A 57,671-nucleotide genomic window follows, 5' to 3' on the forward strand; every position below is an offset into this window, starting at 1 on the left:
AACAAACTCTATGGACTGTTCTATCATGATTCCTGCAACGTTACCCGGTCTTATACCTTTTTCCCTCAGAAGCCTTGCCAGCTGGTTTGACTTTACATTGAGTTCCTTGTAGGTCAAACACCTGTCATCAGATTCAATGGCAATATTGTCAAAGGTTCTGTCCACTTGTTCTTCAAACAGCTGATATATCTTTTTGTTCATTGGATACGGGGATTCAGTGTTATTAAATCCATAAACAATATTTCTTTTTTCATTTTCAGATAATATACTTATTTCAGAGAGTTTTGCGTAAGGTCTTTTCAACACATATTCTAATCCATTTTTAAAATGAGACAGCAAATTTTGTATTGTTTTCTTTGTAAATAAATCACTGCAGTATTCAAGATTTAAGATTATTTCATCTTTCTGGTCATTAACCGTAAAGTTCAAATCGGAATGCGTTACCTTATTTATAAAATTATAAGGTTTAAACACCAGGTCTTTATGGTATAATACAGGAATATCTACATTCTGTGTTGTAAGAGAAACATCATATATAGGGTTTCTATCCAGGCCCTTTCTTCCTCCGACCTTTTCCACCATCATTTCGAATTGGTAATCTTGATTTTCATATGCCTTTATGGAATTACCTCTAACTTCCGAAAGAAAATCCATGAATGTTTTACTGCTTACTGGGTAATTCCTCATACAGAGCATATTAATAAATACTCCGACAATATTCTCAAGTTCAGGGTGACGCCTTCCAGCAACTGCTGTAGCAACTACAATATCCTCCTGGTCCGAGTACTTTGACAGTACAATATCCAGGACAGCCAGTAAAACAATATGATTTGTACAATCAGCCTCAAATGCAAGTTTTCTTAATTCCAGTGATATGTTCTTATCCAATGTAATACTTGCCGAATCTCCATTAAAACTTTGGATTGATGGCCTTGAATAATCTGTTGGAAAGTTAAGTACCGGAATATTATCTTTAAAAATATTCAACCAGTACTCCTCCTGTTTTTTGATATTTATGCTCTTTAAAAGATTATTTTGCCATACTGCGAAATCCTTGTACTGTATTGTTAAAGGATTAAGTATACGGTCTTCATATAAGCTTGAAAACTCTTTTACCAATACTCCCAATGAAATGCCATCTGTAACAATATGGTGCATGTCAAATAAAACAGCATTCCTTTTTTCCCCCATTTGAGCCAGACATACCCTGAAAAGTGGAGCTCTATCCAAATTAAAAGGCTTTATAAATTCGTTTATTACACTGTCAAGGAAGCATTCTTCTATTTCAATATAGCTCACTTCAAAATCAACTGCGTCATGGATTTTTTGTACCGCAACATCCTCAACAAATTCAAAGGATGTTCTCAATATTTCATGCCTCTGTAAAAACGCTCTAACAGCTTTCTCAAAGCGCTTTACGTCAAGGTCACCTTCTATTAATACTATTGCAGGTGTGTTGTAGCTCGTACCAATATCTCTAAACTGGCTGACTAAGAACATTCTTTTCTGGGCGGAGGATAGCGGATAAAATTCTCTCTTTTCCACAGGTGTAATGGAAACATATTCTTCCTTACAGACCGACTCTATATACTCTGCCAACTCACTTATAGTTGATTTTTCAAATACAACACCCAATGGCACCTTTACATTAAACTCTTTGTATAACCTGTTTACAAGGATGGTTGCTTTTAGCGAATGTCCGCCATACTCAAAAAAGTCATCATTAATTTGTATATTTTCTACCGAAAGCAGCTCTTTCCAAATATTTAGAATTACTGATTCCGTTTCACTTATCTCTCTTTCATATTTTTTCCCTCTCTCAATTTTGTTCTCCTTTTTAATCAATACATCCACATCTACTTTACCGTTCAGTGTCAATGGAATGGTATCTACCTGAACTATTTGTGACGGCACCATATAATCAGGAATTTCTTTTATCAGATGCTCTCTTACCTTTGATATGGAGAGCTGACTTTCAGACACTATATATGCTGCCAGATATTTTTCACTGTTATCTTCTCTTACAATCACAGCGGCATTTTTTACCGGTTCATAGTTCAATAGAGCATTTTCAACTTCACCCGGCTCAATTCTGTACCCCCGTATCTTAACCTGGCTGTCAAGTCTGCCTATATATTCAATGTTACCATCGGAAAGTCTTCTTGCAAGGTCACCTGTCTTATACATTTTTTGGACAGATATGAAAGGATTATTTAAGAATCTCTCTTTAGTCAGTTCGGGCCTGTTGAGGTATCCTCGGGCCACTCCGTCCCCTGATATATACATTTCTCCTTCAACCATGTCAGTTACAGGATTCATGTCCTTGTCCAGAAGGTATATCTGTACATTGTCTGCGGGTTTTCCTATGGGCACGGAACCTCTTCTGTCCTTTTCATAGTCGTATTTATATATCATGCACCCTACCACAGCCTCGGTAGGCCCGTATTCATTGTATATTTCTATCTCACCCATAGAACTTTCGTGTATCTTTCTTGCAAGCTCAGTTTTTAAGTCCTCTCCACCTACTATGAGCTTTTTAACGGCTGTTTGGCCAAGATCCACCTCTTCCAGCAGACGGAGATGTGTGGGCGTAAGTTTTATAATGCCCACTTTACCCTCTTCTACAATCCTCCTTACTAGCTGTACTCTATCCTCTCCCTTGTATATAACTATCCTGTTCCCCGATACCAATGGGGTATAGATTGAGGTTACCGTCAAGTCAAAGGATATAGAGGAGTAAAGCGGGAAGTCAAGTTTTTCACCTTTTACATATACCTTATCAGCCCAATATATATAGTTTATCAGACCAAGGTGAGTTACCATGACACCCTTGGGCTTGCCCGTAGATCCCGAGGTGTAAATTATATATGCAAGATCATCAGGCTTATTGATATTCTCTAAGGTTGTATCATCCTCATACATTTTTTCGCTGAGCAGCCTGTCAACATATATAATCTCTCCGCTGAAAGACTTCTCTTTTTCAATGCAGCAGTTTCTTGCAGCCTCATTCGTTGTCAGAATTACTATCGGCTGACTATCATTCAATACATATGACACTCTGCTGTCAGGGTATGAGATATCTATAGGTAAATATGCTCCTCCAGCCTTCAATACTCCTAGCATACTCATAATAGTTTCAGGGGAATTATCCAGCAAAATGCCTACAATACAGTTCGGCCCTACCCCCTTCTTTCTTAATATCCTTGCAAGCTGATTCGATCTTTGTTCAAGCTCCCTATACGTTATAGTAAAATTATCGCACTGTACTGCTACGTTTTTAGGAGTTCTGAGGGCTTGTTCGGTAAATAAGCCGTGCAACATTTTATAATAGGGATATACAGTTTCGGTGTCGTTAAAATCAAAAAGTATTTTAAGCTTTTCTTCCTGTGATATCATATTTATGTCTATCAGCTTCTTTTGAGGATTATCCAATACATCAACAACTATGTTCTTAAAGTTGCAGGCAATTTTCTCAATTGTTTCTCTTTTAAACAATCCTGTGCAGTATTCAAAGTGTAAAACTGTTTCACCATTGACCTCTTTTACCATCAAATTAATATCAGCATGTGTAATTTTGTTATCATAGCTATATGGCTTAAACTTTAGTTCATCAATTTCTATTTCCGGAATTTCAACATTTTGCACTGTACACATCACATCATAGAGAGGATTCCTGCTGGTATTCCTTTTTAAGTTAAGCTTGTCTACAAGCATTTCAAATTGATAGTCCTGATTCTCATATGCCTTGATTGAGTTTGCTTTTACTTCTGTCAGGAATTCATAAAATGTCTTTTCCTGTTCAGGATAATTTCTCATGGACAGCATATTTACAAACATGCCTATTATATTCTGAAGGTCGGCGTGTGGTCTTCCAGCTACGGCTGTCCCTACCACAATATCATACTGTGAAGTGTATTTAGCTAGCAGGACATTGAATACAGAAAGCAGTAATATATGTAATGTAACACCGGTATCAGCAATAAATCTGTTTATATCTGCAGTAATGTTCTTATCCAGGATAAGAGACAGTGTATCGCCTTCGAAGCTGGACATAGTGGACCTGGCATAGTCCGTCGGCAGCATTAGTACCGGAACTTCACCTGAAAACAAGTCTATCCAGTACTTCTCAATATTTTTAAAAGCTTCAGAATCCTCCTGCTTTCTCTGCCAATTGGAATAATCCTTATATTGAAGCTTTAACTCTGGCAATTCTCTGCATTGATACAATTCTACGAATTCTTTTACCAATGTAAACATCGAGGTTCCATCTGTAATAATATGAGGCATGTCATAAATTAGCGCATGCCTGTTTTCTGACAACGTTACCAGACATACCCTGAGAAGAGGAGCCTTTGACAGTTCAAATGGCTGTATGAATTCTTTAATAATGCCGTTTAATTCGCTCTCGTCGGCCTTTTTATATATAATTTCAAAATAAACTTCCTTGTGAATTCTTTGTACAATTTCTTCATCATAAACTTCAAAGGATGTTCTTAATGCCTCATGCCTCTCTACAAGCGTGTTCACAGCTTGTTCAAGGCGTTCCCTTTCAAGGCATCCCTCAATTATAATTGCGGCATGAACATTATAGCTCGTACCTACTTCTTTAAACTGACTTAATATGTACATCCTCTTCTGAGCCGATGATACAGGATAATAATCTCTTTCATCCACAGGCTCGATAGCTGCATAGATATTCTTTTTTGCTCCCATCACAATCCGGGCAAGTTCCTTTATTGTAGGTACAGTAAACATTTCTTTCACTGTTATTCGAGTATCAAACTTTTTGTGTATCTTCGCCAGCAAAACAACTGCTTTTAATGATTGTCCTCCAAGTTCAAAGAAGTTGTCATTAACTCCTATCTGATCCAGGTCCAGAACCTCCATCCATATTTTCAGCAGTTCTTCTTCTATTTCATTGGCCGCCCCTTCAAACTCGTTTTCAAGGGATAGTTCCTTCAGAGGCTCGGGCAGGGCTTTCCTGTCCACTTTCCCGCTGTGGGTCAAAGGAATACTTAACAACTGTGTTATAAAAGTAGGCACCATGTAATCAGGGAGTTCCTCCTTCATTGACTTTCTTATTTCATTTAACTCCAACGCTATATCGCTTACAACGTATGAACATAGCAGCTTATCCCCTTTTTCGTCCTCTCTAACTACTACTATTGCCTCTTTTATACTTTCTTGCTTTAATAATTGGGCCTCTATTTCTCCCAGCTCTATTCTGTACCCTCTTATTTTTACCTGATTGTCCATCCTGCCCAAATATTCTATATTCCCGTCGGGCATCCATTTTGCCAGATCTCCGGTCCTGTACATCTTCTCTCCCGGTTTGAAGGGATCTTCCACAAACTTCTCTTTTGTGAGTTCTTCCCTGTTGAGATATCCTCTTCCAACACCCACGCCCGATATACACAGCTCCCCGGGTACTCCCACCGGTTGCAGCCTGTTGTCCTTATTTAGTATGTACAGTCTGATATTGTCTATAGGCCTGCCTATAGGTACTGTTTCCAGTTCTCCTGAAGTTGGGCAATCGAAGGAGGATACATCCACTGCGGCCTCAGTCGGGCCGTACAGGTTATGCAGCTTTGTACCATTCCCTTCATATATCATTCTGTTGAAGGTATTCACCTGTCTCACGCTCAATGCTTCACCACCGACGAATACCTGCTTCAGACTCTTCAGTCTGTCAACACTTTCAAGTTCCTCTACATAATTAAGGAATATATTTAACATGGATGGTACAAAGTGGATGGTAGTGATTCTGTTCTTTTCCACAGCTTCTATTATGGCAGCAGGGTCTTTTTCCTCTCCCGGTTCAAGAAGACATACCCTGGCACCTGCAAAAGACCAACCTAACAGCTCCCACACCGATACATCAAATGAATACGGGGTTTTCTGCAATATTGCATCCCCTTCTCCAAGAGGATACTTTCTCTGCATCCAATGCAGTCTGTTTATTATAGAACGGTGCTCTATCATCACACCCTTAGGTCTTCCCGTTGAACCCGAGGTATATAGTACATATGCCAAATCGTCAGGCTTATTGATTATTTCCGGATTTGAACCGTCTCCTTCATACAACCCTTCGTTATCCAGATTAAGGACATCCCCATCAAATACGAGCTCATCCACAAACTTTTCCTGGGCAAGCAGTATTTTTGCACTGCTGTCCTCCAGCATATACCTGATTCTTTCTTCGGGATACTCAGGGGACAGCGGCATGTATGCAGCTCCTGATTTCAGAATCCCCATTATTCCTACCAGCATCTCAAAGGATCTTTCGGCTAATATACCTATAATGCTGCCTGCTCCGGTTCCTTTTCCTCTCAGTGCACTTGCAAGTCGGTTTGCTTTTTCATTCAGCTCCCGGTAAGTCATATGCCCGTCTCTAAATATGACCGCAACATTATTCGGGGTTTTCCCGGCCTGTTCCTCAAACATGAGGTTTATAGTACTGTGTACAGGATAGTGTGTTTCTGTGTTGTTAAAATCCAAAATAATTTTTTCTTTTTCCTCTTCAGACAGCATATTTATTTCCATTAGCCTTTTCGATGGATTGTCCGTTATATCCTGAAGTATGTTTACAAAGTGCTTACTCATCCTATCAATGGTCTCTTGTTTAAAAAGCTTTGTACAATATTCAAAACTGAATTTTATGTCTTCATCTTCTTCAAAAGCCGTTAATGAAATATCAAATTTTGATATTCCATTATGAAAATCGAAAGGAATAAATCTCAATTTATCTATACATATCTCTGAAACACCTATATTCTGTAAAACAAATAAAGTATCAAACAATGGATTTCTTCCTGAAGATCTTGACAGGTTTATATTCTCTATCAGTTCTTCGAACGGATAGTCAGCGTTTTCAAAGGATGCTATAACATTTTCCTTCGTATCCATTAAAAACTCGACAAAGGTTTTCCCACGTTCTGGCCGACTTCTGATTGCCAGTGTATTTACAAACATCCCCATTATATTCTCTAAATCTGTATGATTTCTTCCCGCTACAGGCGCTCCTACTACTATGTCCTCTACGTCTGAATATTTTGCCAATAGTATATTATACGCAGCTAATAGCACCATATACAACGTTGCACCAGTCTCCAGGGCAATTCTTTTTAAACTTTCAGTTATAGTTTTACCCACACTGAAGGATAAACTATTCCCTTCGAAGCTTTGCACTGTGGCTCTTTGATAATCCAAAGGCAGATTAAGCACAGGGATTTCGCCTCTGAATATGTCCTCCCAGTACCTTTTCTGTCCACAAACAGCCTCAGAAGTAACCATTAATTTTTGCCAACAGGCAAAATCCTTATACTGTATCCTTAATGGAGGTAACTCTCCTCCCTCATAGAGTGTCGTAAATTCTTTTATTAAAATTTCCATAGATGACCCGTCTGCTATTATGTGATGCATGTCAAACATCAATATATGCTTTGTGTCGGATATCCTTGCAAGAGATATCCGAAGCAGAGGTGCTTTACTCAGATCAAAGGGCTGTATAAAACCTTTTACAAGACTGTCTACCTTATCTTCCGGTATTTCAATATATTTTATGTTCAAATCCACTTCCGCGTATACTTTTTGTACAGGTTCCTCATTTAAAAGCATAAATGCTGTCCGAAGGGCATCATGCCTTTGCACCAATTTCTCCACCGCATCCTCAAACCTGTTTTTGTCAAGTTCTCCTTCTACAATCATTACTACGGGAATATTATAGCTTATGTTGTTCGATTCATAGTGATTAAATATAAACATCCTTTTTTGGACCGAGGATAAAGGATAGAATTCTTTTTCCTGAGCAGGCTCTATGGATGCAAATATTTTTTCTCCGGAATCCTCAATGATTTGGGCAAGTCCCTTGATTGTGGGCAGACGGAACATTTCTTTCAAAGGTATTACCATGTTAAGCTGCTTATGCAGCTTAGCCAGCATTGCTGAAACTTTTAGTGAGTTTCCCCCCATCTCAAAGAAGTTTTCGTTTATCCCTATCTGCTCAACTCCTAAAATTTCCTGCCATATTACTGATATCTTTTCCTCTATTTCATTATTCGGCCCTTCATATTTGGACTCCTGATTATATATTTTCAAAGGATCGGGCAACGCCTTTCTGTCAAGCTTTCCGTTTGACGTCAACGGCATGCTGTCAATCGTTACAAAATATTCCGGCACCATATATTCAGGAAATATATCAAGCAAGTATCTCCTTATATCTTTATATTGCGTTTTTTTATCCGATACCAAATATGCGCACAAATATCTGGGTCCTCTCTCATCCGGAGCTTCCCTGGCTTCTACTATTACTTCTCTTATGTCTTCATACTTTAACAGTGCGCTTTCAATTTCACCAAGCTCGATTCTATAACCCCGAATCTTAACCTGTCCATCTTTACGTCCAACAAATTCTATGTTTCCATCAGGAAGCCTTCTTGCCAAATCCCCTGTTTTATACATTATCTTTCCGTGTATGAAAGGACTGTTCAAAAATCTTTCTCTGGTAAGTTCAGGCTTATTGATATACCCTCTTGCCACACCGTCACCGGATATGTATATCTCTCCCTCCGCTAGTGTAGGAACAGGCTTCATGTCCTTATCCAGCAAATATATCTGTGTATTGTCGGCAGGTACACCTATAGGCACTGATTGTCTTATATCCTTTTCATAATTGTATTTGTATATCATGCAGCCTACAACTGCCTCGGTAGGACCGTATTCATTAAATATCTCAATTCTTCCCTGTGAGGCCTCATGTATGCTCTTTGCCAATTCTGTCTTTAAGTCTTCTCCCCCTACAATGATTTTTTTTATACCTGACTTGCTTAGGTTTACCCCTTCCAGAAGTCTCAAATGGGTGGGCGTCAGTTTCACGATTCCTACTCTGCACTCTTCAAATATTCTGGCTACAACTAGCACCTTATCTTCACTGTTATATACAATTATTCTGTTTCCAGATATCAAAGGGGTATAGATAGAAGTGACTGTCAAGTCAAAAGATATGGATGAGTACAGTGGAAAGTCCATGCTCTCTCCACCCACATATACCTTATTTGCCCAGTATACATAGTTCATCAATCCAAGGTGTGTTACCATAACTCCTTTAGGTTGTCCAGTAGAACCCGATGTATATATGATATATGCCAGGCTGTAAGGATCAGTATGCGAACGAAGATTGGAACCGTCTCCACTATACAAGCTTTCATCTCTAAGATCGATAACAGTAGTAACTTTTTCACAGCCGCTTTCTACCAATCGGCCTCCATCAACCAGCAATATCCTGGCATTGCTATCTTCCAACATATATTTAATTCTATCCGCAGGATAAGCCACATCGATTGGCAAATATGCTCCACCAGCCTTAAGTACGCCAAGTACACCTATAACAAATTCTATTGACTGGTGTGCCATAATTCCCACTACGGTATCTTTCTTAACTCCATTTTTTCTTAATAACCTTGCCAGCGAATTTGCCTTTTCATTTAACTCCGAGTATGTCAATTCTCTATTTCCGTCCACAACTGCCGTACTTGTAGGTATTTCAGACACCTTCTCCTCAAAGATTTCATATATAAGCTTCTCTTTAGGATATTCGGCATCAGTTTGATTCAATCTATCTAAAACCTCATGCTTTTCTTCTTCTGACAAGATATATATGTCCGATAACCTGATATTTGAATTTTCAGCTATTATAGCTAAAAATTTTACCAGCTGCCGGTAAATACGATAGATTGTTTGCTCTTCATACACATTACCGTTATATTCAATTGTTATCTTTAATGAACCTTCCTCAATCTTAAAATAAAATACGACACCTGCTTCTACCTTATTTAAATATCCTGCATTATGAATATTTTCCATGCAAACCAAAGTATTATACTTGGGTATCCTATCCTCCCCTATATTTAGCCCCACGATTTCAGCGATTTTTCCGAATGGAATATTGCTGTGTTTTTTTGCTTCGATTACTGTTTCCCTGACTTTATAAAGATACTCCCTGACTGTTTCGGAGCTGTTTATAACTGTTCTGAGGCAAAGAATATTATTTTTGCTTATTTCCTGCTCATTCTCTTTGAATTGAGGCATTCCAATGCTAATATCATTATTGTTTGAGTATTTATATAGCAGAAATTTTACACCACTGGTCAGCATTATAAAAAGCCCAAGCTCGGATTTATCAGCAATATTAAAAAGTTTTTGATATATCTCTCGTGGAAGTTCATAAAGAATTTGCCGCTTTTTATCACTTACACTGTTGCCGGACATAGAGATAAAGCTTTCAAAAGTAATATCTCCCTCAAGCCTCTTTGTCCAATATTCTTTAGAGTCTTTAAACTTGCCGCTTGAAACTATAATATTCTCAAAATAACGATCAGTTTTCATTTTATAATCACCTCTTAAAAATTGAATTCAACCAGACCCTCACTGATTGAAGATGTGTCAGCCAAATTGCTCTTATAAAATCCAATGTCTTCTATTTTCACATTAATATCTTCTATTATGGATTTTAGTATAGCAACGTAATGCATTACTATACTTTCGGCCGTCTCTCGTGAAAAAAGCTTCGTGCAATATTCCAGATAAATAAGCAGCTTATTATCCAGTTCTTCCACATTTAACGTAATATCAAATTTTGAAATTCTGAAATCCACATTGATTCTGGAGAATTTCAGCCCATCGATATTAATATTTTTATTACCTGTATCCTGCATTGTAAAAACTGTTCTGTAGACAGGGTTGCTTCTTATATCCGTCCTCTTTACATCCAGCTTGTTCCACAGCAATTCAATCGGAAACTCCTGGTTCTCAACGGATTTTAGAACCAATTCCTTTATTTCAATCAAATATTCCTTGAATTTTTTGTCTCCTTTGGGATATGACCTGAGTGCAAGTACATTAACAAACATGCCGATAATATTATACAGTTCGGCATGTTTTCTTCCCACAACAGGACAGCCTACAACTATATCCTCCTTCCCGGTATATCTTTGGAGCAAGGTACCGTATGATGAAAACAGCATCATAAACAATGTGGTTTCGTTTTCCAGGGAAATTCTCTTCAAATCATTAGTTATAGCTTCATCAAGCTCATATGTTATCCTGTCTCCTTCAAAACTTTGAACTCTCTCTCTTGGATAATCGGTAGGTAAATTTAAAACTGGTATTGAGCCTGATAACATCTTTAGCCAGTACTCTTCCTGTTTCTTTATTCTATCGGACTCCAACAGGTCAAGTTGCCAGCTTACGTAATCTCTATACTGGACTTTAATTTCGGGCAGTTGGATTCCCTGGTAGATATTAATAAAATCATTTATTAATATGGTGATCGACACACCGTCAAACACAATATGATGTACATCACATATTAGTATGTGCCTGTCTTCGGAGACTTTTGCAAGTCCTAATCTGGCCAGCGGAGCTGAATTTAAGTCAAATGGCCGGATAAAACCGTTTATTATTTCGTTTTCCTGTCCCTCTTCAGCTTGAAAATATAATATTGGACATTCTACCGATGCATTAACCTTTTGATATACTTCCCCTTCTTTTTCCTCAAATGATGCCCTTAACATCTCATGCCTTTTGATTAGCGTGTTCCAGGTTCTCTCCAATCTCTCGGTATCGATAACTCCTTCCACAGCCATTGCAAGTGGTACATTATAAGAGATGTTGTCATTTTCGGTTTGGCAAATCATATAAATACTCTTTTGAGCCGGGGATAATGCACAATATTCTTTTCTTTCCGCAGGCTCTATGGCAAAAAAGCTGCTGTGTACCAGTGAAGATAAATGCTCTGCCAATCCTTTAATTGTTTGATTATTAAAAATATCTGCAAGCTTTATCTCAACATCAAACTCTTTATGAATTTCCAATGCCAAAATAATTGCATTCAGTGAATGTCCTCCGGATTCGAAAAAATTATTGTGTACACTGATGCTTTTGCATCCCAGAACTTTTTCCCATATCACAGAAAGTCTTTTCTCAATTTCACTTTTTGGAGCTTCATGACCGTCAGATGCGGTTGAAGTTCTGTCTGGAGCCGGTAATGATTTTCTGTCTATTTTTCCATTCTGCGTCAAGGGCATATTTTCAAGTTGAATTATGAAAGCAGGTACCATATATTCGGGGAGTTCCCTTAACAAGGTCTGTTTTAATTCTTCGGCAATTATCTTTTCATCACCGATAACATATGCACACAGCAGCTTATTCTGTGTTGCATCTTCCTTAACTGTAACTGCAGCTTCTTTTATCCTGTCGTCTTTTAGCAATAGAGTTTCAATTTCGCCTGGTTCTATCCTATACCCTCTGATTTTCACCTGATTATCCATTCTGCCTATGATCTCTATATCCCCATTTTCTTTCCATCTGGCAAAGTCCCCCGTCCTATACAACTGTTCATTTAGAAATGGGAATTGGATAAACTTTTCCCTGGTTAATCCTTCATTATTTAAATAACCTCTTGCAAGTGAATCCCCTGCAATGCACAGCTCTCCAGGGATTCCAACAGGCTGTATGTTATTGTCCCTGTTTAAAATGTAAATCCTAGTATTTACTATCGGCTTTCCAACAGTTACATCATTCTCAGCAGTTAAATCCTTGATTGTTGACCAAACGGTCGTTTCTGTCGGACCGTAGAGATTGAATATTTTTGATTTATAAATTTTTTTTAGCTTTTCCAACAGCACTTTCGGGAATGTTTCCCCACCCACTAATAGATTTCTGATGTTTTTCAAGAAAGATGTATCTTCGCTGCTGATCAAAGCATTCAGTCTTGATGGCGTCATTTGTACTATATCTATCCTGTCATTCCCTATCAATTTACCCAGTAACCGTGTATCCTTCTGTTGCTCTTTATTTGCCAGAATTATTTTCATGCCTTTTGCAAGGGGAATCAACGTCTCAAGAATGAATATATCAAAAGATATAGTTGTGACTGCAAGTATCGTATTGCCATTTGAAAAATCTATTTGGTCCGATAATCCTTTTATTAAATTACTCACTGCTCTGTTTCTAATCATCACACCCTTAGGGTTTCCGGTTGAGCCCGAGGTATATATTACATAGGCAAGTTCTTCCGGATTATCCGGCACACAGATGTTTGAATCTTCCCTCTCATATATGCTGCTATCATTAATCTCAAGAATGTGCACTCCATTTTCTTTGTCTTTACGCCTTTGAACAAATTTATTATCCGCCAATAGCAGTTTGATTCTGCTGTCATTAATCATATAATCAACTCGTTTGTCAGGATAATCAGGGTCTATTGGCAAAAAAGCACCTCCAGCCTTTAGAATTCCCAGCAATCCCACAATCATCTCTATTGACCTTTCAACAGAGATTCCTATCAGGCTGTTATTTTCTGTGCCTTTTTCGATCAATGCTCTTGCAACCTGGTTAGCCTTCCGGTTTAAATCACCATATGTCAAACATTCATTGTTAAATGTTATAGCAACTCTGTCTGGTGTTTTTTTTACCTGTTCCTCAAATAATAGCCGAAGTGTTTTATCTGCCGGATAATCCGTTTTAGTATTATTAAACATATTTATTATTTGCTCTTTTTCTTTTTCCGTTGCCAACTCAATCTGATAAAGTTCAATTTGGGGATTTTCAAGTATCTGCCGTAAAATATGTAAAAACCGCTCCGTCATTCTCATGACAGTTTCAGGCATAAAAAGTCCGGTACAATATTCAAGGTTAAAATTGATCTTATCATTGGTTTTAATAGCTGTAAGGTATAAATCAAAATCGGTTTTCTTTGTCTTAAACTGATAATGATTTATTTCCAGCCCATGTATATCAATTTTGTTTGAATTATCCTCATAGTATGAGAACATTACATCAACAAGAACATTTCTACTTGCATCCCTTTTCACATTTATTTTTTCAACCAGTCTGTCAAATTGATAATCCTGATTTTCAAAAGCTCTCAATGTAAATTGCCGGACTTCTTCCAAAAAACCTATAAAAGTTTTATTTCCTGCAGGATAATTTCTCATAGGTAATGTATTGACAAACATCCCTACCACATTCTCCAAATCAGCATGATTTCTTCTTGAGACCGGTGAACCAATAACAATATCCTTCTTATCTGTACACTTTGATAAAAATATATTAAACGCTGCAATTAAAATCATATACATGGTTGAGCCTGTATTCTTAGCTAATGCACTTAGAGCAGCAACCATTTCACTCTGCGCTTCAAAAGAGAAACTATCTCCTTCAATATTTTTCCTTGATGGCCTTGGGTAGTCTGTGGGTATATCCAGGACCGGTATTTCATCTTTATAAACTTCTGCCCAGAATTTCTCAGACTTTTCGCTATAATTCAAATCATATATTTTATTTTCCCATTCGGAGTAATCTTGATATTGGGTCTTTACTTCAGGTAATGATGCTCCATTGTACAGTTGTGTAAACTCTTTTAATAGAAGTTCCATAGATAAACCATCAACGATAATATGATGGGCATCAAAAATCAAAATATGCTTTTTATCGCCAACGGTCATCAGCCCCACTCTAAATAGTGGAGCTGTTTTCAAGTCATATTGTTTTATAAATCCGGTGACAGTTTCATCAACATCACCCTCCGGAAGTTCAAAAAATATTCTTTCAAAGTCTATTTGCTCATTTATCTTTTGAAGTATATGTCCGTCAATAAATTCGAAAGAAGTCCTAAGTGAATTATGCCTTTTAACAATTTGCTCAATTGCCGTCTTGACCGAAAAAATATTCAGATCACCTTCAATATCAACAACATGGGTAATATTATAAGCAACACTATTGTAGTCCAACTGTTCCAGTGTATACATCCACTTTTGAGCAGCCGACACAGGGTAGTACTCACGCCGCCCAACTGAAATTACAGGAGTGAATGTGCCGGGCTTGTCTCTCTGAATATATTCAGATATTTCCTTGATCGTCGGCATTTCAAAAAATTTCGTCACACTTAATTCTATGTTCAGCTCTTTATGTAATCGCAGTACAAACCTTGCTGCACTTAAAGAATGACCACCAAAATCAAAAAAATTATCATCCACGCCTATAGTTTCTACGTTTAATATATCTTTCCAAATTTCAGCAATTTTTTCTTCACTCTTATTCCTTGCCTCATAATACCTGGTGTCCGTTTCCCTGCTAAACATTGGTTCCGGCAGAGCTTTTCTATCAATTTTCCCGTTTGGGGTGAGAGGTATTCTGTCTATTTGAGCAAAATACGAAGGAACCATATAATCAGGTAATTCCTTAGATAAGTATTTTTTAATATAAGCTGCAGAAATTCTCTGATCAGCCACAAAACAGCAGTACAGCTCTGCACTGTTCAGCATGCTTTTATTATCAGCAATTTCAAGAATAGTCACTACAGCTTCCTTTACAGAATCAATTTGTGAAACCTTTTTTTCTATTTCTCCCAGCTCAATCCTATATCCTCTTATTTTTACCTGAGTATCTTTTCTTCCCAAGGATTCTATATCCCCGCCGGGCAGCCACCTGCCAAAATCCCCGGTTCTATAAAATTTCCCACCCGGGATAAAGGGATTATCCATAAACTTCTCATTAGTGATGTCATCTTTTCGGTAGTACCCCCTTGCAAGGCCATACCCCGAAATATATATTTCTCCGGTAACCCCCACCGGTAATAGTTTTTTCCTCCTATCAAGGATGAACACCTGTGTGTTTGCTATAGGGCACCCGATACTGATTTCATTTGCTCCTGTTATATCTTTAACCGTTGAAAAAACTGTTGTTTCGGTAGGCCCATATGCATTATAAAGCCTTCCCCTGAATTGCCGCTTGAGTTTCTCAAACAGGGTTTTCGGGAAAGCTTCTCCGCCAAGTATGATTTCGGTGATCTCATCAAGAAACTCAACTGTTTCACTGCCGTATACCAGCATACTGAATAATGATGGAGTCATTTGTAGCACTTGAACCTTGTTTTCAACAATTAATCTGGCCAACAGTTTGGAATCCTTTTGCTGTTGGTCGTTTGCAAGAACAATTTCCATACCCTGCACAAGCGGAAGTAAAGTTTCAAAAACAAACATATCAAAAGACATTGATGTTGCAGATAAAACAATTTTTCCCGCTGAAAATTTAATTTTATCTGTAAAGCCATTAATAAAATTAACTACTGACCTATTCTCAATCATTACCCCCTTGGGAGTTCCTGTAGACCCCGATGTATAAATCAAATACGCCAAATCTTCAGGAAGGCACTCATTTTCGATATTGATGCCTGATTCTGCATATAGGTTCTCATCATCAATAATCAACTTTTCAAATTCAAACTCAATTTTTTCTCCTATATTTTTTTGAATTAAAAGAATCTTTGTATTGCTGTCCTTCAGCATGTATTTTATACGTTGGGCAGGATAGCTAGGGTCTATTGGAAGATAGGCTCCTCCAGCCTTTAGAATGCCTAATATTCCGATTAGCATTTCAAAAGATCGCTTAACCATAATGCCGACAATTGTACCTTTGCTGATTCCCTTCTGCCTTAATACCTTTGCCAGACAATCTGCTTTATAATTTAGTTCCCTATATGTCAACCTTTTATTTTCAAATACTATGGACGTACTTTCAGGTGATTTTTTAACCTGCTCTTCGAACAGCTCGGCAATTGTTTTATCCGGGTACGCAATCCGGGTATCATTGAATCCATTAATAATTTCCTCTCTCTCTCTATCCGTCAATATTTCAATTTCTTCTATTTTTATATCAGTGTTTTCTATAATTTGTAAAATTATCTGTCTAAAATGCCCTTCGAGTCTGTTTATGGTATCGTAATCATACATTGCAGAATTATAACTGATTTTTATACCCAGTCCCTTATTATGAGTTATTTCTATGCTAAAATCATATCCTGTATTTTCTTTTATTTTCAGATTCCCGATTTTAAATTCCAAATTGTTGGATTTAATTGCTTCACCTAGATTTTTTTCAAATGACACATTCTGAAATGTTACAATATGGTTAAACAGCTCTCCTTTTTGCTTAACAGAATGCACTTCATAAAAAGGGATATGTTCATATGTTCTAAGTTCTATCAGAGATTTATGTACTTGTTGCAGCAATTCTGAAAATGGCTGTTGATATTTAAAACTTATCCTTATTGGAACAATATTCAGGAAAAGTCCTACTGCATTTTCAATCCCGGGAATATCGGTAGGTCTCACCGCAACTACAGAACCGAAAACCACATCATTCGTATCATTATATTTTGCCAGCAATATTCCCCATACTGTCTGTAGAACTGCATTTAATGTAACGGCATTACCAAAGGCTATTTTTTTTAACTGTTCGGTTTTATCCTCTGCCAATAGAAATCTGTAATCTTCCAACTCGGAATTTCCATCAGCATTCTGATTCAATCCTGGAAAATATGTCATTTCATTAAAGCCTTTTAAATGATTTATCCAGAATTCCTCCTGCTTTCTATCATTCCTTTCATACCATTCTATAAAATCCTTATATGGAAGGGCTTTCTGTAATAAAACCGGCCTATTTTCTTTCAATGCCGAATAAGTATACATCAACTCATTTAATATAATATTGAGCGACCAACCGTCGGCAATAATATGGTGGTAGCTGCAAATCACATTGTATTTCTCGTCATCCACTTTAAATACGGATATTTTGATAAGTAAATCTTTTGTTATGTCGAATCCTTTTTCAATATCTTTCCCACTGGCCGCTTCTATACTTAACTTCTTAACACTCTCTTCCAATCTGGAAATATCCTCATAAAAGATGCGCGCATACCTCTCCTTTAGAACTACCTGCCTGGGCCTTTGTACCTTTTTATATATAAAAACTGTTCTTAAAATATCGTATCTTGCTATAAGTCTATTGAAACATTCCTGAAACAGTTCAATATCCAAATTCCCATTTATATAAAAAGTTAATTGGTTTACAAAAGCTTTTCCCTTTCCTTCATATGTAACAAAATTATATAGCATAACTTCCTGCATCGGAGAAAGTGGATAAATTACTTCTATTTCATTAGGTTTATTCATTTAACCTAAGCACCTCCTTTCATATATTTCAACCAAGTTGTTATCTTTTGTTTTGAATCTCCTTTATTTCATTTTTCTCTCCTACATATACCAGTGTAGGTTTATGATCCTTCAGTTCATCCTCATTCAGAAGTGCAAATGAAATAATAATTACCTTGTCCTCAACCTGAACCATCCTCGCCGCTGCTCCATTCAGACAGATAATTCCCGAACCCCTTTTGCCCGGTATAACATAAGTTTCAAAACGTAAACCATTATTTATATCAACTACCAAAACTTTTTCGTTTTCAATAATATCTGCATTTTCCATTAAATCCTCATCAATTGTTATAGAACCCACATAATTAAGATTTGCCTCGGTTACAACCGCACGATGAATTTTCGATTTTAACATTTCTCTGAACATTATTCTAACCTCACTAATTTTTTATAATATTAATAAAAACCATACTTTATATATCCTTTATTGCATCCAGTATGAACTCCAGTTCTTCAACCGTCAGCTGTTTGTCTCCCACATCCGAAGGCATCAGGATATTGGTTTCTAAATTTCCACAATGGTCCATTAATCTTTGCAAATTTCTATAATAGCTTTGTATTAACTTTTCAATCTCCTCCCTTTCAATATCGATTTTGTTATAATTGATAATAATATGTAGTTCTTTATTTAAAGTCACACCAATTATATCCAACTTGTAAATACGTTCGGAGTTCTCGCTGAAGAAGGATTTCAGATCAAATTTTAAAAGGTTGAATATTTCATTTCCGGAACCTTCATCAAACTGCCCCAGATAATTAAACCCAATTTCAGGCTCCATGAATGATCCAACATTTTTGTTATTTTGGAGCCCGGCCATATACTTAAGAATGCCATAACCGGTTCCTTTTCTAGGTACATGCCTCACTTTTTCCTTCACATTCTTTATAACGTATGCCAAATCGTCGCTTCTTTCCACATTCAGAATTACGGGATATATGGCTGTAAACCATCCGACGGTTCTCGTTATATTGATATCCTGAAGAATACCCTCCCTGCCATGACCTTCCACACTGACCGGTACGGTATTCCGTCCGCTCCATTCCTTGATTGCAAGTCCAAGAGCGGCAAGGAGAATCTCGGTTATTTCTGTGTTGTATGCCTTATTCACTTCTATCAAAAGTTTATTAGTATCATCTTTGTTAAGCGTAATGGAAACACTATCGCCATCTCTTGCTATGCCATTTCTGCAGCAGTTACAATAAATGGACGCTGCACCATCCCTTTCAACACCTGACCAAAACTCGGTCTCGGATAACAATTCCTCACTTTGGGCATATTCATGGACTCTTTCCACCCAGTATTTAAAAGAATGAGTCTTCTTCTGAAATATAATCTGCTGTTTGTTTGCAGCTTGCTGATATCCCAGATAGAAGTCCTCAAGAATGATCCTTAATGAAATACCATCAATAATCAAGTGGTGAATAATTATTACCAGATAATCTTCCTTGGTTGTTTTAAAAAGACCAAGCTTGAACAACGGACCCTTAGACAGATCAACCTCGCCATGAAGCCTTTTGGTTTCATCTGCCATTAATTGTTCGTAATTTTCGCTTTGTCTGAAATCAAAAATATGTAAGCTCACCATTCCAGGAATATAAGATAAATTGTGCTGTGAAACACAGCCCTCCTGCACATCGAAGGTAATCCTTAACGCATCGTGGTGTTCGACAATTTTATTGAACACATCAAGAATTATCTGCTCATCAAATCCGTTTCTCGCGGAAAGTGAGACTGCTAAATTCCAATGGTGAATATCAGTAAATACTTTTGAAAAAAACCATTTTTGTGCCGGACTTAATTTTATGTCTCCGGTCACCTGTTCCTGACTGATTTGAATTTCCGCTTCTCTAACATGCTCGCTTAGGGTTTTTATGGTCTGATATCTTAATATATCCCTGACTTCCATCAGAAATTGATACTTTTGAAGTCTAGCCGAAATCTGGATAGCTTTAATAGAATCGCCGCCCAATTCAAAGAAGTTATCCTCAATGCCTATTTCATCGGCACCTAATGTTTCTGTCCAAACAGCAACAAGAGCCTCTTCTGTTTTATTTCTCGGTGGAACCGGAGCTTTTCTTTCCCGTTTCTCAAGACCTATAACAGGTTCCGGCATCCTTTTCCTGTCAATTTTTCCGTTTGAGTTTAACGGCAACTCTTCAAGTTGTATAAAGTACGTTGGAATCATGTAATGAGGCAACTTATCCGATAAGAAACTTCTAAGCTTATCTGGTTTTATTTCTTCATTAGAGGTAATGTAGGCACATAAAAACTTATTGCCACTTTCGTCAATTCTATCGATAACAACAGCGCTGTTCAGTGTACCGTATTCCAGAAGTGAACTTTCTATTTCTCCCAATTCGATCCTGTAACCTCTGATTTTAAGCTGGCTGTCTCTTCTTCCAAGGAACTCTATATACCCTTCTTTATGCAGTACACCGAAATCGCCGGTTCTGTATAGTCTGCCATATTCCAGATGATGTATAAAAGCCTTTTCTGTCTTTACAGGATCATTTACGTAACATTCAGCAACACCAACCCCACCTATGTAAATCTCTCCCGGAACCTCCAGTGGGCAATGGGTCTTCTCGTTATTTAACACGTATATTTTCTGATTCGAAAGGGGTATCCCGTAAGGTATACTGGTCCATTTCTCATCGATTTCCTTTATAGGGTAGTAAATAGACCAGATGGAAGCTTCTGTGGCCCCGCCAAGGCTAATCACTTTAGTATCCGGCATGTAATTTTTTATTCTCGCTGGTAAGTTAACGGGAATCCAATCACCACTTAATAATACAAGTCTTAAAGATGCATTCTTCAACCTATCTCCTGTATTATCCATCAATATGGACATTATCGCCGGAACTGAGTTCCATATCGTTACCCTTTTAGCAACAAGAGTATTATACAAATCATTTACATCTCTATGATCTTTAACAAGAACAAGAGTTGCACCTGCAGTTAACGTTCCGAAAATATCATAAACCGATAAATCAAAACACATTGATGATATACCCGCTATTCTGTCCTTTTCATTAACCCCGAATTTTCGGTTTATATCAATAATTGTATTTGCTACGGCAGCATGCTTTATTACAACACCCTTGGGTTTACCAGTACTGCCCGAGGTATATATCACATATGCAATGTCATTAATACTGCCATCAATATTATTTAAAAATCCAACAGCTGATGATTCCACATATTCTGGAATCCTTTCCGGTTCAAGGACTGTCTTACAATTGCTGTTCTCTATAATATACCTTTTGCGTTCATCAGGATAATCCATATCAATCGGCACGTAAGCCGCCCCGGCCTTTAGTACTCCTAGAATATTTATTATGGTACGGGTACAACGTTTTGTATAAACTCCTACCAGGTCATTTACTCCAATACCATTACTTCTGAGATAAGTTGCCACCCGATCAGATTCAATATCCAGTTCATTGTATGTTATGTATTCATCGTCACATATTACAGCGGTATTAAAGGGCGTCTTAGCCGCCTGTCGCCTAAATAGCTCCTGAAGTGTGTCCAGAATAATTACCTCTTTTGTTTCATTATAGTGATCAATTGTTTTTTTATGGGAATCGTCAGGCTTCAAGGAGATATATTCGTTCCCGGCAGCCAGGTTTTCTAAAATGCCTGTATACTGATCAAACATACACTCAATAATATCGTTATCAAAAATATCCTCCACAAAATCCCACGTTATCCGTAACCTTCCGTCCATATCAACCACCTGGTTATCCAGATATACCTGAGATGTCTGGGAAATACCCATTTTTATCTCCCCAAGCTCTGACCATGAGTAACTCTCATCACCCAAAATCATGCTTGTAAATATTATTGGCATAACCGCCCTGGTTTCAAAATCATTCCGTCTTGCAATTTCCCTTATAAATTGCACTCCATCAAAATATCTATTTTCAAGTGCTTCGAACATCACTGTCTGTAAGTATTTTGCTCTTTCCATAAATGCTGTCTTATTTGCAAAATCCAAGCCCAATAATACAACTGAAGTAAAATCTCCGATGATTTTATATACATCCTTATGAAATGGAATTCGGTTGAAGGTGGTCAGGTTTATCGCAAAAGTATCCTGACCGCTCCAGTAAGATAAAACCGTTGCATAGGCTGTACATAATAAAGCTGAAACAGTTATACCGTTCTCTTGTGCTTTTTGTTTGAGTATCTGCCACCTATCTTTTTCAATAATTTTTTCAACCCGGTTAAATCTGGGTTCTGAAATCTTTTCAGATGTTCGGATCATTGGAAGAACTGGTGCAGGAGGGAATTGTTCCAGTTTATCCATCCAATAATCTTTTGAACGTTTATAAGTTTGACTTTCTTTTAGTTTACCAAGGGCCAAAACATAATCCCTGAAAGAATAACGGATACTTTTCGGTTCCAGGACCTGGCTATTGTAGTATGTCATGAGCTCACGCGCAAAAATTTGAATACTTGCCCCATCCATAACCAGCATATCAAAACTAAAAAATAAATAATGCCTGTCTCCAGGAATTTTTAAAGCTTTTATTTCAAACAAAGGCCATATATGTGTTTCAAAAACGGAGTGTGACATTTCATTTCTTTGCTTTAAAATAGCCTGTCCAATTTCAGTGGGATTGAGTCGACTGACGTTGGTAACATTAATTTTGTATTCCGGCACACTTTCTAATATTTTCTGTGTCCCGTCCTTTAAGATTACAGCTCTTAACATAGGATTTCCTTCCAGTACATTGTTAAGGCTTTTGTTTAACCTTTCCATATCAAGCAGCGATTCCAGTTCGAAATAAAAGTGCGTTGACACTCCACCAATTTCATAAATTTCATCTCTACCAAGGAGATAAGCTGCCTGAATATCAGTTAATGGAAATGGATGATAAAGTTTTTCTAAATCCGGCTTAATTTGATATATATATCTTTCCTTTGTAACATTACTTTTGCCAATTAATTTAGAAAGCTTGAATACTGTACAGTCATTTATGAAGTCATTCATACTGATATTACAGCCGAATTCATCATTTATTTTTGCAACTATTTGCATTGACTCTATGGAACCAATTCCCAATTCTATTAAATTATCATGAATTCCAAACCTGTCAATCTTTAATGATTCTTGACATATTTCATATATTCCCTGCGCAATAGCGTTTGACGGCTCATCAGCAATATCTGTATTCTGGTCAACAGCAATAAGTTCTCTCAGCTTTTGGACAACATCATCAAACTTTCCATTTTGATACATGTCCGTTAATTTATATCTTTGAATTTTGCCGCTGGTGGTTTTTGGCATCCTTTTTATAGGTATAATATTACTTACATTTATGCCCAACTTTTTGTTAATTATATTATTTAGTCCTTTATATATATGGATAAAATCTTCTATCTTTTTTTTATATAAAACGAATAACCCAATTTCTTCTTTTTGGGCTTTATTATTATATACACCACAGGCTGCAACTCCCCCCTTGCTGACAACATCCATTTCCTCGATTATTCTTTCCAAATCATGCGGATAATAATTCTGTCCATTTATAAATAAGATATCCTTGTATCTGCCGGTTATTACAACCATTCCGTTTCTAATGAAACCAAGATCTCCCGTCCTGAGCCATCCGTCTAATGTATAAGCCTTTTGGGTTGCAACTTGATTGTTATAATACCTGCTGGTGACATTCTTACCTTTGATCTGAATATGTCCTATCCGGTTATCCCCTAACAAAATATTTTTTTCATCACAAATACGTACACTGCAGTCTGTCACCGGATAGCCTACATTTACAAATTGCACACAAGAGTCAGCATTATCAGCAATATCTATAACCTTCTCACCTATATGGAGATTGTTCCTATCCAATGAGATTACCTCAAATTCCTTTTCACAAGGAGGAAAGGAGATTACCAAGCTTGCTTCAGCCATCCCGTAAACAGTATACATAGCATTTCGCTTCAGACCATATATTTCCATTTCAGCAAGAAAGTCATTGCACAGCTTAGCGGATATCGGTTCAGCACCGTTGAAAATCAATCTGACGTGGGATAAATCCCAACCTTTGGCAGCTTCAGAATTAAACCCGGAAAGGAAGTAGTTATATCCGAAATTCGGAGATGACAATAAAGTGACTTTATGCTCACATACTTTATTTAGCCATAACATGGGATTTCTGATAAATGACTTGGTAGGTATTAAGTATTGGTTTATATCAAGAATCAGGGGCAATAAATGAAACCCTATTAGCCCCATATCATGAGTTAAAGGCATCCATGTAATCATTGAATCACTTTTGGTAATTTTTCCGCAATCAATACTTGCAAGAATATTGTGTAAAAGATTTGAATGGGTTAATACAACACCTTTTGGTTCACCTGTGGATCCTGATGTAAACTGAATAAACGCAATATCATCCGAATTGACCTCACAGACTTTTCCCTCATTAGTTACATTATCAAACAGGTCATCTTCAAGAATAAAATTTTTCCTAATAATGTTTGATAATTCACCATTCCTTTCTGCTGCATACTCTTCGAGAGTACATAAATTCTTTAAATTTGTTACAATTCTAGGGTTATGTAATGTTTTCCAAACATTTATTACTTTTAGCTTTCCCTCCTCAGTTCCCGCTACAGTTAATGGTACGGGAATAATACCTCCAAGAAGACAAGCCCAAAATATTGTTAAAAATCTTTTATTATCATCTACTTGTAATATTAGTTCATCGCTCCTCCCTATACCTTGATTTTGCAGATAATAAAGTACAAATAGAGCCTCTTTGCAAAAATCCATGTAAGAGATAAAATCTTCTTCATTCTCTCTTTCTATAAATCTTATCCCTTTTCCCTCTGATTTTATTTTTTCCTTCATTACATTTACCAAAGTAGACTCTTGGAATCTGGCTCTCAAGCTCTCCATAACTAACACCTCACCATCTCATTTATTATTCATTCTTAAGGAGTTCAACAATATTCATTTTTGAAGCTTTAATAGCCGGAACCACAGAGGCAATAATTGTTGTTACAAGACCGCAAACAACACACATTAATACAAATAGCAAAGAATAATGGATATTTACCGGAAGCTCGATTGCGTCCAATAATAATTGTCCGGTATTCACAAGCACAACTCCTGTCATCGCACCTATACTACCTCCAACTACTCCTCCAGTCAGCGATTCCAGAATTATCATCTTTATCATTTGACTTTTACTCATACCCAGTGAACGCATGACCGCCAGGTGTTTTTTTCGTCGTAAGAAATTGAGCATTAAATTATTGAAAACTCCGATTACCCCTAATATCAGGGTCAATACCGTAAAACCTTTTCCTACTGAATAAAGCTGCCTGTTACTTATTATATTCATCTCTTTTTGCTGTTCTTTTGTAATCAAATATGGTTGAAGATATGCAAACTTTTCTTTTAAAATTTGCACTTCCTCATCAGGATTTTTATCTGTTTTTATGTATATGGGTTCAAAATTTCTTAATCTTATATCATTTTTAAAGTTTTTTTCAGAAATCAATGCATAACTGCCGTTTGCATTAATACTGTAAAAAAATCCGATAACTTTATAATCATACCTTCTTCCAAACGCCCCCAGTAATAGTGTATCTCCTATCTTCAAATCAAATTTATCTCTAACCCTCGTTGTCAGCAAAATATTTCTTTCGGCTCCAAGCTCATTTATTATGGCTTTTTTATCTCCCTTGATATCAATATCAAAGTAATCAAGAAATTTATCACTATTAATCCCCTGGGTAACTGTAATAGCGCTGTTCAGGTTAAGCAAATCTACATTGCCTACAGAATACATACCATAAGCATCACTAATACCGTCATAGTTTTCGATGGATTTAAACAATGCCATATCAGCTTTCTGTATTGACATGTAGATGTCATATTTGACGTTGTCGTAATAATTTACCAGTTCCAGACTTGCACTATGACTTAAAGTATTAACTAAAAACAATATCGAAGTCCCCATTGTCAACAATCTTAAACAGCTTATAATGTATTTGTTACTTTTCAAGTTATTTAAGGCAATAATGCCTTCATTGCCAAAAGTAATACGATATATGTACTGAAAGACATTGCATACTGCCCTGCAGACAATTGGTATGGTTAACGCTGAACCAACGATTGCTGCCAGTAAGCACAGAGTATCCAATATCAAAGCAGATTCTCGCTGAATAAAGAATGGTGCTGTGAGTGAACCTATAAAAAGAATTATTCCTATTATGCTAAACACTAATTTTCCTTCCTTTTTAGTCTTTTCAATTCCAAGAACTATATTCTTTATAGATATTCTCGAAACTTTCATAATAGGTACTATCAGACCTATGACACTGATAAGAATAGCCATTGTCATAGACATTAAGAGATATATCGGGTTAATGGAGGCTGTCGCTTTAAATCCATCAACAGTTGCCGGTGCAGTATAAATTGACATTATGTAAAGTATACCAATCCCCAATCCTGATGAGAGTATTCCTCCGATGAACCCATATATAAGACTTTCAAGAAATAGCGTCAAAATAATTTTTTTATTTGTTGCACCGATACTCCTTAGAGTTCCTAGTACAGGCATTCTTTCATATATTATTATATTAAATGTAGAGGAAATAATATAAATACTCATAATGGTCAGAATAAGCGTTAGTATGATAAACGGTGTAGATACCTTTGTGTTCTGACTTTTTATCTCCTTATCTGAAAAAGGTTCCTCTACTGTATAACGATTATATTTATCTCTTAAAAGATTTATCATGCTATCTTTTACTGAAGCGTCTTTCAGTTTTATATAAGCGAGATTTACCTTGCCCTTTTCATTGTATATTACACTTGCGGTGAATGAGGGAATAACTGCAGTTGTACTCTCCCCATCCGTAATAAAAGGCCCTTCCTGCTTTGATATGCCGCAAATCTTAAACCTGTATAATGCTCCGTTAATATTTAAATCTATTTTGTCTTCTAACTTCAAGTTATACTTCTTTGCCATAAAATTACTGATAACTATTTTTCTGCCTTCGAAAGGGTAAAGGTCTGCTTGTTTATCAATACTTATCGGCGTAATTTTATTCAAATCGTCAATATCTATGCCCTTAATCTCTATGCCTTTTTTTTCTTTATTATAGGTATAGGTTGCATATCCATTAATTTCTCCAACCAGATATTCCATGTACCCATTATACATTTCAGCACCACCTAAATTAAAAAAAGGCGATGGAGAATCCCAGTTTTTATGTATGATTATATCTGTATATCCATAATCGTATCTCCATCTTTCGGTTTGCATCTTTATAATAGTATCTGAAATAGAGATAGATGAAAAAAACAAAGAAGAGGCTATGGTTATAGAAAACAATATAAGTAGCGCAAAAAGCTTATTGCTGATTATATTTTTAAATGCCAATTTAATAACCAATTTCAACTGTACCATCACCCCGATTTTTTAACTATTTAATAGAACTTAGTCCTTTGTGCAATTAAACTCTATTATTTTTTCTTTTACAGACTTTAACTAAAATAATTGTTGAAACAATTGCGCTATATACCCCTGTAATTAACGTAGCAATATCATAATATGTAACTGGGCTGTTAACAAGAACTATTACACATCTTTCCTCTTTTTACGAAATGTTTATCTATTAGTTTAAAACACCCTTCTCATCCACATTCTGCCTTTTCCTGACATATTCAGCTAGACTGTTTAAATTTGGATACTTGGTGTAATCCAATTCATTGTCTTCAAATTCTATCCCGAACGTTGATTCTATTGTCACTATCATCTTTATAAACGTCATCGAGTTGATACCCAGAGATTCCAACAAACTATCTAATATCGCCCCACTACTGGGGACTACTATTTTTAAAGTATCCATAAGAATGCCTATTAATTTATATTCGATGCTGTCAATTTCAAGTGTTGACAGATTGTCATCTTCATCATTTTCGCAAATTTTAGCCGACGGCAACGATTTATAGTCAAGCTTACCGTTATTGTTAAGTGGAATTTTATCAATCCTGATATACTCTAAAGGTATCATATAAAAAGGTAACTTCCTGGATAATGTTGCCTTAATCTGGGAGTTTTTGAGTTCAATATCAGAAACAATATAAGCACACAAATATTTGTTGTCATCATTTTCTACAGGTACAACTACTGCTTCATTAATTCCTTGAATCTTTGTTAGTTGCTCCTCTATTTCCCCAAGCTCTATCCTGTATCCCCTTATTTTTACCTCGTGATCTAATCTTCCCAGAAATTCTACATTCCCATCTTGTGACCATTTCGCCATATCTCCGGTTCTGTACATTCTTTCTCCATGTTTGAAGGGATTTGGAATAAATTTCTCATCTGTCAGTTCAGGCTTGTCCAAGTACCCTGTAGCTAATCCCGCTCCCCCAATATAGAGTTCTCCTTCCATCCATGGGACCTGAAGTTGCCCGAATTTATTTAATATATATACATATGTATTGTTTGAAGGTTTCCCGATTGGAACAATTGCTGTCTCAAGGTTATATGGAATCTTATAGTGCAGTGTGTCATCAGAACACTCACTTTGTCCATATGCATTATATAGTTCAATATCACTGTACTCGCTGAAAAAATTATTGACTATCTGCGCCTTCACCTCTTCTCCGGTTAATACAATCTTCTTTAAATTTAGGAGATCAAGTTTAGAATCACTTCGTGATCTTATAAAATCGAGATATCCAGCCATGAACGATGGAATCAATTCCAGTATAGTGACATTATCGTCATTTATCCTTTTAAGCAGCATATATGAATTTTGTATTAATTTCTCGGGATACATTATAAGCTTTGCTCCTGTAAATAAAGGTGCAAAAACCAGCCAAATTGAAGCAACGAAATTAATACTAAGATTATGGGACAAGATACTCTGATCATTTATTCCTAGTACTTTTATCTTTGTATAAGCGTGATTAATTATCCCTTTGTGATTCAACACAACTCCTTTAGGATTTCCCGTGGTTCCGGAAGTGTAAATAATACATGCCGGATGGAAAAAAGAGTTTTCACTTTTCAGATTTGAACCATGGGGTATATATAGTTGTTCATCATTAATATCCAATATTTCCCTATCGAATTTAAACTCAGAATACAGAACTGTATTTGTCAATAAAATATGTGCTTTACTATCCTGAAGCATATATTCTATTCTTTCATGTGGATATTTTGAGTCTAAAGGAAGATATCCAGCTCCTGCCTTAAGAATTGCAAGTATTGCCACAACAAGTTCGTATGACCTCTCCAATAGTACTCCGACAATGGTTCCCCCGGTTACCCCTTTTTCTCTTAAGCTCCTTGCTAGCTTGTTAGACATAATATTTAATTCTCTATAAGTTTTTTGCTTACCTTCTATTACTAGAGCTATTTTATCAGGCGACCTTTTCACCTGTTCCTGGAAAAGCTCATTAATGGTTTTCGTTATGTTACAATCAACATAGGTATCGTTAAATTCAGAAAGTATCTGCCTTCTCTCGTCATCAGTCAATATATCAATTCTATTTACAGGTATATCAACATTCCATACTATCTGCTTGATAATATTCTTAAAATGCTCGGGCAGGTTCCTCATTAACTCCTCATTGTATACTGTTGGGTTATAAACCAGCTTTACAGTCAAGTCCTTGTCCTGAATGACTTTTACATTCAGATCATACATTGTTTGCTCATACATTTCGAAACCATCTACCGAGAAGTCTATATCCTGTACTTCCTGCCCGGATGCTTCTTGTTCCGGCAGGTTCAAATGAATAATTATATGTTCTATCAGCTTTTCTTTCAGTTCTGTTCTGGATTGAATTTCAGCCAGAGGAAAGTAACTATTCCTTATATTGGTTATTGACTCATTTTGTATGCACTCCAGCAAACTTTTAAAAGTTAGTGCGTCATCCGTCATCCTAACTCTAACAGGAATAGTATTGATAAATAGCCCTACCATTTGCTCAACCCCTGCTAATTCAGGCGGCCTACCAGATACCACTATGCCGAATGCCACATCTCTTGTATTATTGTAGCTTGCAAGAAGTATAGCCCATACAGCATTGAATAAATTACTAATTGTAACTTGATGCATCCTGGAGATAGCTATAAATTCTTTCGTCAGATCCATACCAAATGAGAATGTGAATTCCTTCTGTATGTCTTTTTTCGCGTTAATGTAATTATTTATTCGGGGTAACGACACCTGCTGCTCATAACCGTTAAAATAATCTTCCCAGTACTCTAAAGCTTTGGTTTTATTCTGTCTTTGCAGCCACTCTATAAAATTACTATATGGATAAACCACTCCCGCTTCTACTTGTTTATTACCTTTCAAAGAATTATAAATATTGAGGAATTCATCTATAATTATATTGGTAGACCATCCATCCATAATAACATGATGGAAACTCCAAACAACAATAAACGAATTTTCACTCGTTTTGAACACTGAAATCCTCATAAGTATGTCGGAAGTCAAGTCAAAACCATTACGCTTATCTGCTTCCTTCCATTTTTCAACATGTTCAATCCTTTGGCTTTCATCCATATCGGATATGTCATTAAAAAATATGTTTGAATTCCTATGCTTTAAAACAATCTGCCTTGGGTTTTTAACCTGACTATATACGAAAACAGTTCTGAATAATTCATATCTATCCAAAAGCCTATTGTAGCTTCTTTCCAGTAATTCTGAATCGAATTCTCCGTTTAATACAAAGGATAGCTGTTGGAAATACGCATTTGAACTCTTATGCGCTATAGAATGTAAAAGGATACCCTCTTGTGACGGAGATAATGGATATATCTTTTCAATTCTACCATCATACTTTTTCAATATGCTCCCAAATTCATATATAGACATCTCGTATTCGCCATAATCAGAAGGTGTTGCTTCAACTACTTTCCTGTTCATGCAGTGATTTATAACTGTATACAGATTACTCTTAAAACTCTCAACCATAATGGCTATCATTGTCTCGTTGTAATCTTTTCTGTTGTAAACAATATTTATCGTCAACTTTTTATTTATTACCATAAATATAATATCAAGTACATGTGATCTTTCTAGGAACATACCTGGTATTGAACAAATATATTGAGATGATAAACCATCATACTTTAATAAATCTTCATCTCCGCCAAACTCCCCAAGGTAGCTGAAGGATATATCAGCAATCCGGTTAGTCTCTATACTTTTCCTGCCTTCATTGTCAACAATATTCTTTAAAATATTGTACCCAATACCGCGTTTAGGCAATCTTCTATTGCTCTCTTTTACACTCTTGATTTGGTCTGAGATGCTATTTGATACAGATATATCTAATAAAAATGGATGTATTGATTCAAAACACCCCACTGTCCTTGAAACATCAAGATTTTCAACGGCTCCCTCTCTAGCGTTAGAGATTATGTCAATCACCATTTTATCAATGTTCAGATTATTTTTAATTGTCAGGCCCAGAGCAGCCAGAAGGATGTCTTCACCTTTAGTATTATACGCTCTGTTTACATCATTCAATAATTTTTCAGTCTCTTCCTTTGGCAAGAGCAGCTGGTATGTTTCATTTTCCTCATGCTGATATTCATTAAACAACTCGTCCTTAGGTAATCTAACTGTATCCAGAGCCTCGATATTTTCCCAATACTCAATTTCTCTATATAATTCATCATCCTTTGTGTATGCTTGAACCCTTTCCGACCACTCTTTGAAAGAGCCGGTCTTTGGTCCCAAACTCATTTCTTCGTTATTAATAATTTGCTTATAAAGGGTTGAAATATCCTCGTACAATATTTCACAGGATACTCTATCTACCACTAATGAATTTACACCAAACAATAGATAATCGCACTCATCGGTTTTCAGTAAATTAACTTGTACTACTCTGAGCACTTCTTCCTGAGTTGAAAGTTCTTTAATAATCTTTTGGACCTCGTTTGAGTAATCTTCGACCCCTCTTATATCATATGTCACTAAATTATATAGATTAGCTTCCATTCCTCTATTATAAAGTGATATTCCATCTTCAATTTCACATGAAATTCTTAAAGCATCATGATGCTCAATAAGTTTATCACATACCATTTCAATGTGACGTTCATCTAGCCTGCCTGTGGAACAAAACATAATAATATAGGCATAAGAACCTCTTTCCAGAACTTTGGAATTAATTATCCAACTATGTAAAGGAACTAAAGGTATATTGCCTTCCAGGTACCCCTCCATAATCTCTTTTGGACTCAGACTAACATGAGAGCTGAGTTGTTCTATGGTCTTGTATTCAAATACATCTTCGAAATTCAGCACCATCCCCAATTTGTTCATGCGTGCTAAAATCTGTATAATCTTAATAGAGTCCCCTCCCACATTAAAAAAGTTATCTCGTATACCCACTGTATCAAGTCCCAGCACTTCTTTCCATATATCTACCAGTTTTTCTTCAATCTCGTTTCTAGGAGCCACATATTCCTGAGTTAAATAAACAGCCTTCATCTCTAATAACGCGTTTCTGTCTACTTTTCCGCTCAAAGTTAGTGGTATGGATTCAACTTTAATGTAGTATAAAGGTATCATATAATCTGGCAATCTACTTGCCAGGTATTCTCTTATATTGGCCAAATCCGCATCACCGCTGCATACCAGATAAGCCACCAAGCATTTATCGTTGTTGTAATCCGCCTTCGCCATGACTATGGCTTCTTCAATTAATTCATGTGTACGGAGTACGGATTCCACTTCTTTCAGCTCTATTCTATATCCCCTTATTTTGACCTGCTGGTCTATTCTACCTAAAAATTCAACATTACCATCAGGCAGCCATCTTGCTAAATCTCCAGTCCTGTACATAATCTCCAATGGTTTAAATGGATTCAATATGAACTTTTCATTAGTTAGTTCAGGTAAATTTAGGTAGCCTTTGGATACTCCATCCCCTGAGATACATAGCTCCCCTTCGAGCCCAGGAACCTGTATTTGTCCGAAACTATTTAATATGTATACATGTGTGTTATTTGAAGGTTTTCCAATAGGGACCTTGGTTGTTCGGGTATTGAACGGTATTCTGTAGTGCAAAGTGTCATCTGAACATTCACTCTGTCCATATGCATTGAACAGTTCTATATTCTCATACTCTGTATAGAAACTATTTACAACTTGGGGCCGCACTTCTTCACCTGTCAGCACTATTTTCTTTAAGTTTTCCAACTTAAGCTTCTCATCTCCAAAAGATGTTATAAAGTCCATATAACCAGCCAAGAATGAAGGAATTAATTCAAGTACCGTCACACCATCATTATCCACTCTCTTGAAAAGCTTGTATGGATTCTCCATAACACCCTCAGGGTAGAGAACCACCTTGCCGCCAATAATTATCGGTGCTAAAGCTAACCAGATTGATGCTACAAAATTGATGCTGAGATTATGACTCAGGACACTTTTTTCATCCAACCCCAGTAAATTTATTTTCGTAAAAGCGTGATTGGTTATGCCGTAATGGTTGAGTACAATTCCTTTGGGATTGCCAGTGACCCCCGAAGTGTAAATTATACATGCCGGATCGGACGAAGAGTTAATAACACTCAGATTTGAGCCGTTGGTTTTATAAAGTTCTTTCGAATTTATCCAGAGTATTTCCCTATCAAATCCGAGGTCTGAATCTATATCTCTATTGGTCAATATTATAAAACTTTGGCTGTCCGAAAGAATGTACTTTATCCTTTCACGGGGATATTTAGAGTCTATAGGCAGGTACGCACCGCCTGCCTTCAGGACAGCCAAAATTCCTATTATGAACTCCGGCTTTCTATCCATCAGTATGGCAACAATCGTTCCAGCTTTAACTCCTTTCTCTCTAAGGCTTCTTGCTAGCTTGTTAGCCAAAGTGTTAAGTTCTCTATAGGTTATATGTTCATTTTCGAACTCTATCGCTGTCTTGTCAGGCGTCAGCTTCACTTGCTCCTGGAAAAGCTGGTATATAGTTTTCTCCTTCTGGTATTCCCTGAAGCTGTTATTAAAGCTGAGATTTCTATCAATCTCCTCATCAGTCAAAATATTTATCTTACTAACCGCTATATTTGTATTACAGGTTACCTGCCTTAAGATTCGAATGAAATGTTCAGGTAGGTTTGCAATTTGCTCCCCATCAAACGCTGAGGAATTGTATATCAGCTTTACTTGCAGATTCCTACCAGGAAAGACTTTGACACTCAAATCGTACATTGTCTGCTCGTACATATCGAAACTATCTACCCAAAAGTCAGACTCTTGCCCGCTTCCTGATTCAGCGTTCTGTTCCGGCAGATTCAAGTAGATAATAACATGCTCAATCAGCTTGTCCTTCAGCTGAGTCCTCGACTGTATCTCTGCCAACGAGAAATAGCTGTTCTTCATACTTCCAACAGCATCATGCTGTACCCTCTCCAGCAACTTAGTAAAAGTCAGTCTTGATTCATCCATTCTGATTCTCACAGGTATGGTGTTTATGAATAATCCGGCCATGCTTTCGATGCCATTAAGTTCAGGGGGTCTCCCTGACACTACTGCTCCGAACGTCACATCCTGAGTGTTATTGTAATAACCTAGAAGGATACCCCATATTGTGTTAAAGATATTGCTTGTTGTGGTCTGGTGTCTTCTTGCAATTTCACGAAGCCCTGTTGTCAGTTCTTCTCCAATTGAGAACTCCACTTCCTTTTGTACATATTCCTGGCCCGTTTCACCCTTTCTATAGCCAGGGAGTGATACCTGCTGTTCATAACCATTCAGGTAATCCTCCCAGTACTTCAGCGCCTCATCCTTGTTCTGTCCGTACAGCCAATGGATGAACTGGCTGTACGGGGATATTTTCTTTAAATCGGTTGAGATACCCAGCTTAATTGAGTTATATATCTCAAAAAATTCACCAATAATTATATTGGTTGACCAACCGTCCATTATAATATGATGATGGCTAAACACTACAACATGAGAATCATTATCTGTTTTAAATACCAAAAACCTGATCAGTATTTCCTTAGTAAGGTCAAACTCCCTCTTCTTATCATTATCTTTTGCCTCTTCCATATATTGAGTTCTTTGTAGCTCGTCCATGTGCGATATATCTTCAAAAGCTATCTGCGCTTTTCTATTTCTCAGTACTATCTGTCTCGGACTTGTCAACCCATTATAGGCAAAAGCAGTCCTGAACAGTTCATAGCGTTGTATAAGAATATCAATAGTTTTCTCCAGATATTCCAGTCTAAAATCACCCTTTAAATTAAAGGATAATTGCTGGAAATAAGCTGTTGAATCTCTGTGTAGAACAGAATGAAGGAGAATTCCTTCTTGAAGTGGGGACAAAGGATATATTTTTTCTATGTTGCTATCAAACATTCCTGCCAGGCTTTCATATTCCTCTGAAGAGATACCATACTGCCCCTCATCAGATTCGTCACTCAGATAATATTCGGAATTTATGTCGGTTCCATTTAAATTTAGCACCACATGCGAACTAAGTCTCTCTATGGTCTTATACTCAAAAAAATCCTCAACATTAAGCTTCATACCAAGCTTGTTCATGCGTGCTAAAATCTGTATAACTTTTATGGAGTCTCCACCGACATAAAAGAAATTGTCCCTTATACCTATTTTTTCATTTCTCAGCACATCTCCCCATATATTAACCATACTCTCCTCGATTTCATTCCTTGGAGCTACATATTGTTCTTCCAAAAATACAGGCTTAATCGCTGAAAGTTTTTTTCTGTCTATTTTACCGTTAGGTGTTAAAGGCATTGCTTCCACCTTCATAAAATAGGAGGGTATCATATATTCCGGCAATTCTTCCGCCAGATAATCCCTTATATTTACTAAAATGGTCTCACTGTCGCTTATTAAGAAAGCTACCAAGCTTCTACTGCCATCATCCGTTTCGCTGAAAACCACAACAGCCTCTTTTATCAGCTGGTGCTTACGAAGTATGTTCTCTATTTCTTCCAGCTCGATCCTGTATCCTCTTATCTTGACCTGCTGGTCCGCTCTTCCCAAGAACTCAATATTCCCGTCGGGTAGCCATCTTGCCATATCCCCTGTCCGATACATTCGCTCTCCTTCTCTGAAAGGATTTGATACAAATTTATCATCGGTCAATTCAGGCAAATTTAAATACCCCCTGGCTACTCCATCACCCCCAATATACAGTTCACCAGCTATACCAATGGGCAGTAACTCCATATTACTACTGAATATATATATATAGGTGTTGTCTATAGGCTTCCCGATATTCACCTCATCATCTTCTCTTAGATCCTTAATGGCAGACCAAATTGTAGTTTCGGTCGGTCCATACATATTATATAGCTTTGTGTTCTGAAGTTTCTTCAATTCATTAAAAAGTGTCCTTGGTAAAGCCTCTCCGCCTACCATTAGCTCTTTTAATCCGCTTAAGCAGGATAACCCTTGCTCATCGTTTATCAACATTTGTAATCTGGAAGGAGTCATTTGAACCATATCAATCAGATTTCCTAAAATAAGCTTGGCCAGCATTTCAGGATTTTTTTGCTCTTCTTCATTAGCCAGGAACACTTTCATGCCTAATGCTAATGGTAGTAACGTCTCCAATATGAAAATATCAAAGGATACTGTTGTTACAGCAAGTATGGATTTCCCTTCTTTAAATTCTATCTTTCGTGAAACACCATTGATAAAATTAGTAATTGATTGGAGTTCAATCATCACTCCCTTAGGTTTCCCGGTAGATCCGGAGGTATACAGCACATATCCCAGAGATTTTGGTGATATGGAACTATCTATATCTATATTTAAACTATTTCCTTCATATAGGCTGCTATCCTCAAGCTCTATCACTTCTCCACTAAAAAAATCGTGATTAATGAGGTCTTTTTGAGTTAGCAATAGTCTGGATTTGCTGTCTTCAATCATAAACTTGATCCGCTCTTTAGGGAAATCGGGATCAATAGGTAAAAACGTGCAGCCTGCTTTTAATATACCTATAATCGCTGCTATCAAATTAGTGGTACGTTTCATTGCAATACTTACTATACTTTCAGTTCCTGTATTCTTTTCTTTTAATAACCAAGCGATTCTATTTGCTCTCTTATTTAGTTCAAAATACGTAATACATTCTCCTTCAAAACAGAGTGCTATGTTTTGAGGCACTTTTCCTACCTGTTTTTGAAATAGTGATACAATAGTTTTTTTACGATCATATGAATTAGTTGAATTATTAAACTGCTCCAAGATCAAGTTTTTTTCTATTTCGGACATAATATTGATTTGATTTAATTTTATACTAGGATTTTGAACAGCAGAAGCAAGAAATGCGATAAATTGATTAGCAATGCAGTCAATACTGCTTTTTTTATATGAGTTTGTATCATACTCTATATTCAAGTCGATATTTGAACCAATATTAAACGAAAATATTATGCCGGCTCCTGAGTTTTCGATTGAATACTCGTCATGAATACTTTTCTCTAAAACAATAATATTAGGTGTTGCATTTGTTTCTTGTATGAAGTTCAAACTCTCCATAACCATCTGAATTGACAGATTTTTGTTTTCATCTGCTTCAACAATTGTATTCTTTACTTCCAAAATAGAATCTCTAAAACTTGTTTCTTCATTTATATTAAATCTTAGGGGGAGAAAACTATTAATCTGTTTGATATTCTTTTTAGATTTGAATGCGGGCATTGCAAAAAGTATATCATTTTTACCAGTATACCTGTTCACAAGAACCATTACCCCACATACAAAAATAACAAAAGCTCCATATTTAGATTCCTTGGCAATCGACATAGTTCTCTGAACGATATTAACAGGAATTTTATAGCTTAACCTATCACTTGTAATATTATGACCCTGATGTCTGAAATTATTGGCATTGAATGTGCTAAACTCATCAATTCCTTCGAGTTTTTTCAGCCAGTATTCTTTTTCTTTTACCAATTCACTTGCTGAATATAATATATTCTGTGTATATCTATCCATATACGAATTCTCCTAATACTATTACTTTTAACAACACTTATTACTTGTATTCGAGAAGTTCTGATTTAAAGATCTCAAACTTTGTACGCCATTGCTCGGGCCACATTTTTTTTGATATTTCTTCTGCCACTGTTGAAAATGTTTCTTGAATTCCTTCTTTTCCTTGCAAATTTTCCATTCTTCTTTTATATTCGTTATAATAGCTGGAATCAAGCACCTCTTTCCTGATCTTTATTAATTCGCTATAATCTCTTTGTTCATTAAACTTTTCTATTGCAAGCAAAACTTTATTTACAATAATCTCATTAGGATCCCCTTTATATAGATTTTGTATAAAATTTAAATAAGGAGGAAAAAATACAGGGCCTAGAATTAGTTTTTTTAATGACTCTGATCTTTCACTTATGACCCAGAAAATAGCGTCAAACACTGTGAAGATTTCCGGTAAGCCGGTGCTGTTTCCTCTAGTCACGCCTGTCTCAATCAGCGTTGGATTATCTCTAAATTCCTGGAACAAATAGTTCTGCATAGTATAACCTTGCCTTATAAGGGGTGAACACAATATATAGTCTGCTCCTGCAGTATCTAAAATGTCGAAAGTATCTTTAAATAATTCCAGTGATTGTCTACCATTCATACCTGGAATTCCTATCAGGATATTCGCATTAGAAAAAAAACCTATCCTGCGAATATTTTCTATTGCAGAATAGATATTTTCATCAGTAATCCCCTTATTAAGCCAATGGTTTCTAATCCACTCGTTTGCGACCTCAGCTCCAAACTCAATAACAACCTTTCGTCCTATCTTACCTTTCAATTTGGCTAATTTTTTTTCATTAATACTTGATGCACGGGTTTCAAGATAAAAAAACATAGCTTTTCTGTTAAATAAATTACCTTGATTAAACATTTCATCAAAAGCTTCATCCGTAAGCTCTTCCGGATTAAGACAATCATGTCCGGATATCAGTTCCGAGACTCCCGGGTCTACTAAAACCCCTCTTTGCTGTTCGAATTTTCTTCTTACAGCTTTTGCATACAAATTGGAATCTATTTTGTTAAGAGCAGCCATTTTGGCATATCCAGCTATGTTTCTGGAAAAATAATCACAAAAACTACAACCCAGAAATATTCCATTTCTATTACAATGTGGACACCCTGAAGTTTCAAGGATAGTTATATTAATCCATTTATCAGTGGTGTTGTTCTTCTTGTTCATGTCACTAACTATATTATTGTATAGCTCCTCAGGATTACATCTAACCGCTTCGTCATAACACTCTTTATACCTGTTTGTAACCGGTTGCCATATTCGTGATATTACTTCTTCGATAAACATTAGTGTGTATCCCCCATATTTAGCTATGCTATTACTGACAATTCAAAAAAGACTTAAATCTAGATCTACACCCGATATTATACTTTTAAAAGAATGTACTCAACCAAAAGTGGATTGCGTATAGCATTCCTGGTTTTTGTTTATCAATGTCTTATTAATTACATCAATAATTTCTCTAGATTTATGATTAATAAAAAAATGATCACCTTCAAATTCCAACACCCTACAATTTTTTGAAGTACCTAGCGCCCACATACTCATATTTTCAAGATTAACATCTTCATCTTTGTTACTGAAGAATGCAGTTATGTCGCAATTAAGTTTATTTTTTTTGGGTGTATATACATATTTTTCAACAAGCTTATAATCGGCTCTTAAAATTGGAATATAAATCGCCATTAACTCTTTATATTCAAAGAACTCCTTAGGGGTTCCGCCAATTTTAAACAATTCCTCCTTAAATTCATCGTCAGGCAATAAATGAATTATTTTTTCATCACCTTTTATAAATGGAGGATACCTTCCAGAGACAAATAAATGTATTGGCTCCCGATTACCTAATTCCATTATCTTATGAGTCAATTCATAAGCAAGCAGACTTCCCATGCTATGTCCGAAAATTGCATATTCCGTCTCTTCTATATCATTGCTTATATTCATATATATATCATTTATAGACTCATCTATACAACTTGATAATGGTTCAGCAAAACGCTTTCCCCTACCAGCCAGCTCTATAGGATTTAATTCTATCGAACTATGTAAATACTTTTTCCATTTAATATATGCCATTGCAGATCCGCCTGCATATGGCAAACAAAATAGTTTTATTTTACTCATACCCTACCTCATAAGACAGCACTATAAATATTTTTTGATTATGTGATTTTTCGATTTTACCTGTATGGCAATGCGTTTTCTGATGCTTCATTTAGTGAATACAGTTGATAGCAGAATATAGTTAATCCAGATTTAATACAAAACTCTATTCACTCCAACGTATTTTGGGAAGTAAACTTACTATTAGCATATTTTTAATTACAATGAGATTGTCAAATTAAGAACAAAAATGTAACATAACTTTTATTAAATATAATAACGCAGATTTTGCAGATTATAATTAATGGGATGTTGCGGCTAGTCTTTAATTTTCTCAACTATCTCCAACGCAACACTAACCAGCCTTATGCTCCCCATAAGCTCTATCTCGACCCATGCTTGTCTTTTATGTCTGTTAACCTTCTTAACATTACTTTCCCACCCCTTGAGTGGTCCATCTAATATATGAATTCTATTCCCTTCACTAATACCATTTGATGATTCAATACAGCGATCATCATTGCATAAGCTCAGCAACAACTGCTTTTCAGATTCCCTCATTGCAATTTCCGTATCTGAGTATCTCAATATATGGACTATATCTCTTGAAACACAGAGCAGCGTTTTTGTTCTTTTTATGAATTCTTGGCCAGGTATCTCAGATTCGATAAAAACATAACTTGGAAATAAGGGCTTAAGTTCCTTTTTTACAATTCCCTTAGTTTTAAAAAGAAACTGCTGTAATGGCACAAATGGATTGAATATATCGGAATCTAACCGTTCTCTTAAGAATTGTTCAACCTTTAGCTCTCGACCTGTCCGTACAAAAAGTATATACCAGTACATTTCTAAAACCCCACATCTTTATTACATTTTACATAGCTTCGCCCATTAACTTATCAAATAAATAAGCTACAATAACTTGGTATGTATGTTCCTTATCAGTAATTATCGTGACCCACCAGCGATTAACAACAAGATAAGTACTTAAATTAACAGAAAAAACGTTAATGCATACATTTGAGTTTTATTCCCATATATATAATCATAATACTAATATGGTAAACATTACTTTTTATGTTAGCAGAAAACTTGCCATTTTACAACAGTTTTTTTGGATATTTTTACTTATATTTACTTTTATAGTTAAAACAGAGATTATATAATTGAATGACAAGTTGGTAAAGAAGAAACTCGAAGAAATAATAAGGCTCTTAACCTCTTCTTTTGAGAAGAACCGCTGTGCAATACTCGTATTAATAGGCTTTATTTGTTCAATATCAATTTCTACTGGAAGATTATCTATAGAGCAGGTTACCCATTTGCTGGAGTGTGAAATATTATATTCAATACCAGTATAGTTTGATAAAAAAGTTCTTCGCGTCTTCACATTTATGAAATCTATTAATTCTCTCAATCTTGCTTTTCTCTATAGTACCACCCGGATTTACAAACAGCTACTTCCATCATTAAGAGTACTCCCCCAGAAGAATTTTCGTTCTATATTTATTGCAATTCGGTGTGTCTATCAAGTCGGGTAATTTCAGCCAGTACATTTAAGGAGCATTTCCCACATATCAATTTCTTTTAAAAATAACATTTTACATTTTTTATTAATATCGTTAATTAGTAATTTTTTATCATTTGAAAAATAGATTTTTATAACTTTATTTTTAACTATATTCCATCCTTCTTGTAATTCCATGCAGTATTTTACTAGAGAATTACTGATTAGTGAATTATGGATTTCATCTTCTAATTCTTGCATCAGAATTTGGTTTGCTATATGTCTGTTTACTATTTGAAAAATTTGAGTAGAAATAAGGTCACACATATGACCTTCAATAAAATCCTTTTCAGATAATTCCCAAAAAACTATTGGTATTATTTCATTGATCTCATTTATTATTCTTTCAGCATTATATTTTACTTCACTAATTGATAGTTCAAATCTCTCTATGTCTTTAGATAATTTTAATGTAAATGCATGAGGTTCAAGAGGACAACTCGTTACTGCTCTTATTAATCTATCTTCAGGTACTTCGAACTCGTTATATCCATTAAAGTTTTCATCAAAAACATAAAATACTTTTTTTCTATCGTTATAACCATTAATAAATGAATAATGTTCCCAATGGTGCTTATCCCAACAAACACTATTTGGGATCCAATAAAATAAATCTACTCCAACTAAGATAATTTCTTTTTTCTTTACTAATTTCTCCAATATACTGAAACATTGCTCTTTAGATTCAAAATTTAACTGTTTTTGCTCAATAAACAACATATTTATATACTCTTCGCCATATTTAACCATAGGGTTTATTGTTAACTCATTATATTTCGTATAATTAGGTGTCTCTTTTACAAAAGCAATATACGAATAATCATTGAGTAAAGCTGCTTGATTGTAACTAGGTTCTAATGAAGTTAAAACTGAAAACAGCATATTAAATTTACAATTCATCCAAAACGGTTTAAATGGTTCAAAGTTTAGACTTATGTTCATAAATTTCTCCCTTTCTATCGTTATAGTAAAGCTTTATAATTTGTACATCATAACTAATTTCTAAGCTTATTTAACCATTCTTAATTCTTCTTGACATTTATGAAATATACTAGGACTCTAAAGCTTCCGTTACATACTTTTCCCACAAAAAAATACAGCTTCGCCCTTTCACACCAATTTAGTGTTATAAAGCAAAGCATACTATTTCATCATCATATGTTAACGCGACTCAGCGACGATTAACATCTTTCAGAATTTTTATCTATTAATTTCCTTTAATCAATATTCTTTACCAATCAAGCCCGAATCATATATCACCCTAAATTTGCTAAAGGCCAATTTTACCTGCTTTTTATTGTCTTTTCGAAAATCTGCTATCGTCTTGAAATCAGGTTTTAATCCGTTAATTAGACATTGAACTTCTATATTCCTGTAGCATTCCCGTTCTATTTTGCAAGATGATTTAATCCCGGTTAAATTAGCTGGATGAATAGGATTTAAACAAATCAACTGATTCTGTTTTTACACAACCTCATTTCAAAATTGGAAAATCTATATAGCATATATTATACAAACATTTTTTAATTGTCAACTACATCCTTATTTGTTTTTTTTTACTTATTTTGTTAACTGAAGATAATATATTTCTTCAAGTTTTGTCCTATCTATGTAATTACTGCGAGCCATCATCTTCCTTAAAGCCCAGACGAGAATAGGAGGCTTGCAAAAATTAAAACATAAACTGATCCCAGACTAATTTATATAAGCTGCCAATTCCCAGGGTTTGGTAAACTCACCAGGTAGTTCCACGGGGCGGCAAAAAGGTATAGCCCACCCTTTCACATGTATCTAGTTCAGTTGTTTCATACTTATTCATTCAAATATAGTGTTACTTTTTGGTCTATTGTTTTTGCGGTTTGCTCAGCAGATGCTTTGCCTTTTGAATAATCTTCCAATGCCTCTCCCACAATTTTCCTAACCTCAATATCCATATCTTTTTCTGGTTTTGCCTTTTCAACTAACAAATTCATCTTTTCAGCAAGTTTCTTTGGTAATTCCTTTGCCGGATATTCGCTGCCAAACCCAGAACTATTGTTGGATAAATAGCTATTGATATCTTCATTATAAGCTTGTTTATTAATTGGCAGCAATAAATTTAAGTTATAACTACCATAGCTGTCGGATGTTTTTTGCAAATCCCTGGATAGAATTATCTTTATGAATTTAAATGCAGCATCTTTACTCTTGCAAAAAGAATTTATACCTATACAATCTCCAATTCTTGCATAACAGTCTCCATTATTTGTTAATGGAATTATATCCATATCATCTCCGATTACTCCATTATATATAGAATTATAAGTCCACAATTGCCATGGAGATTCATTTGAAATATCATATGCCATAATCAGCTTATCCTCTTTAGTCATATCAGTATATGAGTTATACTTGGCACAAGTATCATATGTGGCAATGGAAGGATATATATCCTTATATATTTTAAGAAGATCGATAAATTTCTTTGTGTTAAAATAGGTTTTTCGATTTTTAATGTCAATGAAATTGTCTCCGGAGATTTGCATCATAGTTAAAAATCCAAAGTTACACCAAAATAAACTCTTATTTTTATTATCGTTATTTTTTATAAAATCTTGCGCCAGCTTATGTAAGCTATCAAGTGTCAAACCAGATTGTTCAATAGCAATATTGTTCTTTTTTAATGTTAAATCAGTTGTCCTGAAATATGGTATGGAAAATTCCAGTGGTATGTAAAATCTTTTGTTATCATAAATACCACAATCAAAAATATCTTCATAGTAGTCACTTCTATTAAATTCATTGTCCTTACTTATTAGTTCATTTAAGTCGGTAAAAATACCACTCCCGGCAACCTTATACAGCGATTTAAATGTATTGGCACCAAAGATAATTATATCCGGTCCTGCACCGGCCATCAGCTCTGTGCTTAGCTTGGTATTCATTTCCGAATACTGTTCATTCCCGAATACAGTCTCGGTAAATTCAATTCCCGGATAAAGTTCCCTGCATTTTCTTAGTGCATTTTTTGTCCTGCTGTTATAATCCATGTAAATTATACTAAGCTGGGCTTTTATGCTATTGTTTGTGTCAATAGCTTCACTTTGATTCTTGGAAACAGCAGCCACTGTTTCCTTAAAATAGTTCTCTGCTGTTTCTTGCAAAGACTTTGCTATATTATCATCATTATCATTTTTAGATACACACTCACGTATTTTTGTATCAATCAAGTCAAAAAGTCTGACATCCTCAATTTTACAAAAATCAAGCCTCTCTAAATATCCATCCACTTGTGGTAGAAGTGTTTTAATTGAGTTATTGGCCTTTTCCTCTAAGCATCTATCCTTTTCCTGTTCATATGCACTTTTACTTATTGGAAGCCCGTTTAAAAAATTATTCGCTTGATAATCCTTTGACAATAGCGTGCTGATAAATTCGTACGCTTCTTTTTTATGAGTACATTTCGAATTTATGGCACCGAATAAAGTAACTTTGGGAGAAATCTTGTTTTCTACAGTACATGCAGTATAAATTTGGGGCTGTATCCCGGTATTAAGCAAGGAGTAGTTATAACGCAAATTCCGTGGTGAAGTAATTGCACTATTCAGGAAGATTGCATCTTTATTTCTAAGAATTGCAGATATGTCACCGTCTTTTATTTTTTCATAGAACACCTTATCTGGTATGACAGATTTATTTATTGTTTTATATAGCTTTATAGCCTCTTTAACTGCTGCCGTATCAAGCTTCGCCGCTTTGTTTTCTAAATCAATTATATTGTTGCCAAGCCCTCTTATTAACGAGCTGGGCTCAAGATTTGACAGTATATATTGGCTTTCTTTTTGATTCTTTTTCTGATATTCAGAGCATATTTGAGAAATATCCTCCCAGCTGACATCACTATCCAAGCCGGTTATTCCTTTTTCATCAAGAACACTCCTGGTTGTAAACAAAGCATCTATCGTATAGCTCAAGGGAATAAGATATCTTTTCCCCTTGTATATGCCGTAATTCATAATCTCATTATAAATATCGTCCTTGTTTATGTTTTTATCATTATTATATAAGTCATCCAACTCACCAAAAGAACCATTATCTATGTACTTTGACAGCATTGGAATCCTAACAGGAGATGTTACTACTATATCTGAACCACTATCCGATAATAGGCTGGCTTGGATATCCTCAGAGTATTTTTCATATTGATCACTATAATATATCTTTTCTTCTATGGTGATTTCTTTATGGTCTGAATTAAACTTTCTTATTACATTCCTAAGAAAGGTATCATTCTCCATCACATAAATTGTTAATTTTACATTTCCATCCTTTGTATTTACATTTGAAAAACAAGCTGTGTTTACTGTCAATCCTATTACTATGATTAAAACCAAAATAGTTTTTAAAGCTTTCAAACCAACCCCACCTTTTTCTTAGCTTTTATGATATGGATATTATATAGTAAATCCTCCCAACCATTTTGATATCAATAATTTATTTACTATTTATTTACACATTGTTCATGAAATTGAATTTCTTCATTATTCTGTTTAATTATTAATTGATTAGCTATTATCTCAACTAAACCATTTAGTGTGGAAAACTTCCCTTTTGAAATATCTTCTTCTGGTATTGTAATGTTAAATTCTTTTTTTATATCAAAATAAAGATATAATAAATCTCTTGATGCCAGTTTAAAATCTTCACCCAGAAGATTTTTGCAAAAGTATTCCTTTCCCAATTCATTAAAATCAATATCAAACCTAGATTTAAAAATTCCGAATAGACCTGCTTCTACTTGATTTGTCAATAAATTATCCATATTTCTAATCCCCCCAATATATACCTGCATCTTATTTATACAATTTCCACATTGCTGTATTCATTTAGCTTCTCAATTGCGATATTTGCCATTTTCTCAGCATCGTCTTCATTTAAAATATTTAATACAGTATTCTTGCACTGACTATAAGTTTTGTTTTTTTCACTAATAGACTTAGAATCTATTGAAATATGGGATGATATTTGTTCTTCAAATGCCCGAGTCCAATCAAACTGTGTATTAGCAATGTTGAATACGTCTACATAAAATCCCAGTTTATACTTAAGCGAATTGCTAAAAATTTCAAAAGCATCAACTTTATAGTCTTCATAAAGTAAACTAAATATCACAAAATCCGGTATAACTGCTTGAGAAATTTCATAGGCAAACATACCAAATTTATTAGTAAATTGTCTATTATAAGGCATTATGCCTCCAGGTATACCGATAATTATAATATCCGGTGCTTCAACTTTTTCAATTTTCCTTATGAATCTATTAAACATCAATACTTTATTGACTTCTGAAATGTTACTATCATACATAAAGGAAGGAAAAGAATGAAATCCGAGCATCTCACAATAGGCTCTTGTTCCTACCTGGCTTATTTTATAGCCTAACCTTTGAATTTTTTCTCTTAATGCAAGTTGTATTTCAAACTTGTTTGTCCTTTCACCCATGCCAATTACAAAAATAACAGGAGTATTGATTTCTTCTATACTTTCATTTTTAATACTTATCGTGCTGTCTAATAGATTTTGGCTTCCACCATGATAAGTGAAGCTTACTCCTTCATAGTTGCAAATATGCTCCAATTCTTTAATTATTTCGCTTTCTAATTCTAATAAACATACTATATTTTTTTTTGATCTTATTGCCATTTTGATTTTGCTAAACATAATATTTTTAAAGTCAATTGGAAAATACGAATCAATAAACATTACTGTATCACATAAATCCAATGACTTTTCAAAATCCGAGGATATCGTTATTCCAATATCAGGACCACGATCAACGATACCTGCATCTTTCCCTGTAAACCCCCAGCCGTTGGGTGCTACCAGACAAGATATTTCATATTTTTTCTGTAAAGATTTGTGTCTCAAAATGGGACTAAATTGTAAATTATATGGATATATTAAAAGTTTCTCGTTTGCAACCATTATATGATCTCCTCCGTATTATATTTGCCAATCTGCTGAATCAATGTCTTTAAACAAATCCAATTCATCACCAAATTCCCTTAATGTACAAATATCTTTAAGTAAGTTCTCAACATAGTTTCTTACTGAAATACAATGCGATACCTTTTTTTCCATAGACAAATTACTATTTTCATCTGCTGCTGCCGCACAAAGACTGCAAAATCTGAGAGCCCAACAGTTTATACACTTTTTTTCACTTATTCTTCCAATGTTTAGTAAAGTTTTTATTTTATCAACATCAAATCCTGTATCGACATTTCCTATTTGCATTTGTGAAGACGTTTCACTAACCCTTTCACATGGATACAGGTTACCATTAACATCCATAAATAATCTCTGTACTCCAGGTGTACATGGGCCCCCATGATGAACTTTATCGGGTATCTCCTTCGTTAATTCCAATCTATTATACCTATCTATCATTTGGCCATAGTACCTCCAAACTAATTTAGAAGTATACTTTTTATTTAAATAACCAACCTTGGATAAAAATAATTTAAAATACTCATACCTGAGCTTACTAATATAGGTATCTGAATATTCTATATCCTCTTTTTTATAATAATCGGCTATTTGTGATGATATGAGATTAGACTGTTTAATTTCTTGAAAGTCAGCAAAAAAATCATTAACGCAGCTAAAATCATTTTCCGGATCTAATACTGCATTAAATGTAACTCTTTTATCTAAATAAGAAGGAAATTTTTCTTTTATCATATCTATGTTATCCATTACCTTCTCAAAGGTTCCTTTATCCTCGTTACAATATACTCTATTTTTATTATGAACTTCTGCCGGTCCATCAAGACTAATTAATAAATTTACGTTATGCTTACATAGATAAGCAAGCATTTCTTCAGTTATAAGTGTCGCATTTGTAGTCAATGTTGTATGAATCTCTTTTCCTTCACCCTTTTCCTCATAGTACTTTATACATTCCTTTATAAAGTCAAATTCAATTAATGGCTCTCCGCCATAAAATGCCAGAAAGATTCTTTCATTATCCTTTGAGTTTTCGATAAGAAAATCAATTCCTTTTTTAGCTGTTTCAAAGCTCATTTTAACATTCTCATGTCCTCTATTTTCATAGTTTCCAGAGTATACACAATATTTGCACCTAAGATTACATTGGCGAGTTATTTGAAGTGTGATCATTTTGACTTTATTATTAAGGTGATATATTAACGTATCACTTATGGGATTATACATTTCCTTTGGTCTCTTGGAAGATAAAAAACCAAGATCACGCAAGTAATTAACTGAATCAATAGTGTGATTACCATATCCCGAATTATCTTGATTTCCTGATAAATTATTTTTAATAACCTCAAATTGTTCTTTTTGTAAACTAAGAATTGTATTTTTATTTATATCATATAAATAATACCCTCCCGGGGTGGTAAATAAGTGTACAAATGAATCCTCCACTAACCGTTTCCTCCTCATCCGAATTAAGGATAACCGGAATATAATAAAAACTATATTCCGGTTATAGCTATTTAATTATATGCTACTGCGTAATTCCTGGTATTAATTGATCCTGTGCTTGTAGATCCAATAGTTGCTGAACCTGTGGTAGCAATAGCTGAAGTATTTCCTCCACAGGTTGTCGGGTTACAAGTACACGAACAAGAGCTGCATTCACATATCATAATGCAATTGTACGCCTCTATAGTCTCTTTCATTTCATGCATTTTTTTACCTAACTTTTTCATTTTTTCACCCCCTCACTCTTGCAGTTTAGGTATGAAACTCGCGACTTTCCTTACCTTTTATTACTACTTTTGCACCTAAATATGTATCCATGGAATATAGGAGCAAAACTTTCTTAACAATTATAAAAAATTATATGACTTTCTTCTCTTCCACCAAGAAATGCTTATAAAACTCACAATTACTCTTTAAATCATACAGGCTCTTATATTCTGTGATACTCCCGTAATCCACCATCCAAATCTTATCAACCTTTGACAGGATATCAGTCTTATGACTTATCACTATAACTGTGTTATCTTCAAAAGCAGTGGTCAGCATTTGGTTAACGTATGCCTCCGATTCCATATCATAATTTGCCGTAGCTTCATCAAGTATCAGTATTTTTGACTTCCTCGCAAACGCTCTGGCCATTGCTATCTTTTGTCTTTGCCCTCCGGACAGCTTCGCACCGTTTCTGCCTACCTCACTTTTATATTTCAAGGGCATGTCCTTTATAAAATCGTATGCACCACTCTTAACTGCGGCATTATTTATTATTGAAGCATCTGCACTTGAACCAATTGATATATTTTCTTCAATTGTCGCATTAAAAAGGTATAAATCCTGACTCACTACAGAAAACAAATTTCTGTAGTCTTTGAGATTAATATCATCTATATCAATTCCATCAATCATTATTTTCCCTTCCTGTGGTTTATAAAATCTCAAAAGAAGATTTATGAGCGTACTTTTTCCAGATCCGTTTGCTCCAATAATTGCAACTTTTTCCCCACGACTTATACTAAAGCTAATATTATTTAAAACCTTTTCTCCATCCTTATATGAAAAGCTTACCTTCTCGAATTTGATGCATCCAGGTATCTCTCTACCAGTTAGTCTTACAAGGCTTTTCTTATCTCCATCAGCCTCTGTTTCCATATCAAGAAATTCAAAAAAGCGTTTTGCGGAAGGAATTATGTTTGAAAAATTATAGCCTATATTCAATATTGAAGAAATCGGTCCTATAACATAAGTGCTATATGTCAAAAATGCAAATAGACCTCCGATAGTCAGTCCATTTCTAAATGCAATGTATGCCCCAAGAATATACATAGCACAATTAATTCCCTGGAACACAATAATTTCTGAGTATTCATTAAATTTATCTAAAAAAGCCATCTTTATATTCATTTTTACTATATTTCTTTGCTTTTTGATAAATTCTCCTGTTTTTATCCTCTCAATTCCCCAAAGCTTGATTTCTTTTATCCCGCTTATTGCATCGCCATACCACGATGCATATTCACGGTTATATTCCATAAATTTATTAAACATCGTTTTCCTTTTTTTTGCTAAGAACTTCACTGTAAAATATCTTATTGGTACAACAAATAACACAATCAGTGTCAATCTCCAGTCGATTATCAGAAGCCCGATTAATCCACCGATAATTCTAAATATTTGCGATAATATAATAAATGTACCTTTGTCACAAATCCTGGATATATTCCCAACGTCCATTCCAACATTGCTCATAATTTCAGAAAAATTTGTATTATTAAAATATTGAAGCTTGAGTTTTTGAAGATGCTTAAAAGCCATTTTTGTAAGAGAATATTGAAAGATAGAATTAACATATGAATAATATTTCGTTTCAAGCAACCCGATAGCCTGTTCCAGCAAAACAATCGAAAAAGTAATTATTGAAAATTTAACTACTACATCTAAATTTTTTACAAGTAGACCGTTATCCATAATCTGTTTGCTAAGCAACGGCAAAATCATATTGATTCCAGCCGAAGCAATTATACAAACAAATATTATACTGATTTTCTTGAAATACGGTTTTAACAGCTTAAATATTCTTATGATTAAGTCTTTATTTTCTTTAGCTTTCATCACATTAGCACCAACTTATCATATGCTATTTTACATATTATGTAATATTTGTTAAATCTTAACCAATTATATGACAAAGTTCTACTAATGTCAAACCATTTTTTGCTTTACTGTATACTTAATTACAATTTAGCCATATTTTACACCTAAAAAGCTTTTTTACCCTTAGCAATAGCTGAATTAAAATTTTTTATAAAAAAGTGTGCATTTAGGAGAGTTAAAATGTATAAAAAACAGTGAAAAACAGATTATGCTATTGGATGACTTTTTCTTGCCGTTTACCTCCTAAATGATTATTATTAGTTCATTTTATTAACTGCTAATAAATAATATTTTAAATTTCATCAATAGGCTCGAAGTGAACATGAACATTATCCAAATTAGTTTTATTGCTTTTAAGTTCAGTTTTTATTAAATGTAATATTTCTTCCAACCTATCTACAGTAAAATCTCCTCGTATACCACAATGCAAGAATACTGAAATTTTTTTACCGTTTCTGTATAGTTTGATGTCATGACAGTCCACATTGTCAATAATTTTATTAACCGCATCTTCAATAATGCCGATGATGTCATGATGCATTTCGGTAATATCCTCAGTTTGCTCCTCTTGTTCAAATCTTTCAAAATATAGGCTAACATTATCAACATTCTTTATTTCATTTTGCACCATATTCTCAATCTGGTGGGATAGCTCGTGAGAATCTTTCAAAACCAGATTCTCTTTTACTTCTATGTGAGCAGTAATATTCTTTCTGCCTTCAACCTCATATACATGGACATTGTGGACATTTAAGCAGCCAGGAAATTGTAATACGATTTTCTCCAACACATGATTAATACTTAAATCGGTAATATTAACTGCTTCAACAGGAAATGTGCTGACAACAATATCGCTTCTTAATATTTTTTTCGAAATCTTTTCTCTGATTTCATGTACTATGTTATGAACATTTCTGTGACTTTCATTTGCTTCAACCCCAATACTTAAATGGATGTATTGTGTTCCGCCCGAAGGTCTGATTCTTATTTCCGCAACCTGAAGAACTCCGGCTATACTGCCAGTCTCCTGCTCAATCATTTCTCTCATACCCTTGGGAGCAGTATCCAGTAAAACATCAATTGTCTCCTTTCCCAGCTTTATGCTTACCTTGATAACAAGAATTGCAACCCCTAAAGCTGCTATCGGGTCCGCAAGTTTTAGAACAGGCATTTTGAGGTAATCACCTATACCTGCACAAATCAAGCCGGCAATAACAACAGAAGAACTCATCACATCACTACTGAAATGAAGTGCATCAGCTTCCAAGGCCTGACTTCCATATTGTTTGGCAACTTTTTTTAAAACCTTAACCCTTGAGGAGTCCACAATAATCGAAATAATCATTATTAACACACCCCATTGAACCCCCATCAGTTCTTTTGCTTTACCAAAGAACAGCTTTTCCACTGATTCATAAATAATCCACCCACAGGTTATAAACAATAAAACCGTCTCTATAAGTGCTGAAAAGCTTTCTATCTTACCATGACCATAATGGTGCTCAGAATCAGCAGGTTTATCAGAAATCTTTACAGCAAATAATGTTATAACTGCCGCAAACAAATCTATAGCTGAATGAAGTGCTTCAGATAAAATACCCAGGCTGCCAGTAAAAATACCCACTGCAATTTTCATTACAGTAAGGCAAACAGCAGCAAAAACAGAGCTCAAAGCTGCCTTTTGTTTGTCGATAACCATACTCCTATACCTCTCCTCTTATTTAACTTACACATATATCACAAGATAACTCTGAAGCAATGCAATTCCCGGAAATGTTCTAGAAGTGAAAACAAAAAAACCTGTAGAACATTTTACTGTCCCACAGGTATAATGACTATCCTGCTGCCAATTAAGGCCCAGCCCCACGAACTAATTTTAGTTCATCGCCTGCTCAGTTTGTACTGTAGATTAATATGCAGTGCAAAGAGTACTAAATATATTATATCATACTTTTTTAGTTATTCAAGGTAAAATTTACCTCCCAGAAAATAATCGAAATAGAATCTTTCCAGTTAAAAAAGCTGGGGATAAAAGTTATTCGTTTCGGGGAGATGGATAGGAAGGATTTCTTTATCCCTCCATTTGCCTTGCTGTTATTCTATATTGTGTTCTCAAGCACGTTTGGTCTGCCTGAAATCGGAGCTGAATTGTTCAATAATGAATTTGTCTGCTGGGTAGGGGTGATTGCATGTGTAATGGGGTATTTATTGTTTGTATATGCAATGATTTCGTTTGGAAAAAGCTTTCGTGTCGGTTTGGATGAAGATCACCCCGGAGAACTTGTTACCACTGGTGCATTTGCAATCAGCCGTAATCCAATATATACGGCATTCGGATTGGTTCTGACAGGATTATTTTTGATTATTCCGAATTGGATAATATTGATTTATGCTATTGCAGGTATATGGCTGTTCAATCGCCAAATCCTACTTGAAGAAGAATCGCTAAGAAAGATATATGGCGAAAAATATGCGGAATACTGCAATAGAGTTAGACGTTTTCTATAAGAATCATTTGCATTTGCATGGAGGATTTAAATTCGAATAAAAAAACACCTTCATGAGATATAACTTCAAATAACTTTTCATTTAACATTCTTTCTCCTCCTCTTTTTACCGGCACATTGAAAGGCTGGCACCATTAGCATAACGTCAAATTGTATTTATTAAAATAACCAATTACAAATAAGGGATTTTTTTAATATGGTATTGACAAGTTATAAAATTGTTCATATAATAAATAAGCTGCCTGGAGATAACAGCAGCATGTATTGCTTATAAATGCGCCATTAGCTCAGTTGGTAGAGCACCTGACTCTTAATCAGGGTGTCCCGGGTTCGAATCCCTGATGGCGCACCAAACAAAGAAAAACCATACATCCTGGGATGTATGGTTTTTCTTTGTTTGGTACCTTATTAGTTCTTTAAATGGTTCTTTATTTAGTCCTTTATATATTTCTTTGTCGAGTCCTCCGCCATTTATTGTTTAGGTTATTAAACCCTAAAAATCAAAAAATTAATTAAATTTGGTTATATTGAAATTTGCCAGCATTCGCACAGGATAATTTTCAACAGCCTGTAGAAACTATAATGGGTTTAAAAAATATAGTTTTTGGGAGGTATGAAAATGGGTCAATCAGGAAATATTGATGCAAAAAACGACGAATCCCTGGTGTATACGGATTTGGCTTCATCCGGCTGTAACGAATGCGGCTCTGAAAGTTTTAACGTTGAGCTTTCAGATAAAGTCTCAGATGAGAATTATTCCAAAGGCGTAATATTCACAACTTTTGGGAACAATGTCAGGCTGACTTACGACGGACAGCTGGCGAAAAGCGGAGCCGCCGAAGTATTTGCAGTAATAAGTACCGTTGATGGCAATAACGCACAGAATACCTCAACCTACCCTATGAATAGTACCAACCGTCAAATTTATGAATTATCTATCCCTGCCCGGATTGGAAGCCAGATAAATGTTGCCTTCAAAGACAGTTCAAATAACTGGGATAATAATTCAGGCAAAAACTATAGTTATTTTATCCAATAACCAGAATAGGTAGCCCACCGGCTGCCTATTTCAATTTGTCACTTCTGACCGGTGGGCTGTAACATCTTGAAGGTATATTGCACAGCAAAAACGTATATTTGTCCTGCAGCTGGTACCTGGAAGATAATCATAAAAATATACTTTTTCTGTCGGGCAGCAATTCTTTCGAAGTCAGATGTATCAGCAGCTCCTCAGCCGCCGACAGGTTTGCGATACCGCATATTACATACATCCACCAGTTCGAAGAATAGTTTAGAAGAAAAATGGGAATTAGAAATAAAAGCAGTCCTGTGACCTTATTGGAATACGTATGAAGAATTGCAAAAGATTTATATTTCAAAAATACTATTGCCATTGAGATAATTCTGATAACAAAAACCAATAAAATCCAAATAACTATTTGAGCAGGAATACTTATAACTGGATATAATTTGAAAAACAAAACCGCCACCATTACCAGATCCGCTGCTGAATCCAGCCTTGCACCAATCGGACTGGAAGTTCCTGTTTTCCTTGCAATAAATCCGTCCAGCATATCACTTATTCCACAAAGAACATATATGATGTAAAAGGCAATACTGAGCGGCTTTATTGCAATAAGGCATAAGGCAAGAACTATCCTTGTTATGGACAGACAATTTGGTATTGCCTTTACTATACGGCCTGGTGCTGCGGTTTTAGCTGCATTTTTTGCAGTGTTATGGGACATATAACTACCTCAGTTGAAAGTAAGTACAAGTTTAATATACTCGCCTTTGTCAATTATACCGTTATTATTTGAATCAAGTTCAGCAACAAGATAAATATTATTTTACCATATTACTTTCAGTTTCAAAATATAGTTCGTTAATATATGCTAAAAGTCTAACCAAGTCTACTTATATGTACCGTTGCTTTTATCCTCTTCCGGTCCAATGCCGAATTTAACAAAGCAATACCTGTCGTTCCAGACATCTGTCCCCGGCTCTATGCCGTACTCCTGCTTTTCTTCCCAGCCTGCCAGTCCGTGAAAGGTTGAAGGTGCCACGCTATAACTTTCTCCTAAATTGTGATGGGGGCTGATTCTGATGGAATTTCCTTTTTAATATAACCTCATTTATTCCATTCCTGAAGTCGGGCCTTTCTTTCTGATAGACAGACAAACCTGCCAGACCGTTAGCCACGTCAGCGATAACCTCCATGTTAAATTTTGACCAATCTACAGAATTTTTTAAACCCACTCTGACAAGCATCTTATCTTAAACTATTAGGACCTTGTACATATTGACTCCTAGCTCACTGGCTTTTGCTCATATATCTTTATACTAATGGGTATCGGATCGAAATAATTATATACTTTACGTTACCAATATACAAGTTTCAAGTATAATACGATTGAGTCAATTTACTGTAGCTAAGCCCTCCAAATTAACATTTAACACTATATTTATGTTTCATATGATTGCGGGGTGGTAGTATAATAATAAATTGTCGAAAATTGCTTTTAATGGGGGACAAATGTTTAGAGATTTCGTAATAAATTCAGGAATGTTAATAGCATTTTTAAGTATATGTTACCAGATCTTCCGCAACACCGGCTTGAACCCTCAGCTCCCTATAGGGTTGAAAATCAAAATGGGTTTGATTTTCGGAATCATGGGCATGGTATTAGTTGAGTTTTCAGTTAAGCTCACAAATCATCTTATAGTGGATCTGCGTATCTTGCCGATACTAATAGCCTGCCTCTATGGAGGTTTTATACCCGGAATATTTGCAAGTTCCACCATTGCCGTGTTCCGTATAATAAGGTTCGGCTTTTCAATCACTGCGTTTGCAGCCTCAATCTCTACCTTTATACTTCCTCTTCTAACCTACCCGCTTTTCAGAAAACAAAAGCAGCTTTGGAAAAAATGGATTTATGGCTCAATCATTTTCGAATTTATCATAAGTCTGAACTATGCGGTATTTATTGACGGCATGAAAAATAAATTTTTGATTATTACACTGTTTTGTTCTGTCACAAGCCTTATTGCCTTTTTAATTTATTATTACATAGGATACCTGGAAGCATATACTTTTGCCTTCAGGCGTTATCAACAGGAGTCCAAAAAGGATTTTCTGACAGGTCTCAATAATGCCCGGCAATTTGATGCCATATATAATAATATAATAGAAAAATCAAAAACAGATAAACGGCAAATTTCATTACTGTTTCTGGATATTGACTTTTTTAAAAAGGTTAATGATACTTACGGACATGAAGACGGTGATATTGTTTTAAAGACCCTGGGAGACCTTCTTATCCATAACTGCAGGGATATAGATATCGTTTCAAGGAATGGAGGGGAAGAGTTCTCTGTTATACTGCCCGATTGTACTTCGGACTTGGCACTGGAAATCGCCGAACGGCTGCGTAAAAAGGTTGAGAACACATCTTTCATATTATCAAATGGTGTCATTATTAAAATAACCATTTCTATCGGTATATCCTCCTACCCTGATAAAATTTCCAATATAAATATTTTAAAGGAAAAAGCCGACGAAGCTCTTTATTCTGCAAAACGTGCCGGGCGAAACAGGGTTGTACAGGCAAAATAATTTTTGTAAAACTTTTAAATCTTATCCCAACAACTTTAACATAACTCCTCAGATTTGAATATTATGTATCAACAACGAATTTGAGGTGATTTATAATGTTAAATATTCCGTTGCTAACCAGCGATATCGTAA

General features: G+C 35.4%; 23 protein-coding genes, 1 tRNA gene, 1 pseudogene and 1 riboswitch (1 of these 26 running past the window's edge). Of the genes and pseudogenes, 5 read left to right on the plus strand and 20 right to left on the minus strand.

Annotated elements, in window-relative coordinates; translation table 11 throughout:
• From T344_RS29295 to T344_RS29305, 18 genes and pseudogenes are all read right to left on the minus strand, one after another.
• A partial coding sequence (locus T344_RS29295) for a non-ribosomal peptide synthetase (protein WP_117407545.1) occupies window positions 1-10,383 on the minus strand: 10,383 nt, incomplete at its 3' end.
• Between the two features lie 14 nt (window positions 10,384-10,397).
• Window positions 10,398-18,011 (minus strand): non-ribosomal peptide synthetase, encoded by a 7,614-nt coding sequence (locus tag T344_RS29300; protein ID WP_051572271.1) that lies wholly within the window; start codon window positions 18,009-18,011, stop codon window positions 10,398-10,400.
• Window positions 18,012-18,051: 40 nt separating this feature from the next.
• Window positions 18,052-18,417 (minus strand): aspartate 1-decarboxylase, encoded by a 366-nt coding sequence (gene panD / locus T344_RS0125400; RefSeq protein ID WP_027631040.1) that lies wholly within the window; start codon window positions 18,415-18,417, stop codon window positions 18,052-18,054.
• Window positions 18,418-18,463: 46 nt separating this feature from the next.
• On the minus strand, window positions 18,464-24,964 hold the full coding sequence (locus T344_RS0125405; protein ID WP_027631041.1) for a non-ribosomal peptide synthetase: 6,501 nt from the start codon (window positions 24,962-24,964) through the stop codon (window positions 18,464-18,466).
• 25 nt (window positions 24,965-24,989) lie between these two features.
• Complete coding sequence (locus T344_RS0125410; protein ID WP_027631042.1) at window positions 24,990-27,479, minus strand: ABC transporter permease; 2,490 nt, start codon at window positions 27,477-27,479, stop codon at window positions 24,990-24,992.
• Between the two features lie 217 nt (window positions 27,480-27,696).
• Window positions 27,697-38,049, minus strand: coding sequence for a non-ribosomal peptide synthetase (locus T344_RS0125415; RefSeq protein ID WP_027631043.1), 10,353 nt, complete (start codon window positions 38,047-38,049; stop codon window positions 27,697-27,699).
• Window positions 38,050-38,089: 40 nt separating this feature from the next.
• Window positions 38,090-39,388: a hypothetical protein gene (locus T344_RS0125420; protein ID WP_027631044.1), complete on the minus strand. Its 1,299-nt coding sequence runs from the start codon at window positions 39,386-39,388 to the stop codon at window positions 38,090-38,092.
• A 99-nt stretch (window positions 39,389-39,487) separates the two neighbouring features.
• A complete protein-coding gene (locus T344_RS0125425) occupies window positions 39,488-40,228 on the minus strand; it encodes a thioesterase II family protein (protein WP_027631045.1) in 741 nt (246 codons plus the stop codon).
• Window positions 40,229-40,525: 297 nt separating this feature from the next.
• Window positions 40,526-41,053, minus strand: coding sequence for an antiterminator LoaP (loaP, locus tag T344_RS0125430; RefSeq protein WP_027631046.1), 528 nt, complete (start codon window positions 41,051-41,053; stop codon window positions 40,526-40,528).
• 697 nt (window positions 41,054-41,750) lie between these two features.
• Entirely contained in the window at window positions 41,751-42,716 is a 966-nt protein-coding gene (locus T344_RS0125435) for a hypothetical protein (RefSeq protein ID WP_027631047.1), read from the minus strand.
• A 351-nt stretch (window positions 42,717-43,067) separates the two neighbouring features.
• Window positions 43,068-43,184 (minus strand): annotated as a pseudogene (locus tag T344_RS32015) (hypothetical protein); the annotation flags it as partial.
• Window positions 43,185-43,585: 401 nt separating this feature from the next.
• Entirely contained in the window at window positions 43,586-46,168 is a 2,583-nt protein-coding gene (locus T344_RS0125440; protein ID WP_027631048.1) for an ABC transporter substrate-binding protein, read from the minus strand.
• A gap of 86 nt (window positions 46,169-46,254) precedes the next feature.
• Window positions 46,255-46,575, minus strand: coding sequence for a peptide maturation system acyl carrier-related protein (locus tag T344_RS0125445; protein WP_027631049.1), 321 nt, complete (start codon window positions 46,573-46,575; stop codon window positions 46,255-46,257).
• 35 nt (window positions 46,576-46,610) lie between these two features.
• Complete coding sequence (locus tag T344_RS0125450; protein ID WP_027631050.1) at window positions 46,611-47,738, minus strand: TIGR04066 family peptide maturation system protein; 1,128 nt, start codon at window positions 47,736-47,738, stop codon at window positions 46,611-46,613.
• An 18-nt stretch (window positions 47,739-47,756) separates the two neighbouring features.
• Complete coding sequence (gene ccpM, locus T344_RS0125455; protein WP_027631051.1) at window positions 47,757-49,208, minus strand: Cys-rich peptide radical SAM maturase CcpM; 1,452 nt, start codon at window positions 49,206-49,208, stop codon at window positions 47,757-47,759.
• 71 nt (window positions 49,209-49,279) lie between these two features.
• Complete coding sequence (locus tag T344_RS30875) at window positions 49,280-49,495, minus strand: CLI_3235 family bacteriocin precursor (RefSeq protein ID WP_004625656.1); 216 nt, start codon at window positions 49,493-49,495, stop codon at window positions 49,280-49,282.
• Between the two features lie 130 nt (window positions 49,496-49,625).
• Window positions 49,626-51,374: an ABC transporter ATP-binding protein gene (locus tag T344_RS0125460; protein ID WP_027631052.1), complete on the minus strand. Its 1,749-nt coding sequence runs from the start codon at window positions 51,372-51,374 to the stop codon at window positions 49,626-49,628.
• A gap of 334 nt (window positions 51,375-51,708) precedes the next feature.
• Complete coding sequence (locus tag T344_RS29305) at window positions 51,709-53,115, minus strand: cation diffusion facilitator family transporter (RefSeq protein ID WP_084331340.1); 1,407 nt, start codon at window positions 53,113-53,115, stop codon at window positions 51,709-51,711.
• Window positions 53,116-53,229: 114 nt separating this feature from the next.
• Window positions 53,230-53,322: riboswitch (NiCo riboswitch) on the minus strand.
• A gap of 146 nt (window positions 53,323-53,468) precedes the next feature.
• On the opposite strand from T344_RS29305, the gene T344_RS29310 reads away from it, so the two are divergent.
• The 3 genes from T344_RS29310 (at window position 53,469) to T344_RS0125485 (ending at window position 54,962) form a co-directional block, all read left to right on the plus strand.
• Window positions 53,469-53,924: a methyltransferase family protein gene (locus tag T344_RS29310; RefSeq protein ID WP_242842149.1), complete on the plus strand. Its 456-nt coding sequence runs from the start codon at window positions 53,469-53,471 to the stop codon at window positions 53,922-53,924.
• Between the two features lie 275 nt (window positions 53,925-54,199).
• Window positions 54,200-54,275 (plus strand) — tRNA-Lys (locus T344_RS0125480).
• Window positions 54,276-54,542: 267 nt separating this feature from the next.
• Window positions 54,543-54,962, plus strand: a complete 420-nt coding sequence (locus T344_RS0125485) for a carbohydrate-binding protein (protein WP_027631053.1) — start codon at window positions 54,543-54,545, stop codon at window positions 54,960-54,962.
• 127 nt (window positions 54,963-55,089) lie between these two features.
• On the opposite strand, the gene T344_RS0125490 is transcribed toward T344_RS0125485, so the two are convergent.
• The gene (locus tag T344_RS0125490; RefSeq protein WP_051572273.1) at window positions 55,090-55,671 is read right to left on the minus strand and encodes a CDP-alcohol phosphatidyltransferase family protein; all 582 of its coding nucleotides are present in this window, start codon (window positions 55,669-55,671) and stop codon (window positions 55,090-55,092) included.
• Between the two features lie 165 nt (window positions 55,672-55,836).
• Window positions 55,837-55,989 (minus strand): hypothetical protein, encoded by a 153-nt coding sequence (locus T344_RS31085; RefSeq protein ID WP_154669476.1) that lies wholly within the window; start codon window positions 55,987-55,989, stop codon window positions 55,837-55,839.
• 470 nt (window positions 55,990-56,459) lie between these two features.
• Here T344_RS31085 and T344_RS0125505 point away from each other — a divergent pair, with 470 nt between their 5' ends.
• Together T344_RS0125505 and T344_RS29315 are read left to right on the plus strand one after the other, a co-directional pair.
• Window positions 56,460-57,539: a diguanylate cyclase gene (locus T344_RS0125505; RefSeq protein ID WP_027631056.1), complete on the plus strand. Its 1,080-nt coding sequence runs from the start codon at window positions 56,460-56,462 to the stop codon at window positions 57,537-57,539.
• A 95-nt stretch (window positions 57,540-57,634) separates the two neighbouring features.
• Window positions 57,635-57,671, plus strand: the beginning of a protein-coding gene (locus tag T344_RS29315) for a DUF4474 domain-containing protein (protein WP_034863188.1). The gene runs 1,007 nt beyond the window's last position; 37 of the gene's 1,044 nt are visible here — the first part of the coding sequence; the start codon lies at window positions 57,635-57,637; its stop codon lies off the right edge, out of view.

Origin of the sequence: Ruminiclostridium cellobioparum DSM 1351 = ATCC 15832, from assembly GCF_000621505.1 — a bacterium.
Lineage (GTDB): Bacteria > Bacillota > Clostridia > Acetivibrionales > DSM-1351 > Ruminiclostridium > Ruminiclostridium cellobioparum.

Bases quoted from the DNA above. Each gene is read 5' to 3' on its own strand.
- loaP (WP_027631046.1), bottom strand. From the start codon at position 41,053: ATGTACTGGTATATACTTTTTGTACGGACAGGTCGAGAGCTAAAGGTT.
- T344_RS0125435 (WP_027631047.1), bottom strand. From the start codon at position 42,716: ATGAACATAAGTCTAAACTTTGAACCATTTAAACCGTTTTGGATGAAT.
- T344_RS29310 (WP_242842149.1), top strand. From the start codon at position 53,469: ATGGATAGGAAGGATTTCTTTATCCCTCCATTTGCCTTGCTGTTATTC.
- T344_RS0125505 (WP_027631056.1), top strand. From the start codon at position 56,460: ATGTTTAGAGATTTCGTAATAAATTCAGGAATGTTAATAGCATTTTTA.
- T344_RS29300 (WP_051572271.1), bottom strand. From the start codon at position 18,011: ATGAATAAACCTAATGAAATAGAAGTAATTTATCCACTTTCTCCGATG.
- T344_RS0125415 (WP_027631043.1), bottom strand. From the start codon at position 38,049: ATGGATAGATATACACAGAATATATTATATTCAGCAAGTGAATTGGTA.
- panD (WP_027631040.1), bottom strand. From the start codon at position 18,417: ATGTTCAGAGAAATGTTAAAATCGAAAATTCATCGTGCGGTTGTAACC.
- T344_RS30875 (WP_004625656.1), bottom strand. From the start codon at position 49,495: ATGAAAAAGTTAGGTAAAAAAATGCATGAAATGAAAGAGACTATAGAG.
- T344_RS29305 (WP_084331340.1), bottom strand. From the start codon at position 53,115: ATGGTTATCGACAAACAAAAGGCAGCTTTGAGCTCTGTTTTTGCTGCT.
- T344_RS0125420 (WP_027631044.1), bottom strand. From the start codon at position 39,388: ATGTTTATCGAAGAAGTAATATCACGAATATGGCAACCGGTTACAAAC.
- T344_RS0125490 (WP_051572273.1), bottom strand. From the start codon at position 55,671: ATGTCCCATAACACTGCAAAAAATGCAGCTAAAACCGCAGCACCAGGC.
- T344_RS0125405 (WP_027631041.1), bottom strand. From the start codon at position 24,964: ATGGAGAGCTTGAGAGCCAGATTCCAAGAGTCTACTTTGGTAAATGTA.
- T344_RS0125485 (WP_027631053.1), top strand. From the start codon at position 54,543: ATGGGTCAATCAGGAAATATTGATGCAAAAAACGACGAATCCCTGGTG.
- T344_RS0125450 (WP_027631050.1), bottom strand. From the start codon at position 47,738: ATGGTTGCAAACGAGAAACTTTTAATATATCCATATAATTTACAATTT.
- T344_RS0125460 (WP_027631052.1), bottom strand. From the start codon at position 51,374: ATGAAAGCTAAAGAAAATAAAGACTTAATCATAAGAATATTTAAGCTG.
- T344_RS0125425 (WP_027631045.1), bottom strand. From the start codon at position 40,228: ATGAGTAAAATAAAACTATTTTGTTTGCCATATGCAGGCGGATCTGCA.
- T344_RS0125445 (WP_027631049.1), bottom strand. From the start codon at position 46,575: ATGGATAATTTATTGACAAATCAAGTAGAAGCAGGTCTATTCGGAATT.